General features: G+C 61.5%; 52 protein-coding genes and 1 tRNA gene (2 of these 53 cut by a window edge). 36 read left to right on the forward strand and 17 right to left on the reverse strand.

All coding sequences use genetic code 11. The annotated features are described in order from the left end of the window. From DWB85_RS12715 to DWB85_RS12735, 5 genes are all read left to right on the forward strand, one after another. A protein-coding gene (locus DWB85_RS12715) for an acetyl-CoA carboxylase biotin carboxylase subunit (protein ID WP_117955215.1) crosses the window boundary here: on the forward strand, positions 1-196 show its 3' end. It extends 1826 nt beyond the left edge of the window; the window shows 196 of its 2022 coding nt (coding positions 1827-2022); its start codon lies off the left edge, out of view; the stop codon is at positions 194-196. Continuing rightward, positions 196-1110: a hydroxymethylglutaryl-CoA lyase gene (locus DWB85_RS12720; RefSeq protein WP_117955218.1), complete on the forward strand. Its 915-nt coding sequence runs from the start codon at positions 196-198 to the stop codon at positions 1108-1110. The genes DWB85_RS12715 and DWB85_RS12720 overlap by 1 nt, the downstream gene beginning before the upstream one ends. A gap of 204 nt (positions 1111-1314) precedes the next feature. Continuing rightward, positions 1315-1986 carry an SDR family oxidoreductase gene (locus DWB85_RS12725; protein ID WP_117955350.1) on the forward strand — a complete coding sequence of 224 codons (672 nt, stop codon included), beginning with the start codon at positions 1315-1317 and terminating at the stop codon, positions 1984-1986. A gap of 91 nt (positions 1987-2077) precedes the next feature. Further along, positions 2078-2893, forward strand: a complete 816-nt coding sequence (locus DWB85_RS12730) for an ion transporter (RefSeq protein WP_117955220.1) — start codon at positions 2078-2080, stop codon at positions 2891-2893. 56 nt (positions 2894-2949) lie between these two features. After that, positions 2950-3846, forward strand: a complete 897-nt coding sequence (locus DWB85_RS12735; protein ID WP_239017321.1) for a transporter — start codon at positions 2950-2952, stop codon at positions 3844-3846. Between the two features lie 155 nt (positions 3847-4001). On the opposite strand, the gene ychF is transcribed toward DWB85_RS12735, so the two are convergent. From ychF to DWB85_RS12775, 8 genes are all read right to left on the reverse strand, one after another. Beyond that, positions 4002-5096 (reverse strand): redox-regulated ATPase YchF, encoded by a 1095-nt coding sequence (gene ychF / locus DWB85_RS12740; protein ID WP_117955226.1) that lies wholly within the window; start codon positions 5094-5096, stop codon positions 4002-4004. 25 nt (positions 5097-5121) lie between these two features. Continuing rightward, the gene (gene pth, locus DWB85_RS12745) at positions 5122-5709 is read right to left on the reverse strand and encodes an aminoacyl-tRNA hydrolase (protein WP_117955229.1); all 588 of its coding nucleotides are present in this window, start codon (positions 5707-5709) and stop codon (positions 5122-5124) included. 23 nt (positions 5710-5732) lie between these two features. Beyond that, entirely contained in the window at positions 5733-6404 is a 672-nt protein-coding gene (locus DWB85_RS12750) for a 50S ribosomal protein L25/general stress protein Ctc (protein WP_117955231.1), read from the reverse strand. A 69-nt stretch (positions 6405-6473) separates the two neighbouring features. Then, complete coding sequence (locus DWB85_RS12755) at positions 6474-7406, reverse strand: ribose-phosphate pyrophosphokinase (RefSeq protein ID WP_117955353.1); 933 nt, start codon at positions 7404-7406, stop codon at positions 6474-6476. Positions 7407-7508: 102 nt separating this feature from the next. Beyond that, a tRNA-Gln gene (locus DWB85_RS12760) sits at positions 7509-7583 on the reverse strand. A gap of 1 nt (position 7584) precedes the next feature. Continuing rightward, positions 7585-8433 (reverse strand): 4-(cytidine 5'-diphospho)-2-C-methyl-D-erythritol kinase, encoded by an 849-nt coding sequence (gene ispE, locus DWB85_RS12765; protein WP_117955234.1) that lies wholly within the window; start codon positions 8431-8433, stop codon positions 7585-7587. Beyond that, the gene (gene lolB, locus DWB85_RS12770) at positions 8430-9032 is read right to left on the reverse strand and encodes a lipoprotein insertase outer membrane protein LolB (protein ID WP_133300618.1); all 603 of its coding nucleotides are present in this window, start codon (positions 9030-9032) and stop codon (positions 8430-8432) included. The genes ispE and lolB overlap by 4 nt, the downstream gene beginning before the upstream one ends. A 5-nt stretch (positions 9033-9037) precedes the next feature. Then, positions 9038-10792: a tetratricopeptide repeat protein gene (locus tag DWB85_RS12775; protein ID WP_117955239.1), complete on the reverse strand. Its 1755-nt coding sequence runs from the start codon at positions 10790-10792 to the stop codon at positions 9038-9040. Between the two features lie 209 nt (positions 10793-11001). On the opposite strand from DWB85_RS12775, the gene hemA reads away from it, so the two are divergent. From hemA to rhlB, 6 genes are all read left to right on the forward strand, one after another. After that, on the forward strand, positions 11002-12357 hold the full coding sequence (gene hemA / locus DWB85_RS12780) for a glutamyl-tRNA reductase (protein WP_117955355.1): 1356 nt from the start codon (positions 11002-11004) through the stop codon (positions 12355-12357). After that, a complete protein-coding gene (gene prfA / locus DWB85_RS12785) occupies positions 12354-13439 on the forward strand; it encodes a peptide chain release factor 1 (protein WP_117955242.1) in 1086 nt (361 codons plus the stop codon). The genes hemA and prfA overlap by 4 nt, the downstream gene beginning before the upstream one ends. After that, positions 13439-14272 (forward strand): peptide chain release factor N(5)-glutamine methyltransferase, encoded by an 834-nt coding sequence (gene prmC / locus DWB85_RS12790; protein ID WP_117955245.1) that lies wholly within the window; start codon positions 13439-13441, stop codon positions 14270-14272. The genes prfA and prmC overlap by 1 nt, the downstream gene beginning before the upstream one ends. Further along, on the forward strand, positions 14247-15032 hold the full coding sequence (locus DWB85_RS12795; protein ID WP_239017322.1) for a HesA/MoeB/ThiF family protein: 786 nt from the start codon (positions 14247-14249) through the stop codon (positions 15030-15032). Before prmC ends, DWB85_RS12795 begins: the two co-directional genes overlap by 26 nt. A 181-nt stretch (positions 15033-15213) precedes the next feature. Next, positions 15214-15807 carry an HvfX family Cu-binding RiPP maturation protein gene (locus DWB85_RS12800; RefSeq protein ID WP_117955247.1) on the forward strand — a complete coding sequence of 198 codons (594 nt, stop codon included), beginning with the start codon at positions 15214-15216 and terminating at the stop codon, positions 15805-15807. A gap of 111 nt (positions 15808-15918) precedes the next feature. Continuing rightward, positions 15919-17322: an ATP-dependent RNA helicase RhlB gene (gene rhlB / locus DWB85_RS12805; RefSeq protein ID WP_117955249.1), complete on the forward strand. Its 1404-nt coding sequence runs from the start codon at positions 15919-15921 to the stop codon at positions 17320-17322. A gap of 234 nt (positions 17323-17556) precedes the next feature. Here rhlB and cysZ read toward each other — a convergent pair whose 3' ends face one another. Both cysZ and DWB85_RS12815 read right to left on the reverse strand, forming a co-directional pair. Further along, positions 17557-18288: a sulfate transporter CysZ gene (gene cysZ / locus DWB85_RS12810; protein WP_117955252.1), complete on the reverse strand. Its 732-nt coding sequence runs from the start codon at positions 18286-18288 to the stop codon at positions 17557-17559. After that, on the reverse strand, positions 18285-18485 hold the full coding sequence (locus tag DWB85_RS12815) for a cysteine-rich CWC family protein (protein ID WP_117955254.1): 201 nt from the start codon (positions 18483-18485) through the stop codon (positions 18285-18287). Before DWB85_RS12815 ends, cysZ begins: the two co-directional genes overlap by 4 nt. Positions 18486-18547: 62 nt before the next feature. On the opposite strand from DWB85_RS12815, the gene smrA reads away from it, so the two are divergent. Beyond that, on the forward strand, positions 18548-19162 hold the full coding sequence (gene smrA, locus DWB85_RS12820; protein ID WP_117955257.1) for a DNA endonuclease SmrA: 615 nt from the start codon (positions 18548-18550) through the stop codon (positions 19160-19162). A gap of 29 nt (positions 19163-19191) precedes the next feature. Here the strand turns inward: smrA and nth are convergent, their stop codons facing one another. From nth to map, 4 genes are read right to left on the reverse strand one after another with little or no spacing between them, the layout of a single operon-like run. Next, entirely contained in the window at positions 19192-19845 is a 654-nt protein-coding gene (nth, locus tag DWB85_RS12825) for an endonuclease III (RefSeq protein WP_117955259.1), read from the reverse strand. 10 nt (positions 19846-19855) lie between these two features. After that, complete coding sequence (gene dapC / locus DWB85_RS12830; protein WP_117955262.1) at positions 19856-21046, reverse strand: succinyldiaminopimelate transaminase; 1191 nt, start codon at positions 21044-21046, stop codon at positions 19856-19858. 15 nt (positions 21047-21061) lie between these two features. Continuing rightward, a complete protein-coding gene (glnD, locus tag DWB85_RS12835) occupies positions 21062-23746 on the reverse strand; it encodes a [protein-PII] uridylyltransferase (protein WP_239017323.1) in 2685 nt (894 codons plus the stop codon). Then, positions 23746-24516: a type I methionyl aminopeptidase gene (gene map / locus DWB85_RS12840; RefSeq protein WP_117955362.1), complete on the reverse strand. Its 771-nt coding sequence runs from the start codon at positions 24514-24516 to the stop codon at positions 23746-23748. The genes glnD and map overlap by 1 nt, the downstream gene beginning before the upstream one ends. A gap of 312 nt (positions 24517-24828) precedes the next feature. Here map and rpsB point away from each other — a divergent pair, with 312 nt between their 5' ends. The 20 genes from rpsB to DWB85_RS12940 all read left to right on the forward strand — a co-directional run bounded on the left by rpsB (position 24829) and on the right by DWB85_RS12940 (position 47550). Next, positions 24829-25590 (forward strand): 30S ribosomal protein S2, encoded by a 762-nt coding sequence (rpsB, locus tag DWB85_RS12845; RefSeq protein WP_117955265.1) that lies wholly within the window; start codon positions 24829-24831, stop codon positions 25588-25590. 134 nt (positions 25591-25724) lie between these two features. Continuing rightward, positions 25725-26582 carry a translation elongation factor Ts gene (tsf, locus tag DWB85_RS12850; protein ID WP_117955267.1) on the forward strand — a complete coding sequence of 286 codons (858 nt, stop codon included), beginning with the start codon at positions 25725-25727 and terminating at the stop codon, positions 26580-26582. Positions 26583-26788: 206 nt separating this feature from the next. Beyond that, positions 26789-27568, forward strand: coding sequence for a hypothetical protein (locus tag DWB85_RS12855; RefSeq protein WP_239017324.1), 780 nt, complete (start codon positions 26789-26791; stop codon positions 27566-27568). A 167-nt stretch (positions 27569-27735) separates the two neighbouring features. Beyond that, positions 27736-29259 carry a fumarate hydratase gene (locus tag DWB85_RS12860; RefSeq protein WP_117955269.1) on the forward strand — a complete coding sequence of 508 codons (1524 nt, stop codon included), beginning with the start codon at positions 27736-27738 and terminating at the stop codon, positions 29257-29259. Then, positions 29252-30706, forward strand: coding sequence for an exodeoxyribonuclease I (sbcB, locus tag DWB85_RS12865; RefSeq protein WP_117955271.1), 1455 nt, complete (start codon positions 29252-29254; stop codon positions 30704-30706). The genes DWB85_RS12860 and sbcB overlap by 8 nt, the downstream gene beginning before the upstream one ends. Positions 30707-30850: 144 nt before the next feature. Then, on the forward strand, positions 30851-31867 hold the full coding sequence (locus DWB85_RS12870; RefSeq protein ID WP_117955274.1) for an aspartate carbamoyltransferase: 1017 nt from the start codon (positions 30851-30853) through the stop codon (positions 31865-31867). Beyond that, a complete protein-coding gene (locus DWB85_RS12875; RefSeq protein ID WP_117955276.1) occupies positions 31864-32481 on the forward strand; it encodes an NUDIX domain-containing protein in 618 nt (205 codons plus the stop codon). The genes DWB85_RS12870 and DWB85_RS12875 overlap by 4 nt, the downstream gene beginning before the upstream one ends. A gap of 79 nt (positions 32482-32560) precedes the next feature. Beyond that, complete coding sequence (murJ, locus tag DWB85_RS12880) at positions 32561-34081, forward strand: murein biosynthesis integral membrane protein MurJ (RefSeq protein ID WP_239017326.1); 1521 nt, start codon at positions 32561-32563, stop codon at positions 34079-34081. A 91-nt stretch (positions 34082-34172) separates the two neighbouring features. Beyond that, complete coding sequence (gene ribF / locus DWB85_RS12885; protein ID WP_117955282.1) at positions 34173-35111, forward strand: bifunctional riboflavin kinase/FAD synthetase; 939 nt, start codon at positions 34173-34175, stop codon at positions 35109-35111. An 8-nt stretch (positions 35112-35119) separates the two neighbouring features. After that, entirely contained in the window at positions 35120-37924 is a 2805-nt protein-coding gene (gene ileS / locus DWB85_RS12890) for an isoleucine--tRNA ligase (protein ID WP_117955284.1), read from the forward strand. Further along, positions 37893-38435, forward strand: coding sequence for a signal peptidase II (gene lspA, locus DWB85_RS12895; RefSeq protein WP_117955287.1), 543 nt, complete (start codon positions 37893-37895; stop codon positions 38433-38435). The genes ileS and lspA overlap by 32 nt, the downstream gene beginning before the upstream one ends. Beyond that, positions 38428-38883, forward strand: a complete 456-nt coding sequence (locus DWB85_RS12900) for an FKBP-type peptidyl-prolyl cis-trans isomerase (RefSeq protein ID WP_117955289.1) — start codon at positions 38428-38430, stop codon at positions 38881-38883. The genes lspA and DWB85_RS12900 overlap by 8 nt, the downstream gene beginning before the upstream one ends. Then, a complete protein-coding gene (gene ispH, locus DWB85_RS12905) occupies positions 38883-39833 on the forward strand; it encodes a 4-hydroxy-3-methylbut-2-enyl diphosphate reductase (protein WP_117955291.1) in 951 nt (316 codons plus the stop codon). The genes DWB85_RS12900 and ispH overlap by 1 nt, the downstream gene beginning before the upstream one ends. Before the next feature lie 147 nt (positions 39834-39980). Next, positions 39981-40547 carry a GspH/FimT family pseudopilin gene (locus DWB85_RS19970; RefSeq protein ID WP_117955367.1) on the forward strand — a complete coding sequence of 189 codons (567 nt, stop codon included), beginning with the start codon at positions 39981-39983 and terminating at the stop codon, positions 40545-40547. A gap of 125 nt (positions 40548-40672) precedes the next feature. Then, on the forward strand, positions 40673-41227 hold the full coding sequence (locus tag DWB85_RS12915) for a GspH/FimT family pseudopilin (RefSeq protein ID WP_117955370.1): 555 nt from the start codon (positions 40673-40675) through the stop codon (positions 41225-41227). Continuing rightward, entirely contained in the window at positions 41215-41787 is a 573-nt protein-coding gene (gene pilV / locus DWB85_RS12920) for a type IV pilus modification protein PilV (RefSeq protein ID WP_117955293.1), read from the forward strand. The genes DWB85_RS12915 and pilV overlap by 13 nt, the downstream gene beginning before the upstream one ends. Positions 41788-41812: 25 nt before the next feature. Next, positions 41813-42802 (forward strand): PilW family protein, encoded by a 990-nt coding sequence (locus tag DWB85_RS12925; RefSeq protein WP_162846116.1) that lies wholly within the window; start codon positions 41813-41815, stop codon positions 42800-42802. Beyond that, positions 42799-43314 (forward strand): PilX N-terminal domain-containing pilus assembly protein, encoded by a 516-nt coding sequence (locus DWB85_RS12930; RefSeq protein WP_117955298.1) that lies wholly within the window; start codon positions 42799-42801, stop codon positions 43312-43314. Before DWB85_RS12925 ends, DWB85_RS12930 begins: the two co-directional genes overlap by 4 nt. A gap of 13 nt (positions 43315-43327) precedes the next feature. After that, positions 43328-47074: a pilus assembly protein gene (locus DWB85_RS12935; protein WP_117955301.1), complete on the forward strand. Its 3747-nt coding sequence runs from the start codon at positions 43328-43330 to the stop codon at positions 47072-47074. Further along, the gene (locus DWB85_RS12940; RefSeq protein ID WP_117955304.1) at positions 47074-47550 is read left to right on the forward strand and encodes a type IV pilin protein; all 477 of its coding nucleotides are present in this window, start codon (positions 47074-47076) and stop codon (positions 47548-47550) included. Before DWB85_RS12935 ends, DWB85_RS12940 begins: the two co-directional genes overlap by 1 nt. 169 nt (positions 47551-47719) lie before the next feature. Here DWB85_RS12940 and DWB85_RS12945 read toward each other — a convergent pair whose 3' ends face one another. Together DWB85_RS12945 and DWB85_RS12950 are read right to left on the reverse strand one after the other, a co-directional pair. Then, positions 47720-49099 (reverse strand): sigma-54-dependent transcriptional regulator, encoded by a 1380-nt coding sequence (locus DWB85_RS12945; protein WP_117955307.1) that lies wholly within the window; start codon positions 49097-49099, stop codon positions 47720-47722. Further along, positions 49100-50716, reverse strand: coding sequence for a sensor histidine kinase (locus DWB85_RS12950; protein WP_239017325.1), 1617 nt, complete (start codon positions 50714-50716; stop codon positions 49100-49102). Positions 50717-50852: 136 nt separating this feature from the next. Between DWB85_RS12950 and DWB85_RS12955 the strand changes: the two genes are divergently transcribed. Next, positions 50853-52484, forward strand: a complete 1632-nt coding sequence (locus tag DWB85_RS12955; protein ID WP_117955310.1) for an NAD+ synthase — start codon at positions 50853-50855, stop codon at positions 52482-52484. Here DWB85_RS12955 and DWB85_RS12960 read toward each other — a convergent pair whose 3' ends face one another. Then, positions 52485-53354, reverse strand: coding sequence for an outer membrane protein assembly factor BamD (locus DWB85_RS12960; protein ID WP_117955311.1), 870 nt, complete (start codon positions 53352-53354; stop codon positions 52485-52487). Positions 53355-53457: 103 nt separating this feature from the next. Between DWB85_RS12960 and rluD the strand changes: the two genes are divergently transcribed. From rluD to clpB, 3 genes are all read left to right on the forward strand, one after another. Then, a complete protein-coding gene (gene rluD / locus DWB85_RS12965) occupies positions 53458-54438 on the forward strand; it encodes a 23S rRNA pseudouridine(1911/1915/1917) synthase RluD (RefSeq protein WP_117955314.1) in 981 nt (326 codons plus the stop codon). Next, a complete protein-coding gene (gene pgeF / locus DWB85_RS12970; protein WP_117955317.1) occupies positions 54419-55168 on the forward strand; it encodes a peptidoglycan editing factor PgeF in 750 nt (249 codons plus the stop codon). Before rluD ends, pgeF begins: the two co-directional genes overlap by 20 nt. A gap of 193 nt (positions 55169-55361) precedes the next feature. Then, positions 55362-57671, forward strand: the 5' portion of a protein-coding gene (gene clpB, locus DWB85_RS12975) for an ATP-dependent chaperone ClpB (RefSeq protein WP_117955320.1). Its footprint extends 261 nt past the window's final position; only the first 2310 of its 2571 coding nucleotides appear in the window; it begins with the start codon at positions 55362-55364; its stop codon lies beyond the right edge, outside the window.

Here is a 57671-nt window from a genome sequence, read left to right on the forward strand (position 1 = left end):
CGGCACCATGGTCACCCTGCTGGTGGAACCCGGCAGGGAGGTCAAAAAAGACGACGCCCTGCTGGTCATGGAGGCGATGAAGATGGAGCACACAATCCGCGCGCCGAAAGACGGCAAGGTACTGGCGTTTCACTACCAGCCCGGGGAACTGGTCGACGGGGGCGCGGCACTGGTGGACTTCGAGGTCAGCGAGTGATGAGCAGCACCCTCCCGGATAGCGTCCGTATTGTCGAGGTCGGTCCCCGTGACGGCCTGCAGAATGAACAGCAGCCGATCGAGGTGGCGGTCAAGGTCAAACTGGTGGAAATGCTGGCGGAGGCCGGATTGACCGCTATCGAGACGGGCTCATTCGTCAATCCCCGGTGGGTCCCGCAAATGGCGGGCAGCGAGGAGGTGTTCGCGGCTGTCGAGCGGCGGCCGGGGGTGAGCTACTCGGCGTTAACGCCCAACCTGCAGGGCTTTGAACGGGCCCTGGCGGCAGGGGCCAGCGAAGTCGCGGTGTTCACCGCCGCTTCTGACAGCTTCACGCGCAAGAATACCAACTGCTCCATCGACGAGAGCCTGGAGCGGGCCCGGGTACTGATGGAGGCTGCGGCGGGGCACGGCCTGCCGGTTCGGGGTTATGTCTCCTGTGTCGTGGGCTGCCCCTATGAGGGCGCCATCGCCCCGGCCCGGGTAGCCGAGGTTGCCCGCCGTCTGCTTGACTTGGGCTGTTACGAAATCTCCCTGGGCGACACCATCGGTGTCGGCACGCCGGCCAGCGTCAGCGCCATGCTCGAAGCGGTGCTGGACAGCGTGTCAGTGGCGAAGACCGCCGTGCACCTGCACGACACCTACGGCCAGGCCCTGGCCAATATCTACGCCGCCCTGCAGATGGGAATAGCGGTGATCGACAGTTCGGTAGCCGGGCTTGGCGGTTGCCCCTATGCCAGGGGCGCTTCGGGCAACGTTGCTAGCGAGGAGGTGGTATACCTGCTGGAGGGGCTGGGCATAGCACACGGCGTTGATCTCGAACGGCTGGTGGCGGCGGGGCAGTTTATCTGTGACAGGCTGGGGCGCAGCAACGGCTCGAAAGTGGCCACGGCGCTGCTGAACAAGGCGTCAGGCTAAAAGATTCTGCTAAACTTGCGGAGCTGCTGGGTTGTGTCGGGACAGGGCACGCCAGGGCCTTGCGCGGCCAACGGCGACCAGGGCTGCGTGCAGTGAACGGATTTGAGGGAATTGAGGAGTGACATACCCATGTTCAGGATGCTTGTTTTTTCGCTGTGCCTGTTTATGTCGCTGGCGGGGCCAGCGGCTGCGGAGGAGCCCGCCATGACCGTACTCGTTACCGGTGCCAACCGGGGCATAGGCCTGGAACTGGCGCGGCAATTGACCGAGCAGGGACACCAGGTGATAGGCACTGCCAGAAAGCCGGCCGAGGCGAGTGAGCTGAAAGCGCTGGGTGCGAAGGTCATGCAGCTGGATGTGACCGACCCGGAGAGCGTCGCCGCCCTGGCGGCGGACATGGATGACCAGCCAATCGACCTGCTGATTAACAATGCGGGGACCGGCGGCCAGGCTCCCGGCAGTTTTGAGGATACCGACTTCGAGCGGGTCAAGCTCACTTTTGAGGTCAACAGCCTGGGGCCCATGCGCGTCACCCAGGCGCTGTTGCCCAATGTGCTGGCCAGCGTGGGTAAAACCGTGGTCCACATCAGTTCCATCATGGGCAGTATCGCCAGTAATCAAGGCGGCTACTACGGCTATCGTGCCAGCAAGGCGGCCCTCAACATGTTCAACAGTTCCCTGGCGCTGGAGCTTGCCGACAGGGGGGTAACCGCCGTGGTGCTCCATCCGGGATGGGTACAAACCCGGATGGGCGGTAGCGGTGCGGATATTAGCGTGGATGTCAGCGTGGCGGGGCTGCTGAAGGTGATATCCAGTCTCGGCCCCGGGCAGAGCGGCCGCTTCTACGACTACCAGGGCAGGGAGCTGCCCTGGTAATACGCTGGGCACTGCCCCGGCAATCGACTAGAATAAGAGCGCTCCCGGGCGACCCTGCCCGGGGTTTCCAGACCCAGAGATAATCCGCCCTATGTCCACCCAGACAGATGCCTGGCAGGCGAGGTTTGAGCGCCTGCGCAGCAACAAGTTGTTCGAGTTGCTGGTGATTTCCATTATTCTCGTGTCCGCCCTGATGATCGGGGTGAAAACCTACCCCCTGCCACCCCTGGCCAATCAGGTTATTGTTATCCTCGACTGGGGCATCACCCTGTTTTTCCTCGCTGAAATCAGTGTTAGATTTCTCGGCGAGAGCGACAGGAAACGTTTTTTCCACAGCGGCTGGAACGTGTTCGATACCCTGATTGTGGTGGTCAGCCTGATTCCCATCGAGGATTCGGAGCTGGCCCTGATCGGGCGCCTGGTACGCATATTCCGGGTGTTGAGGATGGTGTCCATCATCCCGGAACTGCGTACCCTGTTGAATTCCCTGCTTGCCGCCATGCCCCAGCTTGGCTACGTGATGCTGATGATGTTTATCATTTTCTATATTTACGCCGCTATCGGGTCTACCTTCTTCGCCACCATCAACCCGGTACTGTGGGGGGATATCGCGGTCTCCATGCTCACCCTGTTCCGGGTGATGACCTTCGAGGACTGGACCGATGTCATGTATGAGACCATGGCGGTTTACCCCCTGAGCTGGTTCTTTTACCTCAGCTTTATCTTCCTCTCCGCCTTCGCCTTTCTGAATATGATTATCGGTATCGTGGTCAATGTGCTGGAGGAGGAGCACCAGCGGCAGGCAAAAGCGGATGCCATCGCCGCCGGGGAACCCACTCTGACCGAGCTGCGCGATGAGATCGCCGGGCTGCGGCAGCTGCTGGAAGCCCGCCACGGGAAAGGGTAAGGGAACTGACAGTGGCGAGCCCGGCCAACGCTGGCCATAATTGGTCCATGAGACCTTTGATTGCACTACTGCTGCTTCCCGCCTGCCTGTGGGCCAGTACCGGGCTGGCCCAGGAGCTGACGCCCCGTGCTTACTGGCCCGCTCCGCAGGGGACCCGAATCCTCACCCTCGGGGCCGGCTTTACCGAGGGCGACACGGTGCCTGATCCTTCGCTGCCGATTTCTGGTGTTGATTCCCGAATTGCCACCGGGATGCTGGCCTACATGCAAACGCTGGACCTCTTTGGCCGGACCAGCAACCTGATTATCGAGCAGGCCTACTCCGCCGGCGAGACGACGGTGGATTTCCCCGACCGCGGCAGCCTCAGCCGTGATTACCAGGGCGCCGGCGACCTTGCCGCGACCCTGTCGGTAAACCTGATGGGGGCGCCGTCGATGAACCGCGAGGAATTCGCCGAACTGCGCCGCAACCCGCGGCCGATTCTCGGCGCCAGTCTCAAGGTGGTTGCCCCGACGGGCCGCTATGACGAGGACAGACTGCTCAATGTGGGCAGCAACCGCTGGGCCGCCAAGGCGGAACTGGGTTACATGGCGGTACTGCGCCCCAGGTGGTTGCTGGAGTTCGAACTGGGTGTCTGGGTGTTTGACGACAATGACGAATTTCTCGGCATGACACGGAAACAGGGATCGATCAGGTCGGTCGAGATGCATCTGGTCAGGCGCTTCTCACCCGGCCTCTGGGCTTCTCTTGACCTGACCGGCTACCGCGGCGGGCAGAGCGAGATAGGGGGCCGGCGACTTGACGACCTGCAGCGGGACTCCAAGTTCGGCTTCACCCTGGCCTATCCCTTTGCCGGCAGGCACGCGCTGCGTTTCAGTTATGCCACCGGCTCGGTGAATGATTCTGAAGAAAACTTTGACGTCCTCCAGCTCAGCTACTCGCGCCTGTTCTGACCCCCAGAATTCATTACCCGGCCGGGGCCCGGGCCGGGCCCGTCATTCCGGCGCACAAGGTGAATTGTGCTGCAAGCACAAGAGAAGGTGCCCTGGGGTAAGCCGGCATCCATATGGCAGGGCCTGTGCAGAGTGGCGCAACGTCAGCGCATGGCCTAAACGTTAAAACGGAAGTGGATCACGTCGCCGTCCTGCACCACGTAGTCCTTGCCCTCCAGGCGCCAGCGGCCCGCGTCCTTGGCGCCCTGCTCGCCGCCGAACTCGATGAAGTCGTCGTAGGCGATGACTTCGGCGCGGATAAAGCCTTTCTCGAAATCAGTATGGATCACGCCCGCCGCTTGCGGGGCAGTAGCGCCGACCCTGACAGTCCAGGCGCGGACTTCCTTGACGCCGGCGGTGAAGTAGGTGTGCAGGTTGAGCAGGTCGTAACCGGCGCGGATTACCCGGTTCAGGCCCGGTTCCTCCATGCCCAGGTCGGCGAGGAACTCGGCGCGCTCCTCGTCGTCCAGTTCGATGATCTCGGATTCCAGCTTGTTGCAGATCACCACCACCGAGGCGTTTTCCTCAGCGGCTATGGCGCGCACCACGTCCAGGTGGGGATTGTCCTCAAAGCCGTCCTCATCCACGTTGGCAATGTACATGGTGGGTTTGACGGTGAGCAGGAACAGGGTTTTCACCAGTGCCTGTTCGCTGTCATTGAGCTGCAGGCCGCGTACCGGCTTTGCCTCGTTGAGCTGCGGCAGCAGCTTGTTTTCAAGTAACGCCTTCATCGCCACCGCTTCCTTGTCGCCGCTCTTGGCGATGCGCACCACCTTTTGCAGCTGCTTTTCGCAGCTTTCCAGGTCGGCCAGGGCCAGTTCGGTGTTGATGATTTCTATGTCCGCGGCCGGGTCGATCTGGTTGGCCACGTGAATGACGTTGTCGTCTTCAAAACAGCGCACCACATGGGCGATGGCATCGGTCTCGCGGATATTGGCCAGGAACTGGTTGCCCAGGCCTTCACCTTTGGAGGCACCCGCCACCAGCCCGGCAATGTCGACGAATTCCATGGTGGTCGCCACTTCCTTCTGCGGCTTCACAATGGCCGCAATCCTGTCCTGCCGCGGGTCGGGGATGGGTACCACGCCGGCGTTGGGCTCAATGGTGCAGAAGGGGAAGTTTTCGGCGTCGATGCCCGCCCGGGTGAGGGCGTTGAACAGGGTGGACTTGCCCACATTGGGCAGGCCGACAATACCGCATTTGAAACCCATTTAAGTGTCCTGTCTGGTGTGCGGCTCAGGCCGCGCTAAAACTGTGTAGTCGGGTCATCGCCCTGGTTTGATCCCCGTCCAGCAGCAGCGGCAGGGCGGCGATGGCCTCGTCGATACACGCATCAATGCGTGTCCGATCCACCTGCGAGGGCTGGCTGAGCACGTATCCTGACACTTTCGATGCGTGTCCCGGATGGTCAATGCCAATGCGCAGGCGGTAGAAGTTTCTGTTGTTGCCAAGCGCCGGGACAATATCACGCAGCCCATTATGCCCCCCGTGGCCGCCGCCCTGTTTGAACCTGGCCTTGCCCGCCGGGATATCCAGTTCATCGTGGACGATGAGAATTTCCTCGGGCGCTATCTTGTAGAAGCCGGCCATCGCCGCCACGGCCCTGCCGGAACGGTTCATGAACGTGGTGGGGATGAGCAGGCGCAGGTCATGGCCGGCGAAATTGATGCGGCCGACCAGTCCGGAAAATTTTGATTCCGCCTGTAAAGGCGTGTTGCACTGCCGGGCCAGGGCCTCGACGAAGTCGGCGCCCGCGTTATGGCGGGTGCCCCGGTACTCACTACCGGGGTTACCCAGTCCGGCGATCAGCTTGATGGCTGTCAACGCGGGGCCAAAGAGCGAGGGAATCAGTCCTCGCTGTCGCCTTCTTCGGCAGTGTCGTCACCGGCATCAGCCGCTTCCGGCGCGCTCTCGTCCTCGTCCTCGTCAGCGGCGCCACGGGGCGCGATAACGGAGGCGATGGCCAGGTCGTGGTCTTCACCCAGGGCCAGGGCCACGGAAGTGACGCCTTCAGGCAGCGTGACCTCGGACAGGTGAACAATCTGGCCGGTAACCACATCCTTCATGTCCACTTCGATGTACTCGGGGATGTCACCGGGCAGACAGGATACCTCGATGTCGGTTTCCTGGTGCTGGATCACTCCGCCTTCCATCTTGACGCCGTGGCAGCTCTCCTCGTTGAGGAAGTGAATCGGCACGTGCACCTTGATCGCCACCTTCTCGTCAACGCGCATGAAGTCGGCGTGCATGACCTCGTCCCTGGAGGGGTGACGCTGCAGGTCCTTGAGGATCGCCTTTTGCACGTCGCCGCCGACGTTTACCGCCAGCACGTGCGAGTAGAAGGCCTCGTTTTCCAGGGACTTTTCGATATCCTTGCGCACCAGGGTAAGTGGCTGCGGTTCTTTGTCGCCACCGTAAATGATGGCAGGAACTTTATCTGCTTGACGACGCAGGCGGCGGCTCGCACCTTTCCCCATGTCCTCGCGCAGCTCGGCTTGTACTTCAAATTGGTCGGACATAGCCAGACTCCTTTGATATTCGCTGCAACGCCTGCGACCAGCGCGGCAGCGGGTTAAGTAAACGCTGTTCTAGGTGAACAGCGCGCTGATGGATTCCCCGTTTGCCACCCTGCGCATGGACTCGGCCAGCAGGTCGGCAGTGGTGAGAACGCGAATCTTGTTGATGGATTGCGCCTCCGCACTGAGGGGAATCGTATCGGTGACTACCAGCTGGTCGAGCTGGGAGTTCCGAATATTGTCCAGCGCCTTGCCCGACAGTACCGCGTGGGTACAGTAGGCATAGACCGCCAGTGCTCCGCGCTCTTTCAGCGCGTTGGCCGCCTGGCACAGGGTGCCGGCGGTGTCTACCATGTCGTCCACCAGCACACAGGTGCGGCCTTCCACGTCACCGATCAGGTTCATGACCTGGGCCTCGTTGGCCTTGGGGCGACGCTTGTCGATAATCGCCAGGTCCGCCTCGTTGAGCTGCTTGGCGATGGCCCTGGCCCTGACCACACCGCCAATGTCCGGCGATACCACGATCAGGTTCTCGTAGTTCTGGGCCCCGATATCGTCGTTCAATATCGGTGAGCCGTAGACGTTGTCCACCGGGCACTTGAAAAAGCCCTGGATCTGCTCGGCGTGCAGGTCCATGGTGAGTACGCGATCGACACCGACACCCACCATCATGTCCGCCACCACCTTGGCGGTAATTGGTACCCGGGCGGAGCGCACCCGCCGGTCCTGCCTGGCGTAACCGAAGTAGGGCACCACTGCGGTGATGCTGTCTGCCGAGGCGCGACGCAGGGCGTCGATCATCACCAGCAGCTCCATCAGGTTATCGTTGGTGGGCGCGCAGGTGGACTGGACGACGAACACGTCCTTGCTGCGCACATTCTCGTTCAGCTCCACGGCGATCTCACCGTCACTGAACTTGCCCACGTCAGCGTTACCCAGAGACAGGTACAGTCGGCTGGCAACTTTTTGCGCCAGTTCCGGGTTTGCGTTGCCTGTGAAGACCATCATTTTCGAGGACACTAAGCGCTACCTTTCATGGTGTGTTCGGGAAAACTGCCGCACATAAAAATAGTGCCATACACCACAGGATGCATGGCACCTTGAATATGGCTGGGGTGGGAGGATTCGAACCTCCGAATGCCAGGATCAAAACCTGGTGCCTTGCCGCTTGGCGACACCCCAATCAATCTTTGGGTCCTGCCAGTGCGCTTAACACTGGCGACTTGTTCAGGGCTCTGGCCACAAACCCCTGCATCGGAGCTGGTAGCTGGCCCAGGGCTGACCTGGCCTGTTGTTCATTCGGGAAGCTTGCGAATACGCAGGCGCCGGTACCGGTCAATCTAGCCTCCCCAAAATTCTCCAGAAATTTCAAAGCGTTATCAACCTCTGGGTAGAGTTCTCTAACGATTTTCTGGCAGTCGTTGCGGGAGTGGCCCTCGAAAAAGGCGGCTATTTTGATGGGAGACGTGTTCCGTGTCAATCGCTCATGTGAAAAAATTTCGGCGGTGGAAATACGGCACTGGGGGGCGACCACCAGGTACCAGCGTTCAGGCAAATCCACGGGGGTCAGTATTTCACCAACGCCCTCCGCCCAGGCGGTGTGGCCGGCGGTAAACACCGGCACATCCGCTCCCAGTTTTACCCCGAGCTGTTCCAGGGGAAGGTCAGCCAGCCCCAGCTGCCAGAGCTGGTTAAGTGCGAGCAGGGTGGTGGCGGCATTGGAGCTGCCGCCGCCCAGGCCACCGCCCTCTGGAATCCGCTTGACCACCTCGATATGCGCCCCCTGGTCGCGGTGGATACGCGGCAGCGCCTGGGCAGCGCGAACAATGAGGTTGTCCTCCAGCGGAATGTCCAGCTCGCAGCCGGCGAGGGTGATTTCACCGCTGTTGTTGGCGGTGAAGGTCAGCGTGTCACCCCAGTCCAGCAGTTGAAACAGCGTTTGCAACTGGTGGTAACCGTCAGCACGGCGTCCGGTAATGTGCAGGAACAGGTTGAGCTTGGCCGGGGACAGCAGTGTCAGGGAAGCGCTCATGGTGCTGAGAAGTCTCCCCATTCCCGCAGCAGGATGCGCGCCCGGGTCTCGCCCCGGGAAACCTGCAGCCGGGTGGGCAGCAGGTAGCCGCCGAAACTGGCAAACTGCTGGTAGTCGATGGTCCAGCCCAGCTGTTGCAGCTGCTCAGGCAGTTGTCCGGCAGCGTCCAGCAGTAGCGACTGTACCGGCGACCCGGGCGCCGGGACCCCCTTCAGCCAGTGATGCAGCGAGCGCACGGGCAGGTCCCAGCTGTGTTCATCTCCCAGCGCGGGATCGTCCAGGTCCCAGCGGCTGTAGTCATCGCCCTGGCGCACTTCCAGCAGACTGCCGTCACTGTCGATGGTGGTCGCGCTGATACCCATGGGGCCGGACAGCCGCAGGTGACTGGCCTCCCCGATTTGCTGCCACAGCAGGCTTGCCGATTCCGCCTGTTCCGCGGTGCGCAGGGCGATTTTACCGCTGGCTGTCCAGTGGCTCAGCTGTTGCAGCTGTTCCCGGTGCGCGTGCCAGCTCGCCTTGCCGGATTCCGGTGCCGGAGCGGGCATGCCGGCGCAGCCAGCCAGGGCCAGCAGCAGGAGCCAGATTAATGCTGGTTGCACAGTGCTCACAGGACGCCGGCGGTAGCCCCCGGAGATTGTGGCGCGGTGAGCAGGTTGTCGACGCCCAGGCGCTCAAGCGTTTCGCGCAATACCGGGTGTTGCGGGTCCTTGAGCAGTGCGCCCCGCCACACCTGGCGCGCTTTTTCGGTATTGCCACTAACCCACAGGACTTCACCGAGGTGGGCGGCTACCTCCGGATCGGGAAAGGCGGCATAGGCGCGGGTCAGGTACTCGATGGCGCTTTCATATTTGCCCTGGCGATAGAGCACCCAGCCCATGCTGTCGAGAATGGCCGGTTCATCCGGCTCCAGCTCCAGGGCGCGCGAAATCAGTTTGTAGGCTTCGTCGAATCGGCTGGTCTGGTCCGCGAGGGTATAGCCCAGGGCATTGAGGGCTGTAGCGTTGTTGGGGTCACGGGCGAGAATCGCCCGCAGGTCCGCTTCCATCAGCGCCAGGTCATCCTGTTGCTGGCCGAGCATTGAGCGGGCATAGCGCAGTGAGGCCGAGTCGGGGAAATCCTCGATGCCGGCATTGAGCACGGCCATTGCCGCCAGCCCGGCGCCTGCGGTGCTGAGGATATCGGCCTCGATGCCGTACAGCTGCTCACTGCGCGTTGGCTGCTCGCGCCGCTGTCTTGCGAACCAGGCATAGCTGGCGTCGATCTGCCCGCCCTCGACCAGGATCCGGCCGATGCGCTGGCTGGCGGCGAGGTATTGCCGGGAATCACCGATCTTCATGTAGAACTCCAGCGCCTCCGACGGTTGCTGCTGGTCCTCCGCTATCCGGCCCAGGTAGTAGTAGGCCTCGTCCTGTCGCCTGCCGGTGGCCAGTACCTTGTTCAGGTAGGCCCTGGCCGCCAGATCGTCACCGATCTCCCGGTTGATCAGTGCCAGCGACAGCAGCAGGTCGGCATCGCCGGGTGACTGCACCGACAGCAGCTCGAACTGGCTGCGGGCAGCCTCGATATCGGAGCTGGTGAGCAGGCGCGCGTACTCCAGGCGCAGGCGGGAGTCCTCCGGATTGGCCGCCAGCGCTTTTTCTATGCGGGCGTAGGGATCGGAGGCGCCGGTCTGGGTCAGTATGCGCGCTTCCAGTAGCAGGGCCTGGTGCTGGCCCGGCTCAACCTGGAACAGGCTTTTCAGCCTGGCCAGGGCCTGCGGGTACTGTTCGAACTCGGTATTGATCAGGGCCATGGTCAGCAACAGCGCCGGGTCCCGGGGGAATTCGGCCAGCATGTCGTTAAGACCCTTTACCAGCTGCGACTGTTGTTCGGCCGTGAGCTGGTCGAAGCCCTGCAGCAGCAGGGGAAAGTTGGCCTGCTTGCCGCCCCGGGCGACAACCGCCATGTGGGGCAGGGCGGCGACCGGTTGCCGGGTCCTGGCCAGCAATATGGCGGCCGTGTTGTTGGCCTCAAGGTCGCCGGGCTCCTGGGCCAGCCACAGCTGCACCGCTGCCAGGGCCTGCTCGTCGTTCTCGGTAAACTGGGCCAGGTGGGTGGCATGGCGGGACACACCCGCATCCTGCAGCTTGCTGGCCTGTTGCAGGTAATTGTCCAGGGCCGTCTGGTAGTCGCGGCGACGGATGGCAAATTCCGCCACCAGCAGGGGATACACGCTGTCTGCGGGAATCGCCCGTTCGGGCAGCTCTGCCGTCAGCGCTGCGGGCGGCTCGGTGCTGTCAGCCGCGGGTTCCGGCGGTGCGGTAGAGGCACAGGCCGCCAGCAGCGAGGAGCCGAGGGCAATGGTGGCAAAACGGCGCATGGGTGTACCGCGAACTTCCGTGACATCTGGGCCGCCTATGATGACACAGGCCGGCCCGGAAACCCAAGGTCTGCGCCAGCTGCGGCCGGGCGGGCTATTTCCCGGCTAACTTGTTAAAATCACAGCCAATTTTTGCCGGATGTGCTAAGGTGCGCCGGTTTTTGACCGGGTTCGCGCGAGTGGCCCGCACCGGAGTGTTGGACGACACCATGAACCTGATTGCCCTGGGGATTAACCACAACTCCGCCGCCGTCGAGGTGCGCGAGCGGGTCGCCTTTGCCCCGGAGCAGGTCAATGAGGCGCTCGCCGACTGCTGTGGTGCTGCCGAACTTGACGAAGTGGTCATCCTGTCCACCTGCAACCGCACCGAAATCTACGCCATCGCGCCCAGCCGCAGCGTGCTCGCCGACAAGGCCGTGCAATTGATTGACTGGATGGCAAATTACCACCACCTGTCCGCGGAAGAGCTGCACCGCTCGGCCTACCACCACGAAGGCGAGCAGGCCCTCACCCACATTGCCCAGGTCGCGGCGGGGCTGGATTCGATGGTGCTGGGGGAACCGCAGATTTTTGGCCAGCTCAAGTCTGCCTATTCCGTTGCCCAGGAGTCAGGGACAGTGGGCGCTGAGCTCAGCCGTATGTTCCAGCGCGTATTCAGTATCGCCAAGCGGGTCCGCACCGACACCGCCATCGGCGAAAACCCGGTGTCCGTCGCCTATGCCGCGGTGGACCTCGCCGGCCATATTTTTGCCGACCTCAGCCAGTGCCACGCGCTGCTGGTGGGGGCCGGTGAAACCATCGAACTGGTGGCCCGTCACCTGATCGAGGCGGGTGTTCGCAATATCGTCATCGCCAACCGCACCCTGGGGCGGGCCCGGGAGCTGGCGCAGAAGTTCGGCGCCGAGGCGGTACTGCTGGCGGAGATACCCGGGCAATTGCCCGCTGCCGATATCGTGATCACCTCGACCGCCAGCCAACTGCCCATTCTTGGCAAAGGGGCAGTCGAGCAGGCGGTCAAGGCGCGCAAGCACCGTCCCGTGCTCATGGTCGATATCGCTGTGCCCCGGGACATCGAACCCCAGGTAGGCGACCTGCGTGATGTCTATCTCTACAGCGTGGATGACCTGCGCGAGATCGTCGACCAGAATTTGCGCAGCCGCCAGAGCGAGGCGCGCAAGGCCGATGTGATGATTGCCGAGGGCGTGCGCAGCTTCGTCGAGGACGGCAAGCGTCTGGCGGCAGTCGATGCGGTCAAGGAATACCGGGCCATGGCGGAGGAGCTCCGGCAGCGCGAGCTGGACAAGGCCCTGCGAGCGATTACCCGGGGCGATGACCCGGAGAAGGTGCTCAAGCAGTTGTCCCGCGGCCTCACCAACAAGCTCATCCATGCGCCCACCACCGGGCTCAAACAGGCCAGTGCCGAGGGCAGGCCGGAACAGTTGCGCAGCGCCCGGCGGCTGCTGGGGCTCGCCGAGCCGGAGCCCGCGGCGGCTGATGATGCAGCCGGCGACGCCCTGGAGATTACTGCCGACGACACCGATCACTCGAGACACACACTGCAATGAAAGCCTCCCTGCTGACCAAGCTGGAAACCCTCACCGACCGGCACGAGGAGGTATCCGCCCTGCTTGGCGACAGTGAAACCATCGCCGACCAGGACCGCTTTCGAGACCTGTCGCGGGAATACGCCGAGCTCGAGGCGGTGGTCAAATGCTATGCCGGCTACAGCCAGGTGAAGGCCGACCTCGAAGAGGCGCGGCTGATGCTGGAGGATGCCGACCCGGACCTGCGGGATATGGCCCGGGAGGAAATTGAATCCGGCACTGAACGGCTGGCAGTGCTGGAGACCGAGCTGCAAACCCTGCTGCTGCCGCGCGACCCCAATGACTCGCACAACGTGTTCCTGGAAATTCGCGCCGGTACCGGCGGTGATGAGGCGGCGATTTTTTCCGGCGACCTGTTCCGCATGTACTCCCGCTACGCGGAGAACATGGGCTGGAAGGTCGAGGTTTTGTCTGAGCGCCCGGGTGAGCACGGCGGCTTCAAGGAAATAATCACCCGGGTGGAGGGGCGCGATGTGTACGCCCACCTCAAGTTCGAGTCCGGCGCCCATCGGGTGCAGCGGGTGCCGGAAACCGAGTCCCAGGGGCGTATCCATACCTCGGCCTGTACCGTGGCAATCATGCCCGAGGCCGAGGCGGTGGACGAAATTGAAATCAACAAGGCGGACCTGCGCATAGACACCTACCGGGCCTCGGGCGCGGGGGGGCAGCACGTCAATAAAACCGATTCGGCGGTGCGCATTACCCACCTGCCCTCGGGCATCGTGGTCGAGTGCCAGGACGAGCGCTCCCAGCACAAGAACCGGGCCCGGGCCATGTCGCTGTTGCAGGCCAAGCTGCTGACCAGCGCCCAGGACAAGGTTGCCGAAGAGCAGGCGGAACAGCGCCGCAACCTGGTGGGGACCGGGGATCGATCGGACCGCATCCGCACCTATAACTTCCCCCAGGGTCGGCTGACCGACCATCGCATCAACCTGACGCTGTACAAGCTGGGCGAGGTGATGGAAGGCGATCTGGGCGCAGTTGTCGAACCCCTGCGCCAGGAGTACCAGGCGGACCAGCTGGCGGCCCTGGGAGAGGGCTGATGGCCAGCGTGCTGGCCTTGCTGCGCGATGCCCGGCGCCTGCCCGGCGAAAGCCCCGTCCGGGATGCGGAAATTCTGCTCTGCCACTGCCTGGGCAAGCCCCGCAGCTGGCTTTACACCTGGCCTGATGCGGAGGTGGCAGGGCCTGCCCTGGAAAACTACCGCGCCCTGCTGGCCCGGCGGCAGCAGGGGGAGCCGGTGGCCTATCTCACCGGCAGCCGCGAATTCTGGTCACTGGACCTGCGGGTCAATCCCAGTACCCTGATTCCCCGGCCAGATACAGAAACCCTGGTCAGCTGGGCCTTGCAGCTGCCGCTGGCGGCGGACGCCGCGGTGCTGGACCTGGGTACCGGCAGCGGCGCCATTGCCCTGGCCCTGGCGCAGGAAAAACCACGCTGGCAGGTGACTGGCGTTGACTGTAGCCAGGCCGCGGTCGAACTGGCCCGCCAGAACGCCATTGCCAACCGGCTGCCGGCGGTTGAGTTCCAGTGCGCTGACTGGTTCCAGGGCCTTGCCGGCCGGCGCTTTCAGTTGATCGTCAGCAACCCGCCCTATGTAGAAGCGGACGACCCACACCTGCTGCAGGGCGATGTGCGCTACGAACCGCGGTCGGCGCTGGTGGCGGCGGACAAGGGGCTGGCGGACCTCGCCCACATCGTTGCTCATGCGCCGGCCCACCTGGCCGGCGAGGGCTGGCTGTTGCTGGAACACGGTTTCGCGCAGGGCAGGCAGGTTCGCCAGCTGTTGCTGGACAGGGGCTTTGGCGAGGTGCAAACCCGCTCTGACCTGGCAGGGCAGGAGCGGATCAGTGGAGGACGCTGGCGTGCTCAGTGACGAGCAACTGCTGCGCTATAACCGCCAGCTGCTGGTGCCTGATTTTGATATCGCCGGCCAGGAACGCTTGCGGCAGGCAACGGTGCTGGTCCTCGGCCTGGGTGGATTGGGCTGTCCCGCCGCGCTCTACCTGGCCGCCGCAGGCATCGGCAGGCTGGTGCTGGTGGACGGCGACGCGGTGGAGCTAAGCAACCTGCAGCGCCAGATTGCCCATGGCGATGCCGATATCGGCGGCAACAAGGCCGCCTCGGTGGCCGCCAGCGTCGCCGCGCTCAACCCGGAGGTGGAGACCGTTGTCCATCCCCATGAGTTGGGGGAAGACACGGTGGAGCCGGTGCTGGCCGGGGTCGACCTGGTGGTCGATGCCAGTGACAATTACACCATTCGGTTTGCGCTCAACCGGGCCTGTATTGCCGCCGGCATCCCGCTGGTTTCGGCGGCGGCGGTGCGCGACGAGGGGCAGCTGGCAGTGTTTGACCCCCATCGCGGAGGCCCCTGTTACCGCTGCCTGTACCCGGTCGAGGGTGCCCACACCGCCCTGAGCTGCAGTGAGAGTGGCGTGCTCGCCCCTCTGGTGGGGGTGCTGGGTTCACTGCAGGCGATGGAAGCGCTGAAACTGCTGGCACACTATGGTGAGGCGATGCGTGGAACCCTGTTAATGCTGGACCTGCGTCACATGCAGTTCCAGCGGCTGACGATCAAAACGCGGCGGGATTGCCCTGACTGCGCGGGGCTGCAAGGGCCTGTTCACACTAACTGAGTTAGTGTGAACAGGCCCTGGGCACGGGGAGCGGCCATGACTTTGGCGTCCTGGCCGCAAGCCTTGAATCTGGTCACAATACTGGCTGTCCGCTCATGGTGGTATGGGAATAGGGCTGCAGGGGAAACCTTTTGCCGGTTTCGACTGTCACAGACAAAACAAATGTGCAGGGAAATGCTGGATGAACGCGCTCGCCGAGCTGTATTACAACTTACAAAATTCTCTGTGTCCGCGACTGCGGCATCTCGATGGGCTGCCTCCCCTGGCCCTGCGCCTGTACCTGGTGCCCGTGTTCTGGGTGGCCGGCACCCAGAAGTTAGCCGGTATAGACAGTACCATCGATTGGTTCGGCAATGACGAATGGGGGCTGGGCCTGCCGGCGCCCGAGCTGCTGGCGTACCTGGCTGCCTATACTGAAGTGATCGGGGCCCTGTTGCTGCTGCTGGGCCTGGCTACCCGCTGGATAGCCCTGCCCCTGATTGTCACCATGCTGGTGGCTATTTTCGCCGTGCACTGGGATCAGGGCTGGGCGGCGATTGCCGATTCCGGTTCCCGCGAGATCGCGGTGCGACTCGGTACCGCCAAGGATATTCTCCGGGAACACAGCAATTACAGCTGGCTGACCGAAAAGGGCAGTTTCGTCATTCTAAACAATGGCATCGAGTTTGCGGTGACCTACCTGGTGATGTTGTTATCGCTGCTGTTTACCGGCGGTGGTCGTTACGTCAGTGTGGACTACTACCTGTCCCGGCTGTATCCCAATCCGGCACGCTGAGGGGCGGGCAACGGGCAACTGCGGCTGCCGAATATATATCTTTCCCATCCGGGCGCTGAAAAATGCTAGACTAGCGCGTTTTTTGAGCAGCCACAGGAAGGAAGCAAGGTAGTGATAAAGAGTTTAGTTGGGCGTCTGGCCGGCAGGAAAGAACCTGCTCCCGAGGCAGCCCAGTCACCCGCGACGCCGGCGAAGGCCGCGCGTAAGGAACAGGCCCGCAAACCCCAGACCGAAAAAGGCCATTCCCAGGAATCCGCCAACCAGTCCAAGGCATCCAATCGGCGCCGTCGAAAGCGCAAGCCGGGGAACGACGCGGCGACCTGGTCCATCGACCAGTTCCAGGTGGAGCCCAGGGAGGGAGAAACGCGGTTTCATGACCTGGGCCTGCGGGATGAAATCATGCATGGCATTGCCGACCTGGGGTTCCAGTACTGTTCCCCGATCCAGGCGCAGGTACTACCCCACACCTTGCAGGGCAACGATGCCATCGGCAAGGCCCAGACCGGTACCGGCAAGACCGCCGCCTTCCTGATCACCATTTTCAATGACCTGCTGACCCATCCCGTGGACGGTGAGCGCTTCGTGGGCGAGCCCCGTGCCCTGGTGATCGCGCCCACCCGGGAACTGGTCATGCAGATCGCCGCGGACGCGGCGGACCTCAGCAAACATACCGGCCTCGAGGTTGCCACGCTGATCGGTGGCATGGACTACCAGAAGCAGCTCAATCGGCTGCAACGCGATATCGTCGACCTGGTAGTGGCCACGCCGGGCCGGCTACTGGATTTCATGGGTCGGCGCGACCTGTTCCTGGACCACGTCGAAGTGCTGGTGCTGGACGAGGCCGACCGGATGCTGGATATGGGCTTTATCCCCCAGGTTAAACGCATTGTGCGCGCCACCCCGCGCAAGGAGAACCGCCAGACCCTGCTGTTTTCCGCGACCTTTACCCAGGACATCATCAACCTGTCCCAGCAGTGGACCTATGAGCCGGTTACCGTTGAGATAGAGCCCGAGAGCGTAGCTACCGACAGCGTCGACCAGAAGATCTACCTGGTCAGTTCAGAACAGCGCTATCGCATTCTTAACAACCTGATTCGCAGTGACGACTGCAAGAGCCTGATTGTATTCGCCAATCGCCGGGACCAGGTCAGGCGCCTGCACGAGCGCCTGCGCAAACATGGCGTCAGGTGCGGCATACTCTCCGGAGAGATTCCCCAGGGCAAGCGTACCCGCACCCTGGAGCAGTTCAAGAACGGTGAGATAAAGGTACTGGTCGCCACCGATGTGGCCGGCCGCGGTATTCACGTCGATGGCATCAGCCACGTGGTTAACTACAACCTGCCGGAAGATCCCGAAGACTACGTTCACCGCATTGGCCGCACCGGCCGCGCCGGGGCCACAGGCACTTCGATCAGCTTCGCCAGCGAGGATGATGCCTTCCTGCTGCCGGACCTGGAAGCGTTGCTGGGGACGCCGCTGGAGTGCACCCATCCGCCGGAGGACCTGCTGGCCTAGGCTGGCAGTCCTTCCGGCCTGCACTCCCAGTCCTTCCGGCCTGCACTCCCAGTCATTCCGGCGAAAGCCGGAATCCAGGTCCGTGCAGGTGGATCCCGGCGCGCCCCAGGGCACCTTCTCTTGCGCTTTCAGCGCAAGTCACCTCGTACTCCAGGGCACCCTCTCTTGCGCTTGCAGCGCAATCCACCTTGTACGCCCGGGATGACAATTGAGGAGTGGCGGAATGCCTGTCTCCTACCGATCTAATTCCTTACACCACAGCAGGGTCGCCCCCACCACCGCAGCCGGTACCACAAAGAAGTTGACGATGGGGATGCCCGTGCACAGTGCAACCGCGCCGCCAAAGCCCATGCTGCTCAGGCGCCGGCTGCGCACCGCCTCCTTGACGTCGGCGAAACTCAATTGGTGGTTGTCCACCGGGTAGTCGACAAACTGGATGGACATCATCCAGGCCCCGAGCAGAAACCACAGCACCGGCGCCGCCGCATTGAGCAGCGGGATAAAGGTGACGAGCAGCACAAACACGGCCATGGGCACGTAGTAAGCCAGCTTCGCCAGCTCGCGGACAATGCCCCGCGGCACCAGCATCAGGGCCCCCATCAGGCCCTCGGGGCCACTGACTGGCTGCCCGGTCACCAGCTCCTCCGCTTTTTCGGCCAGCAGGCCGTTGAAGGGCGAGGCGATAATCAGCGCCACCGCGGTGAACAGGTAGCCGGAAATCAGGCTGAAGGTCAGCCAGATCAGCGGCCACAGGATCCACTCGATGAAGCTGAGCCAGTCGGGCAGGGCGGCGGTCCAGCGATCCATGTAATCGGTGATAAAGCTGAGGCCATAGCTGATCAGGGTGCCGAATATGATGATGTTGATCACCAGCGGGACAATGACAAACAGGCGCAGGGCCGGGTGCCGGAGCATTTTGGCCCCCTCGACCAGGTAACCGACGCCGCCAACAATATTGCCTTTCAATGTTCTCTCCTCTTGTCCGTGCCGCAGGCCGGGCAGATACAGCGCACACCACGCTCCGCTTCCGGTACCGCCGCCAGGGCTGCGGCCGACAGTTCGACAGTCATGCACCAGCAGCTTTCCGGCGCTTTGCCAGCCGCGGTGGCGCACTGGTTGTGGTGCCCGCACAAGGGGCACTTGCCCGCGTTTTCGTTGTCCATGTTAGTGTGCCTGTGCCGACCTCCGGGGCGTTATAATAGCCCACGCGAAAGTGAGTGTATCCATGAGCAACGACGAAGAGAGCCTGTTTCTCGATGAAATGACCGATGTGGTGCCCCTCAAGCGGGAGCCACGGGTGCGGGTGGCCCCCAAAGGCGCCGGCAGTAATTCCTCTGTCGAAGCGCGTCGCGAGGCCGCCGTGCTCGACCGCAACAGCGACGGCAACATCCTCACCGAGGATGGCCTCGCCATCACCCCCCTCGACCCCTGGTATGTGCTTGAATTCAAGCGCCCCGGTGTCCAGAACGGCGTGTTCCGCAAACTCAAGCAGGGCCGCTATGAAGCCGAGGCCCGCCTGGACCTGCACCGGATGACCGCCGCCATTGCCCGCAGGGAACTGTACGAATTCATCAGGGAATGCTATCGGCTGGGTATTCGCAGTGTGATGGTGATCCACGGCAAGGGCGAGAGCAGGGCCGAGCGTGAACGCGCTTCGATCCTCAAGGGCTGCACGGACCACTGGCTGCGCGAGCTGGATATGGTGCAGGCCTTTCACAGTGCCCAGCCCCGGCACGGCGGCACCGGTGCGGTGTATGTGCTGTTGCGCAAGAGTGAGGAGAAGAAACGGGAGAACCGGGAGAAGTTTATGAAGGGGCGGGTGCCCTACGACGGCGGCTAGGAAACTCGATCAGGTAGTGTCAACAGGCCCTAAGCCTTCAGGGTTTTCTTGGGATGCTTCCTATTCGGATAACAGGTCGTACAAATCTCACAGACGCGCCCATCACAGCCCCGCGCCGTGCAGAACTCCCGGCCGTAGAAAATAATCTGCAGGTGCAGCCGGTTCCAGGATTCCGGGGGAAACAGGCGTTTCAGGTCGCGCTCTGTTTGCGCAACGCTTTTGCCCGAGCTCAGGCCCCAGCGCTGGGCGAGACGATGAATATGGGTGTCCACCGGGAAGGCGGGTACAGCAAAGGCCTGCGCCATCACCACGCTGGCGGTCTTGTGGCCGACACCGGGCAGCCGTTCCAGTGCGTCCATGTCAGCCGGAACGTTGCCCTCGTGCTCCTCCAGCAGTATTTCGCTGAGCCGCTTGATCGCCTTTGATTTTTGCGGTGACAGGCCGCAGGGGCGGATCACCTCGCGGATCTGTTCGACGCTGAGTGCTGCCATATCGTGGGGATTGTCGGCCAGGGCAAACAGCGCGGGGGTGACCTGGTTGACCCGCTCATCGGTGCACTGGGCGCTCAGCAGCACCGCCACCAGCAGGGTGAAGGGGTCGCTGTGATCCAGTGGTATCGGTGGTTGGGGATAGAGTTCCTGCAGGCGGCGGAGGATGTAGTTGACCCGTTCGGCTTTGCGCACCAGTGTGTCCTCAGAGTTTGCCCAGCCGGTGGACGATGCGCTCGGCGGCTTCCACGCACTGGGACAGTTCCGCCACCAGGGCCATGCGCACCCGGTTGGCGCCGGGGTTGATGCCCCGGGCTTCCCGCGCCAGGAAACTGCCCGGCAATACCGTGACGTGCTCGCCGGCGAACAGCTGACGGGCGAACTCGGTTTCGGCAACAGGCGTTTGCGGCCACAGGTAAAAGCCGGCATCCGGCATGTTGACCTCGAGGTGGCCGGCCAGTATCTCCATCACCGCCGCGAATTTCTCCCGGTAGCGCAACCGGTTCTGCACCACGTGCGACTCGTCCGCCCAGGCGGCAACACTGGCCAGCTGGTGGTGGGGAGGCATGGCGCAGCCGTGATAGGTGCGGTATTGCAGGAAACGGGCGAGCACATCCGCATCGCCGGCGACAAATCCCGAGCGCAGGCCGGGCAGGTTGGAACGCTTGGACAGGGAGTGGAACACCACGCAGTTGCGGTAGTCATCATTGCCCATGGCCGCGCAGGCCTGCAACAGGCCGGGAGGAGGGGCACTTTCGTCAAAATAGATTTCCGAGTAACACTCGTCCGCAGCGATGATGAAATCGTGTTCCCGGGCCAGGCGAATGAGCTGTTGCAGTTGCTCCATCGGCAGTACCGCCCCGGTAGGGTTGCCGGGGCTGCAAAGGAACAAGAGCTGGCACTGCTGCCACTGGGCAGCGCTGATACTGGCGAAATCCGGCAGGAAACCGTTTTCCTCGAGGCAGTTGATGAACACCGGCCGGGCCCCGGCCAGCAATGCGGCGCCCTCGTAAATCTGGTAAAACGGGTTGGGGCTGAGGACTAGCGCTTCCGGGCAGCGGCTGACCACCGCCTGGGCGAAGGCAAACAGGGCTTCGCGGGTACCGTTTACCGGCAGCACCTGCTGTTCGGCATCGACCCCCTGCAGCTGGAAGCGCTGGGTCAGCCAGCTGGCAATGCCCCGGCGCAGTTCGGGGATGCCCCTGGTCAGCGGGTAGTTGGCCAGCTTGTCGAGGTTATCCGCCAGGGTCCGGATCACGAATTTCGGCGAAGGGTGCCGGGGTTCGCCAATCGACAGCGCGATGGGGCTTTTGTCCCCGGGGGGCGCAAGGTCGGCAAACAGCTGGCGCAACTTCTCGAAGGGGTAGGGCTGTAGGCGGTTCAGGTCGGGATTCATGGGTGCTTGCCGGGTTCAGGCGACGGCCTGTTCGTCGAGCGCTTCGCGGATGGCCTTCTGGATGGCGGCACAGCGCTCAGGATCAGTAATGGGCCGCTCGTTGGCGTCGGTGATAAAGAATACATCTTCCACGCGTTCGCCCAGGGTCTGGATTTTGGCGGCCTGTAGCTCGATATTGAAATCGGTAAAAATCCGCCCGATGCGCGCCAGCAGGCCCGGACGGTCTGGGCTGGAGACTTCCAGCACCGAATAGTTCTTGACCTTGTCCACATCCATGCTGGTTTCGGTGGGGATGGAAAATGATTTCATTACCCGGGGAGTGCGTTTTTGCACCGGGTGGCGGTCGTAGGACTCGTTTTCCAGGGCCCTGGCCAGGTGGTTGCGAATGTGGTTCAGGCGGGCACCGTCTTCGGCGATGGACCTGCCATTTGAGTCGAGCACAAAGAAGGTGTCCAGGGTCATGCCGCCGCTGGCGTTGTAAATCCGCGCATCGTGGACCGACAGGTCCAGCTGTTCCAGCAGGGAGCATATGCGGGAAAACAGCAGGGCGCTGGAGCGGGCGTGGATGAATATCTGGGTGGTGTTGGCCACCGATGAATCCGAGCTGGAGCGAACCAGCACCAGGGGCTTGCTCTTGTCGACGTGGCCGGCGATGGCTTCGGTGTGCCAGGCAATGTCTTCGGCTCTTTCCCGCAAGAAGTAATCCTCGCCCCGTTCCTGCCACACTTCCTCAATCTCGTCGACGGTGAAGCCACGATACTCCAGTGTGTCGATGGCGGCCTCACGGGTCTCGTTAATCCAGTCCTGCTTTTCCACCGGATTTTCCAGGCCCCGGCGCAGGGCGCGCTTGGTCTCGGTGTACAGCTGGCGCAGCAGGCTGCCGCGCCAGGCGTTCCACAGCGTGGGATTGGTGCCGTTAATGTCGGCCACGGTCAGCGACAGCAGGTAGTCGAGACGCTCCTGGAAGCCCACGTGCTGGGCAAACTGGAGGATGACGTCCGGGTCGGAAATATCCCGGCGCTGGGAGACGGCAGACATGGTCAGGTGGTTTCTCACCAGCCATACCACCATCTGGGTGTCACGGTTGGACAGCCCGTGTTCGCGGCAAAACAGCTCGGCGTCCGCGGCGCCCAGCTCCGAGTGGTCGCCGCCGCGCCCCTTGCCGATATCGTGGAACAGGCCGGCCAGGTAGAGCAGCTCGATCTTGGGCAGGCGGCTGGTCACCCTGCCGGTCACCGGAAAGCGCTCGGCGAACTCGGGAATCTGGAAGCGGCGCATGTTTTCGATCACTTCCAGGGTGTGGGCGTCCACGGTGTAGGTGTGAAACAGGTCGTGCTGCATCTGGCCGATGATGCTGCCGAAGGCGGGGATATAGCGGCCCAGAACGCCGTAGCGCACCATGCGCTTGAGCTGGCGGGTCAACTTGTAGGGCGAGCGCAACAAATCGATAAACATTTTCCGGTTGATTTCACTGGCCCGGAAATTGTCGTCTATCAGGTGCAGGCTGTTGCGCAGCAGGCGGATAGTGGGAGCGGCGATTCCGTCAATGGCATTGTTGCGGGAGCTGAGCAGGAAGATCTCGAATATGGCGGAGGGGTCCACGCTGAAGACATTGTCGTTCCTGGCCTCGATGTAGCCGTTGCGAATCTGGAACCGGCCATTGAGTTCGAGTACCTCATCGTCGCGTTCTGCCGACAGAATGACCTCGTTGAAATTCTGTATCAGCACCTCGTTGAGCATGCTCAGCGCCTGGGCGGAACGGTAGTAGAGCTGCATGAACTGCTCAACCGCCAGCTTGTCGCCATCCTCAAAGCCCCACAGGGCGGCCAGGGAGCGCTGGTGATCGAACAGCAGGCGGTCCTCCTCCCGGCCGGTAATCATGTGCAGGGCATAACGCACTTTCCACATGAACTCCCGTTCGCGCTTGAGGATGTCCATTTCCTCCTGGTTGAGGAATTCCTCGGTGGTCAGCCGGTCCAGTGATTCCACGCCGAAGTGACGCTCTGCAATCCAGGCGATGACCTGCAGGTCGCGCAGGCCCCCGGGGGAGCTTTTGACGTTGGGTTCGAGGTTGTATTCGGTATCGGCAAACTTGTTGTGCCGGTCGCGCTGTTCCTGCAGCTTGGCGCGGAAGAACTCCGGGCTGGGCCACATTTCCTTCGGCCCGGTCTGCTCCCGCACCTGGGCCATCAGCTGTTCGGGCCCGCACAGTACCCGTGCTTCCATCAGGTTGGTGAGCACGGTGATATCGTCCCTGGCGCTTTCCACGCATTGGGCGACGGTGCGTACGCTGTGGCCTATTTCCAGGCCAATGTCCCACAGCAGGGTGAGGAAGTTTTCCAGCTGGTCATTGGCGCCGTCATCGTCGTTACCCAGCAGCAGGAGCAGGTCAATGTCCGAGTAGGGATGCAATTCGCCGCGGCCATAGCCGCCGACTGCCACCAGGGCAACCTCGCTCGAGCGCCAGTCCTGCTGCTCCCACAGGGTGCCCAGCAGTGTGTCGATAAAAGCGGCCCGCTGGCGCAGCAGGACCCCGGTTTCCTCGCCGTCGCGGAAGTTCTGGTGCAGGGATTCTGTGGTCTGGGCAATGGCCCGCTTGCAGGCCTTGAGCACAGAGCCCTGGGCCAGGCCGTCCAGCAATGCCTGCTGGTCAAACAGGTCGTGGGGAAGATTGTTCAGGGGCGGGGCGTCAGCGGGCACTAGAAGGATTCACCGGATCGCCGGGTGAATATCTCGCAGCCGTCCGCGGTAATGCCCAGGGTATGCTCCCACTGGGCGGACAGTCGCCCGTCGCGGGTGGTCACGGTCCAGCCGTCTTTCTGGTTGAGTTTGGTCTGCCGTTTGCCGGCGTTAATCATCGGCTCGATGGTAAAGGTCATGCCTTCCTCCAGCACCATGCCAGCTCCTTTCTTGCCGTAGTGCAGGACCTGGGGGTCCTCGTGAAACACCTTGCCGATGCCGTGGCCGCAGTACTCGCGGACCACAGAATAGTAGTTATTTTCTGCGTGGGCCTGGATGACGGCACCGATATCACCGAGGGTGGCTCCCGGCCTGACGATCTCCAGGGCCCGGTACAGGCACTCCTGGGTCACCTGGATGAGCCGGCTGGCATGGGGGGCGACGTCGCCGACCTCAACCATGATGCTGGTATCGCCGTGGTAGCCGTCCTTGATCACGGTGACGTCAATATTGATGATGTCGCCGTTTTTCAGTTTCCTGGTGTCAGAGGGAATACCGTGACAGACCACGTCGTTGATGGAGGTGCAGATGGAGCGCGGGAAGCCGTGGTAGTTCAGCGGCGCCGGAATCGCGCCCCTGGCGGTGATGTACTCGTGACAGATCCGGTCGATTTCGCCAGTGGTTATCCCCACCTGGACATGGGGCTCGATCATTTCCAGCACCTGCGCGGCGAGGGCGCCCGCCGCCCGCATTTTCTCGAATTCCTCTGCTGTCTTGATCGCTACGGCCATTTCCAACCCATTGAATATAAACAAAAATATCCGGTTATTTCCGCTCTTGGCGGCCCCGGGGGAGGCACATTCTACCGCATATGCCGTCGCTGCGGGTAACACCTACCGTTACTGGGGCCATTTTATTCTTTAACAGGGCGCCTGTTTATGGTATAAAGCGCGCCTCATTTTTCGGGCGGTGGCCTCGCTGGCTGTGTGCCGGAAACTGGGGAACTTAATGACACACACATATCGATACCTGTTCCAGGGTGCCTCTTCGGGGGTTTGGAGCCGGGATATGTGGAGGACTAACCCAATACAACAGGTATTACTATGTCGCAAGTAAGCATGCGCGACCTGCTGCAGGCAGGCGCCCACTTCGGCCACCAGACCCGTTACTGGAACCCCAAGATGGACCAGTACATTTTCGGTGCCCGCAACAAGATTCACATTATCAACCTCGAGCACACTGTGCCGGCCTTCAACGAAGCGCTGGAGATGGTCAAGCGCTCCGCTGGCAACAAGAACAAGATCCTGTTCGTCGGCACCAAGCGCGCCGCCAGCAAGATTGTCAAGGAACAGGCCGAGCGCGCCGGCATGCCCTATGTCAGCCATCGCTGGCTGGGTGGCATGCTCACCAACTACAAGACCATCCGTGCGTCCATCAAGCGCTACCGTGAGCTGGAAGCACAGCAGAGCGACGGCACCTTTGAAAAGCTGACCAAGAAAGAGGCGCTGATGCGTACTCGCGATATGGAGAAGCTGGAGCGTTCCATCGGCGGTATCAAGGATATGGGCGGCCTGCCCGACGCGCTGTTCGTGGTTGACGTAGACCATGAGCGCATTGCCATCACCGAGGCCAACAAGCTGGGTATTCCCGTGATCGGCGTGGTTGATACCAACTCCGATCCGGACGGGGTCGACTACGTGATCCCCGGTAACGACGACGCTATCCGCGCGATCAAGCTGTACGTGACTGCAGTCGCCGATGCCTGCCTGGCGGGTAAGTCTGAAGCCGGCGAAGTCGCTGCAGCCAAGGACGAGTTCGTTGAAGAAGCTGCCGAGCCCGCGGCCGACGAGGCCGCCGCCGAGTAAGTCAGCTGCCGGGCGTTGCCGTGTTGGTAACACCGGGGTCCTAATCTATCCCCGGCGCCATGGCGGCCGGGGTTTTCATATCCAAGATCCACCTTCCCGGTAGCCAAGGGCCGGGATTGCACAGGAGGACAGTAATGTCAGCAAAACTGGTTAAAGAATTACGTGAGCGCACCGGCCTGGGCCTGCTGGAATGTAAAAAGGCACTGGCCGCCGCCGATGGCGACATTGAAAAGGCGATTGAGGAGCTGCGCAAGTCCAGCGGCATGAAGGCTGCCAAGAAGGCCGGACGTACTGCGGCCGACGGCGTGGTCGTCACTCGCCTCGCCGAGGACGGCAGCTATGGCGTTGTGGTGGAAGTTAACTCCGAAACCGACTTCGTTGCCCGTGACGACAGTTTCCTGGCCTTTGTGGCTAAAGTTGCCGACGCCGCTTTCGCCGGCAAACAGACCGACGTCGCCGCCCTGATGGCAGGTGAGCTGGAGTCTGACCGGGAAGCACTGGTGCAGAAGATTGGTGAAAACATCGGCGTGCGCCGGGTTGAGCTGGTCAACGCCGATGCCGGTGTTGTTGGCGCCTACGTGCACGGCAATAACCGCATCGCGGTGCTGGTCGAGCTCAAGGGCGGTGACCAGGACCTGGCCAAGGACGTTGCCATGCACGTGGCCGCGGTCAACCCGCAGGTTGTATCGCCTGCCGATATGCCCGAGGAGGTCGTCGCCAAGGAGAAAGAAATCTACACCGCCCAGGCGGCCGAGTCCGGCAAGCCCGCGGAAATCATCGAGAAGATGATCGGCGGCAGGGTGAAGAAATTCCTCTCCGAGAACTCCCTGGTGGAGCAGGCCTTCGTCAAGGACCCGGATGTCACCGTTGGCAAGCTGGTTTCCGCTGCCGGTGCCGAAGTCGCTTCTTTCGTCCGCTTTGAGGTGGGTGAAGGTATCGAGGTCGAGAAAGTCGATTTCGCTGACGAGGTGGCGGCTCAGCTCAAGGGCTAGCACACTACCGTCGCGTGGTAACTGACGCGCGTTGGCAGGAACGGGGCTTTGGCCCCGTTTTTGTTTTCAGGGGTGTGCGGGGGCAAGGGGACGCCCGCGCCCGCTGAACCGGAGGCGGCAGAAAAAAGGCTTTCTGCCCGGAATCTATTGGGCTGGCCGGCGTCCTATGTATAATTGCCCCAAATCTGTGGACCATTAGTAATTCAATGTCAAAAGACGATATCGACAGCATTCCCTCAATTGTTCCCTCGCGCGACCACGACGACGCCCCGGCGCACGTTCGTGGCGCCAGTGCGCCCCGCGGCAAGGGCAAATCGGGCGGTAATGGCGGCGGTCCCCGGGGTCCCGCAGCCGCGGGCGGGGCGGGAATCCTGGCCCGCCTGATGATAACCGTTTCCCTGGTGATAGCGGCGGTAGCCTGTGCCTGGGCCTGGCAGTTGCAGGAGCAGCTGAAACAGACCGGCAATGAGCTGCAGGCCTATGAGGGCAGAATCGCCGACCTGGAGGCGCGGCTGTCGGATACCGATGAAGGCATGAGCCAGAACGCGGCGGTGCAGGCGGCCAAAATCCGCGAGCTGGATTCAGAAGTACGCAAGCTATGGGATAACGTCTGGAAAAAATCCAGGGAGCGGCTGGGCCAGCTGGAAGCAGCCAGCAAGAGCTACAGCAGCAAAATCGCCGCCAACGAGAAGACGATCGCGGACGTGAAGGCCAGGGCGGACAGTGCCGCCGGTGACCTGGCCAAGCTGAAAAACGTGTCCGGTGACCTGTCGCGGCTGATGTCCAGCGCCAAGTCCAACCAGGCCGAGGTCGAGCGGGTTGCCGATACCCTTAACAGCATTAACCTGGACCTGGCCAGGCTGAACCGCCAGGTCAAGACCAACGAGGAGGGCCTGCGGGCCACCGATGCCTTCCGTCGCCAGGTGATGGCCAGCATCAGTGACCTGGAAGCGGCTGTGCGGGTGTTGCAGGTCAGCAACCCCTAGCCACGCCCCGGGCCTCTTCAGGTCTTAGGCCGCTGGTATTAGCCGGCCCCGGGCCAGCCGTGCCGTATAGTCCCCACCGTGCCCCGGGGCTGGGGCTTTCACCAACGCACCAGCGGTGTACAATACGGGCCGCGTTTTTATCCCCGCCCAAGTAAAGGACACCTGCCATGACTGTCATCCGTCAGGACGATTTCATCGATAGCGTCGCCGACGCCCTGCAATTCATTTCCTACTACCACCCCAAGGACTTCGTCGACGCGGTGCACGAGGCCTGGCAGAAGGAGCAGAATCCGGCCGCCAAAGATGCGATGGCCCAGATCCTGATCAATTCCCGCATGTGTGCCGAGGGCAAGCGGCCGATTTGCCAGGACACCGGCATTGTTACCGTGTTCCTGAAGATCGGCATGGACGTGCAGTGGGATGCGCAGATGTCGGTCGCCGACATGGTCAACGAGGGCGTGCGCCGGGCCTACCTGAACCCGGACAATGTGCTGCGCGCTTCCATCCTCGAGGACCCGGCCGGGGCTCGCAGGAACACCAAAGACAATACCCCTGCGGTCATCCACATGGAGGTCGTGACCGGCGGTACCGTGGATGTACAGGTGGCCGCCAAGGGCGGTGGCTCCGAAAACAAGTCCAAGATGGCCATGCTCAATCCCTCGGACAGCATCGTTGACTGGGTGGTCAAGACCGTGCCGACCATGGGCGCCGGCTGGTGCCCGCCGGGCATGCTGGGTATTGGTATTGGCGGTACCGCGGAGAAAGCGGCGGTCATGGCCAAGGAATCCCTGATGGAGCCGATCGACATTCACGAGCTGCGGGAACGCGGCCCCGCCAACCGGGTGGAGGAGTTGCGCCTGGAGATCATGGAGAAGGTCAACAAGCTGGGCATTGGCGCCCAGGGCCTGGGCGGGCTGACCACCGTGATGGACGTTAAAATCCACGACTACCCGACCCACGCGGCCTCGCTGCCGGTGTGCATGATTCCCAACTGCGCCGCCACCCGCCACGCCCACTTTGTGCTCGATGGTTCGGGCCCCGCGCTGCAGACACCGCCGAGCCTGGATGACTGGCCGGATATTACCTGGGAAGTGGGGGAGCAGGTGCGGCGGGTCAACCTCGATACCGTGACTCCGGAGGAGGCGGCGCAGTGGCAGCCCGGTGACACCCTGTTGCTGTCAGGGAAGATGTTGACCGGCCGCGACGCTGCCCACAAGAAAATGAAGGAGCTGATCGAGTCCGGCGAGGGCCTGCCGCCGGAAGTGGACCTGAAAGGCCGCTTTATCTACTACGTCGGCCCGGTCGACCCGGTGCGCGACGAGGTGGTTGGCCCGGCGGGTCCCACCACTTCCACCCGCATGGACAAGTTTACCGACTTCATTCTTGAGAAGACCGGCCTGCTGGGCATGATCGGCAAGGCCGAGCGCGGGCCCGCCGGCATCGAGGCGATCAAGAAACACCGGGCAGTGTACCTGATGGCCGTGGGCGGCGCCGCCTACCTGGTGTCCAAGGCTATTACCTCGGCTAAAGTTGTCGCCTTCCCCGAGCTGGGCATGGAAGCCATTTACGAGTTCGAGGTGAAGGACATGCCGGTGAGTGTGGCGGTGGACGCCGAGGGTGTATCCGTGCACGAGGTGGGCCCGAAGATCTGGCAGGCGAAGATAGAAGAGCAGGCCCTGGACCTTGTCTAGGGACACGACCTACTACTGGCACGACTACGAAACCTTCGGCGCAGACCCCTCCCGTGACCGCCCGGTGCAGTTTGCCGGTCTGCGTACCGACGCCGAGCTGAACCCGGTCGGCGAGCCGCTGGTCATATTCTCCCGTCCCGCCGGTGATTTCCTGCCCCACCCGCAGGCCTGCCTGGTCACCGGCATCACGCCCCAGCAGGCGCTGGAGCAGGGCCTGCCGGAAGCGGAGTTCATTGGCCGGATTCACCAGGAACTGGCCGCCCCGGGCACCTGCGGCGTGGGCTACAATTCCCTGCGTTTTGACGATGAAGTCACCCGCTACACCCTGTACCGCAACTTTTACGATCCCTACGCCCGGGAGTGGCAGAACGGCAATTCCCGCTGGGACATTATCGACATGTTGCGGGCCTGCCAGGCGCTGCGCCCGGAGGGCATCGAGTGGCCTCTGCGGGAGGACGGGCTGCCGAGCTTTCGCCTGGAGGACCTCACCGCGGCCAATGGTATCGCCCACGAGGCGGCCCACGATGCGCTGTCGGATGTGGAAGCCACCATCGCCATGGCGCGGCTGATAAAGGACCAACAGCCGCGCTTGTACGACTATGTGGTGCGGCATCGCGACAAGCAGTCGGCATCAGCCCTGCTCGACCTGGACAACATGAAGCCGGTGCTGCACGTGTCCGGCATGTTCGGGGCCCTGCGACACAATATCGCGCTGATCGTGCCCCTGGCCATGCACCCGAAGAACAGGAACGAGGTGATCTGCTATGACCTGATGGCGGATCCGGGGGTACTGCTGCACTCCACCGCCGACGAGATACGGGAACTGCTCTATACCCGTAGCGACGAACTGCCCGAAGGTGTTGAGCGCCCCGGGCTGAAGTCGGTGCATATCAATAAATGTCCCATCCTGGTGACGGCAAAAATGGCCGACCCGGAAACAGCCGCCCGGCTGGGCATATCCGGTGACCAGTGCCGCAGGCACCTGGCGGCCCTGCGTGAACTCCGCGATCGCGATCCGGCGGCTTTTACCGGCAAAATACAGGCCGTTTACGCCGGCCGCAGTTTCGAGGAAATCAGCGACCCGGATCGCATGCTGTACAGCGGCGGTTTTTTCTCCGATGCCGACAGGCGCCTGATGGACCAGGTGCGACAGTGCGGCCCCGGGGAGCTGGCCACAACCACCTTCCCCTTCGCTGACGCGCGCCTGCCGGAGATGCTGTTCCGCTACCGGGCGCGCAATTACCCGGACAGCCTCAGCCCGGAAGAGCGGGCCCAGTGGGAGGAATTCCGCTTCCAGCGTCTCACCGAGCCCGATGCGGGCGCCAGTATCTGCATGGAGGAGTACCAGGAACTCATCCAGGCGCTGATGGAGTCCGGCGAGTTGAGCCTGCCCCAGTGCGAGCTGATGGAGCGGTTGCTGGAATACAGCGACAGCCTGCTGGTTTAGTTCCAGATCGTCGTCATCCCGGCGTGCGCCGGAATGACGGTAATGGGTCCCCTGCCTGCACACAATCTGGTATTAAGCACATGGCCCCCCGCCGACCCTGACCGTATAATCGCCCAAGTTCACCAGAGCCTGGAGTTATCAAGCGTGGAATTTGCCGGCAGTCATATCCTGTCAATCCAGCAGTTCGAGCGCGGCGACGTGGAGCGCATCTTCGCCGTTGCCGACCAGATGGAGCCCTACGCCCAGCGCCAGCGGGTAACCAAGGTGCTCGACGGCGCTATCCTCGGCAATATGTTTTTCGAACCCAGTACCCGGACCCGGATCAGCTTTGGCAGCGCCTTCAACCTGCTCGGCGGCGAGGTCCGGGAAACCACCGGTTTTGAGTCCTCTGCGATCGCCAAGGGTGAATCGCTGTACGACACAGCCCGCGTGCTCAGCGGTTATTCCGACGCCATTGTCATGCGCCACCCGCAGGCGGGTTCGGTGGCAGAGTTCGCCGCCGCCAGCAGGGTGCCGGTATTGAATGGCGGTGACGGCAGCAACGAGCACCCCAGCCAGGCCCTGCTGGACTTGTATACCATCAAGAAGGAGCTCGCCGGCCAGGGGCGTACCATCGACCAGTTGCGCATCGCCATGGTCGGTGACCTGCGCTACGGCCGTACCGTGCATTCACTGTGCAAGCTGCTGTCCCTGTATCGCGATGTGCAGGTCAGGCTGGTGAGCCCGCAGGAGTTGCGGATGCCCGCCGACATTGTCGAGCAGATGCGCAGCGGTGGGCTGCAGGTGCAGGAATCCGAGGCCCTGGAGGAAAGCATTGCTCGCGTAGACATCGTCTACTCCACCCGTATCCAGGAAGAGCGCTTCAACTCGCAGGAAGAGGCGGACCTGTACCGCGGGCGGTTTCGTCTCAACCAGTCCGTCTATACCGCCTATTGCGAGCCCAACACGGTGATCATGCACCCGCTGCCCCGGGATTCCCGCGACAATGCCCGGGAACTGGACGACGACCTCAACGACAATCCCAATCTCGCCATTTTCCGCCAGACCGACAATGGCATGCTGGTGCGAATGGCGCTGTTCGCCCTGACCCTGGATGTGGTTGACCAGGTGGCGAAGCATTCCCGCGAGGTCAACTGGTACACGGCGGGCCGCTTTCAATGACGCTGAAACCCAGGTTCGGCGCCGCTGATGTCAGGGTGCTGGAAGATGAGACCGCCTATGACGGCTACTTCAGCATTCGCCGGCTCACGCTGCAGTACCGAGCGTTTCAGGGGGGGTGGGTGGAGCCCCAGGTCCGGGAAGTGTTCGAGCGCGGCGACGCGGTGGGCGTATTACCCTACCATGCCGCCAGCGATTCGCTGGTCCTGATTGAGCAGTTCCGCCCCGGCGCCCTGCGCGGCGACAGCAGCCCGTGGATGCTGGAACTGATCGCCGGCATCGTCGAGCACGGGGAGAGCGATGCCGAGGTGGCGCACCGGGAGGCCATGGAAGAGGCGGGCTGCGAGCTGCTTGAGTTGCATCCCATCGCCACGCTGCTGCCCAGTGCCGGGGCCTGCAGTGAGCAGGTCCAGCTCTACTGTGGCCGGCTCGATGGCCCGGTGAGTCCCGGGGTACACGGGCTGGCCGACGAGGGGGAGAATATTCTCGTTCACTCGGTGCCGGTGGCGGAGGCGTTCGAACTGCTGGCGCAAAACCGCATTCCCAATGGCCACACGCTGATCTCCCTGCTCTGGCTGCAGCACAATATCCAGTCCCTGCGGGAGCGCTGGGGCTGAGCCCCGGGCGGGTCGAGTGACAGATACTGCGCACACCCCCAGGGCGGGCCTGCTGCGTTCCAGCGCCCTGGTCGGCAGCATGACCATGATTTCCCGGATGCTGGGGCTGCTCCGGGATGTGGTTATCGCCGCCTTTGTCGGCGCCAGCGCCAATGCCGATGCCTTCTTCGTGGCCTTCAAGATCCCCAATTTCCTGCGCCGGCTGTTTGCCGAGGGCGCCTTTGCCCAGGCCTTCGTGCCGGTACTGGCGGATTACAAGGAGGCCGGATCCCAGGAGGCGGTGAGAGCGCTGGTGGCCCGGGTCGCCGGGGTGCTGGGCGGTACCCTGCTGCTGCTCACTGTCATCACGGTAGCGGCCTCACCGCTGGTGGCGGCCCTGTTCGCCCCGGGCTTTGTCAGCCAGCCGCAGAAATTCCAGCTCACCGCGGATATGATCCGCATTACCTTCCCCTATTTGCTGCTGATTTCCATGACCGGATTCTGCGGCGCCATACTCAACAGTTATGGCCGCTTTGCTGTACCGGCGTTCACTCCGGTGTTTCTCAACCTGTCACTGATTTTCGCCGCCACGGTCGCCGCCCCCTGGTTCGATGAGCCGGTGTTTGCCCTGGCCTGGGGGGTGTTCTTCGCCGGGGTGATCCAGTTGCTGTTCCAGCTGCCTTCCCTGTATCGCCTCGACCTGGTGCCGAGGCCCGTGCTCGATGTCCGTCACGAGGGCGTGCGGCGGATACTCAAGCTGATGGTGCCGGCCCTGTTCGGGGTGTCGGTGAGCCAGATCAACCTGCTGCTGGACACGGTGCTGGCCTCCTTCCTGCCCACCGGCAGCGTGTCCTGGCTGTATTACTCGGACCGCCTGGCGGAACTGCCCCTGGGGGTGTTTGGCATCGCCATCGCCACGGTCATCCTGCCCAACCTGTCGGCCCATCGCGCCGCGGCGCGGGAGGCACAGTTTGCCTGCACCCTCGACTGGGCCATGCGCTCGGTCCTGCTGATCGGCGTGCCGGCGGCGGTGGCGCTGATCCTGCTGGCGAAACCCATCCTCATCACCCTGTTCCAGTACGGGGAGTTGACCCCCGCAGACGTGGAGATGGCCGCGCTCAGCCTGCGGGCCTACAGTCTCGGGCTGGTGGCCTTCATGCTGGTGAAGGTGCTCGCGCCCGGCTATTACGCCCGCCAGGACACCGCAACGCCGGTGAAAATCGGGATTATCGCCATGGTGGCCAATATGGTGATGAACCTGCTCTTCGTGCTGCCACTGCTGTGGTACTTCAATGTCGGCCACCTGGGGCTGGCGCTGGCCACCAGCCTCTCCGCCTGGCTGAACGCCGGCCTGCTGCTGCGCGGGCTGCTGAAACAGGGGGTATTCAGCTGGCAGCCGGGCTGGGGTGCTTACGCGGCGCGCCTGCTGGCAGGCACGCTTGCCATGGCGCTGGCCGTTCTGTTGCTGGACCGCGAGGTGGCGGCCTGGCTGGCCTGGGGCTGGCAGCGGCGGGCGCTGGAAATACTGCTGGTATGCGGGGCGGGTGTTGCCGCCTACCTGCTGGCCCAGCTGCTTGCCGGCACGCGGATGCGGCATTTACGCGCCCCCGGGGGGCTGTGATCAGTGCCGAAGCGGGCAAATTGCCCGTTTCAGCCACTGCATGCATTCGTTATAATCCGTCGTTTGGTTCGACCGGGCATCCCCTCATCTCATGGAGCTGATACGTGGCCTGCATAACTTGCGGCCCAGACACCGCGGCTGCGTAGCCACTATCGGCGCCTTCGATGGCGTCCATCTGGGGCACCAGGCGGTGATCAATCACCTGAAAAGCAAGGCGGACGAGCTGCGGCTGCCGAGCACCGTTATCGTGTTCGAGCCCCTGCCGCGGGAGTATTTCGCGCCGGTCAAGGCGCCGGCGAGAATCATGAGCTTCCGGGAAAAATTCCGGGCCATGGAGCAACTGGGGGTGGAGCGCTTGCTGCGCATCCGCTTCAACGAGGCCCTGCAGGAGATGTCTGCGCGGCAATTCGTCGAGGATGTGTTCGTGGCCGGTCTGGGGGTGCGTTACGTGGTGCTGGGAGACGACTTTCGGTTTGGCAACGACCGCCAGGGCGATATCCATTTCATCCAGCGCTACGGCGAGGCCCACGGCTATGAAGCGGTGCCGACGCCCACCGAGGAGTGGCAGGGCGACCGGGTGAGCAGTACCCGTATCCGGCAGGTCCTGGAAGCGGCGGATTTCGACCGCGCCGAGCGCATGCTGGGGCGGCCCTACTGTATTTCCGGCAAGGTGATTTACGGCCGGCAGCTTGGCCAGACCATCGGCACGCCCACGGCCAACCTGCAGTTGCATCGCCTGCGGGCGCCACTGGCCGGCGTCTACGCGGTCCAGGTGAGCGGCGGTGGCCTGCACCAGGCGCAGGGCGTGGCCAACGTGGGTGTTCGGCCCACGGTAGACGACAGCATCAAGGCCAACCTGGAGGTGCACCTGCTGGATCGCAATATCCAGCTGTACGGCCAGCACATTGAGGTGTGCTTCCGGCACAAATTACGGGATGAGAAGAAGTTCGACTCGGTGGAAGAACTGCGGGCGAACATTGAACGAGACATTGAAAATACACGGTCCTGGTTCGCACAGCACCAGGTATGACGAGTGATATGAGCGACTACAAAGACACCCTGAACCTGCCCAAGACGGCATTTCCGATGAAGGCCAGCCTGACCCAGCGCGAGCCCCAACGGCTGAAGCAGTGGCAGGACATGGACCTGTACGGCAAGATTCGCGCCGCCAGCGCGGGCCGGCCCAAGTTCATTCTCCACGATGGCCCGCCTTACGCCAACGGCGAGCTGCACGTGGGCCACGCGGTCAACAAGATCCTCAAGGACATTATCGTCAAATCGCGCACGCTGGCGGGTTTCGATGCACCCTACGTTCCCGGCTGGGATTGCCATGGCCTGCCTATTGAGCTCAATGTCGAGAAAAAAGTCGGCAAACCCGGGGTCAAGGTCAGCCCCGCCGAGTTTCGCCAGAAGTGCCGCGACTACGCCGCCCGCCAGGTCGACGCCCAGCGCGAGGACTTCATGCGCATGGGGGTACTGGGGGAATGGTTTGATCCCTACCTGACCATGGACTTCCGCTTCGAGGCCAATATCGTGCGCACCCTGGGGCGGATCGTCGACAACGGCCACCTGCACAAGGGTTTCAAGCCGGTGCACTGGTGCACGGACTGCGGTTCCGCGCTGGCGGAAGCGGAAGTAGAATACAAGGACAAGCACTCGCCGGCGATCGACGTGGCCTATACCGCGGTGGACCCCGGTACGCTCAACGCCGCCTGCGACAGCGACTACAGCGGCGAAATCGCCATCCCGATCTGGACCACCACACCCTGGACCCTGCCGGCGAGCATGGCGGTCAGCCTGCATCCGCAGCTGGAATATGTGCTGATCGAAGGCGCGGGGCGGGCGCTGCTGGTGGCCGCGGAACTGGCCGAGGCCTGCGCCAGCCGCTATGGCCTGCCGGGGGCCGCTGTACTCGGCCGCTGCCAGGGCGCGGCTCTGGAGGGCGTGCAGCTCCGGCATCCCTTCCTGGATCGCCAGGTCCCGGTGGTGCTCGGTGAGCATGTGACCACCGAGGCCGGCACCGGGGCTGTGCACACTGCCCCGGCCCACGGTCAGGACGACTTTGTCGTGGGTGGCAAGTATGGCCTGGAGGTCCACAACCCGGTGGGCGGCAACGGCGTATACCTGCCGGACACCGACTTTTTCGCCGGCCAGCACGTGATGAAAGCCAATCCGGCGATTATAGACCTGTTACGCGACAAGGGCGTGTTGCTGCACGACGAGCAGTACGAGCACTCCTACCCGCACTGCTGGCGCCACAAGACACCTATTATCTTTCGCGCCACGCCGCAGTGGTTTGTCAGCATGCAGCAAAATGGTCTGCTGCCTGCCGCCAAGGCGGCGGTGGAACAGGTGCAATGGGTGCCGGACTGGGGCAAGGCGCGGATCGACGCCATGCTGGAAAACCGTCCCGACTGGTGTATCTCGCGGCAGCGCACCTGGGGCGTGCCGATCACCCTGTTCGTCCACCATGAGAGTGGCGAACTGCACCCGCGCACTGCGGAACTGGTCGAGGCGGTGGCGCTGCGTATCGAGGAGGCTGGCATCGATGCCTGGTTTGACCTCGATCCCGCGGAGCTGCTGGGCGCCGGGGCGGGGCAGTACGACAAGATTACCGACACCCTCGACGTGTGGTTCGACTCCGGCGTCACCCACGCCTGTGTGCTGCGCCAGCGTGAGGGCCTGCAGTCGCCGGCTGACCTGTACCTGGAAGGTTCCGACCAGCACCGGGGCTGGTTTCAGTCCTCGCTGCTGACCGGCATCGGCGCCTACGGCGAGGCGCCCTACAGGACCGTACTCACCCACGGCTTCACGGTAGACGGGGAAGGGCGCAAGATGTCCAAGTCCCTGGGCAACATCATCCCCGCCAAAAAGGCGATGAACGACCTGGGCGCCGATATCCTGCGCCTGTGGGTTGCGGCGGCCGATTTTCGCGGCGAGATTGCGGTCTCCGATGAAATCTTCAAGCGCACCGGCGACTCCTATCGCCGGATCCGCAATACCGCGCGCTTCCTGCTGTCCAACCTCAACGGCTTCGACCCGGCACAGCACAGTCTGGCATTTGGCGACATGCTGTCACTGGACCGCTGGGCGGTGGACCGGGCTGCCAGCCTGCAGGCGGAACTGGCCGAAGATTATGCCAATTTCCACTTCCACCAGATCTACCAGAAGCTGCACAACTTCTGTGCCGGCGACCTGGGGGGCTTCTACCTGGACGTGATCAAGGATCGCCAGTACACCACCAGGGCGGACTCGGTTGCCCGCCGCAGCGCCCAGACTGCGATGTATCACATCGGCGAGGCGCTGGTGCGCTGGATTGCGCCCATTCTCAGTTTCACCGCCGAGGAGATCTGGGAGAACCTGCCCGGTGAGCGGAGTGAATCGGTGTTCCTGGAGCAGTGGTACGGCGGCCTGCAAACCATTGCCGACGATGAGCCGATGGGGCGTGGCTACTGGCAGCAACTGATGGCCGTGCGGGCGGCAGTAAACAAGGAAATGGAAGTACAGCGCGCCGAGAGTGGCCTGCGCGGCTCCCTCGACGCCCAGGTAACCCTCTATGCCGACGATGAACTGGCCGGGGCGCTGGCGGCGCTGGGCGACGAGCTGCGTTTTGTACTCATCACCTCGGCCGCCGCGATTGCCCCCCTCGCTGAGGCCGATGCCGCAGCGGCGGTAACCGACATCGACGGCCTCAAGGTCCGGGTGGTCGCCGCCTCCGCCGAGAAGTGCGAGCGTTGCTGGCACCGGCGGGAAGATGTGGGTCTGTTTGCAGCCCATCCCACCCTGTGCGGGCGCTGCGTGGAAAACGTCGATGGCGACGGCGAGCAACGTCGTTTTGCGTAACGGTGTCAATGCCTGGCGGTGGTTTGTCCTGGCCGGCCTGGTGGTATTGCTGGACCAGTACACCAAGGGCCTGGCCAGCAGCGAACTGGCCTATGCCAGGCCGGTGGAGATATTCTCCTGGTTTAACCTGACCCTGCAGCACAATAGCGGTGCCGCCTTCAGTTTCCTCAGTGACGCCGGCGGCTGGCAGCGCTGGTTCTTTACCGTAATCGCGCTGGTTATCAGTATCGGGCTGGTCGTGTGGCTGACCCTGGCCGAGCGCGGCGAGTGGCTGCTGGGTTTGAGCCTGGCGCTGATCCTCGGCGGCGCCATTGGCAATTTGTGGGATCGGGTCCTGCTCGGTTATGTCGTGGATTTTATTTCAGTACACTACGGGGGGTGGTACTTCCCCGCCTTCAATATCGCTGATTCGGCGATTACCGTTGGCGCCGGGTGTATGTTGTTGGACAGTTTTCTAGCTACCCGCCGTAACCACCCGGACGGTAGCGATGCAGGCAGGTTGAATGAGTAATATCGATGTCCCCGTAAGCGAAGGCACCCGTGTCTTCCTCAACTTTTCCGTCAGCCTCGAGGATGGCTCCGAGGTGGACAGCAACTTTGGCGCTGATCCGGTGGATTTCGCCATCGGTGACGGCTCGCTGCTGCCCGGGTTTGAGCGCTGTATCTTCGGCATGAGCGCCGGCGAGCGGCAGATGTTCAAGGTGCCCCCGGAGGATGCCTTCGGCCAGCCCAATGAAAACAACGTCCAGCAGCTGCCGCGGGACCAGTTCGACGACGACATTGAGCTGGAGATTGGGCTGGTATTTTCATTTGCCGATGCCGGCGGCGGTGAGCTGCCGGGGATGATCGTCTCTTTTGACGACCGCGAAGTGACGGTGGATTTCAACCATCCGCTGGCGGGCCGGACTATACTGTTTGATGTCATGGTTCACCGGGTGGAACCGGCGGAGCTGCACTGATGGATATTCAGCTTGCCAATCCTCGCGGCTTTTGTGCCGGCGTGGATCGGGCGATTGATATAGTCAACCGCGCCCTGGAGGTGTTTGGGTCGCCGATATATGTGCGCCACGAGGTAGTGCACAACAAATTTGTGGTTGAGGACCTGCAGGCACGCGGCGCCATTTTTGTCGACGAGCTGGAAGAGGTTCCCGACGACTGTATTGTCATTTTCAGCGCTCACGGGGTGTCCCAGGCGGTGCGCAAGGAGGCCGCCAGGCGCCAGCTCAAAGTGTTCGACGCCACCTGCCCGCTGGTCACCAAAGTGCATATGGAAGTGGCCCGCTTCAGCGCCGAGGGCCGCGAGTGCGTGTTGATCGGCCATGCCGGGCACCCGGAAGTGGAGGGTACCATGGGCCAGTACGACCATTCCGCCGGCGGTGCAATCTACCTGGTGGAAGACGAGTCCCAGGCCGCCAGCCTCGAGGTCGCCAATCCGGACAAGCTGTCCTTCGTGACCCAGACCACCCTGTCCATGGATGATACGGCCCGGGTCATCGACGCCCTGCGCGCCCATTTCCCGAACATCGAGGGGCCGCGCAAGGACGACATCTGCTACGCCACCCAGAACCGCCAGGACGCGGTCAAGCAACTGGCCGCGGGCTGCGACCTGGTGCTGGTGGTGGGGTCGCCCAATTCCTCCAACTCCAACCGCCTGCGCGAGCTGGCCGAACGCATGGGCGCCGAGGCGCACCTGCTGGATCGCGCCGCAGACATCGACCCGGCCTGGGTCGAGGGCAAACAGCGCATAGGCGTCACCGCCGGCGCATCCGCCCCCGAGGTGCTGGTGCAGGAAGTCATCGACGGCCTGCGCCAGCTGGGCGCCGATGTCCCGGTGGAAATGGCCGGGCGACCGGAGAACGTGACCTTCTCCCTGCCCCGGGAATTGAGAATTGCGGCCAAGAACCTGTAAATACGCTACTGCTACTGCTACTGCTACTGCTACCGCTACCGCTACCGCTAGCGCTATCGATCATTTTTCGTCACTTTCAGCCTAAATAATCCAAACGTTCAATAATCTGGAACTCCGGGGCTAACCTCTGTGGCAGGGAGGTGATCCGTGGAAAAACTAAGTTGTCATGGTCGGCAGAGTGCTTTTACATTGCCAGAATTTGTGGTGAGCTTGGCGATACTGTCTCTGTTGATCAGCCTGGGAATACCCTCTTTCGGTCGTATTATCAGTACCGCCGCAATTCGCTCTGAAGCAGGTCGGTTGGTAGCCTCTATCAACCAGACGCGTAGCCTGGCAATTCTGCGCAACCTGCCAGCGACCATGTGCCCCGGGACGTCAAACCCTGGTCAACCAAAGTGTAGCGGTTCCTATCGACAGGGTTGGATTGTATTTTCAGATGTGCAGGGGAATCGGGTTTTTGACGCGGGCGAGGATGAACTGGTACGCAGCTTCGAGCCCATAAAAACTGGTTATCTTGTGACTAACCGGCTGGGGACCAGGCTGGCGAACGAGAAGATAACTTTTTACCCGGATGGTACCGCTCGAAGAAACCTGACCTTTCAGGTGTGTGGGCCTGATAACAGCTCAGAGCAAGCGTGGAGCGTCATCTTGAATATAATTGGCAGGCCACGGGTAGCGAGAGGATGGGGACATTGCCCGGTTGGCGAATTGTGACGCTCATCACATATTCTGTAAGGCGAGGTCCGCCTGTCTGAAAAAGTCTACCTTTTATCAAAATACCTTTGAAGAAAATGTTACTCCCCCGGAGAATGTGGCGTTAATGATTCCTGGGGGGACTCATGACCGCGCGTATTTCAAAAATCACTGCCGGCTTTACGCTGATCGAACTGATGATCGTCGTGGTCATCGTGGCTGTCGGGATGGCTCTGGCCGCCCCGTCATTCTACACAACGCTTAAGAACAACAGGCTACGTACAGAAGCAGATCGAATTGTAACCAGCTTCAATCTGGCTCGAAGTGAGGCTGTCAAACGGAGTGTTGATGTCGTTGTCTGTGCCAGTCCGGACGGTGCGACGTGTTCAGGAGGCCCGGCGGATGGTTGGCTGGTATATGCCGACCTCGACCAGGATGCAGTTTTGGATCCGGCTGATATACCGATCAAAGTCTACGAGGCATTACCCGCTGACTACAGTATTACCGCGACTAACGGTGGGGCATATCCTGGCGGGAGTATCGTATTTTATCCGGATGGGAGTTCCAATTCCCCTGACACCATATTTCTATGCCCCTCTGATGACGATGCCGAGGCTGCCTGGGCAATCAGTGTGAATGCCCCTGGTAGAGTGACTGCCGTTAGAGGAAATAATGGAGGGGCTTATAAATGCGCGCCCTGAATGCAGCGGGTATCGGTCGGCAAAAGCCCCAAACGGGGGTTGCCTTAATTGAGGTTGCAATTGCCATCCTGGTGATAGCGGTCGGAGCTATTGGCTTGGCCAGCATGCAGCTGTCGGCCAAAAGAGCGGGTTTCGAAGCCGTTCAGCGTACGTTCGCATCCGGTGTGGCGATGGATATTCTTGAGCGGATGCGTCTGAATCCGGGAGTCCTTGATAGCTATGAGAGCACCGTTGGCGGCGCCACGCTCTCGACTCCGGGAAGCACATGTCTTGGCGCCAGCTGTACAGAAGCGCAGCTGGTGGCAGCCGACTTGTGGGCCTGGGAGCAGGCGCTTGACGGCGCTGCGGAAACTCGTGGCGGTGCTTCGGTGGGAGGACTGCTTAATCCCACTGGATGTATAGATGTGGATGGCCGGCAGGTTGAGGTGACAATAGCCTGGGAGAGTTATGAAACATTGTCGGATCCGGATGCGACTAATACCTGCGGCCAAGGAAACTACGGCGCATCAGATGCCAATCGCCACCTGCTGGTGGTCAATACCTATATTGTAGAACTCTGACGTTAGAGCGATGGTGCCACTGGACATGACTCATTACAGGTTTCAATTCGGACTGTCTTTGGTTGAGCTGATGGTCGCTCTTTTGTTGGGCGTCGTCCTGTCGTTTGGCGCGGTCAATTTGTTTATGCAAAGTAAATTCAGTTTTTTGCAGGATGAACAGACAGCGCGCATGCAGGAAGGAGGTCGTTACGCCCAGCGTTATATAGCAAGAGAGCTGGGCATGGCCGGATTTTATGGCGGTGTTCTTCGCGGTGCTGACATCAACTCCAATTTAGTATCGGGCGCCAACAATTGCTACGACTGGCTCGCCGATACGAGCAGGTTTGTTGAGCACAGGAATAATGTGGACAGCGTAGGAACAACGGCCACAGCACAAACCTTACCCAGTGCTTGTTTGTCTGCTACTGATTCGCTAGTGCCGAACACCGATGTGCTGCTTGTTCGCCGGGTAACGGACGACACACAATACCTGCGTGATGAAACCGCAACTGTAACCGGGTCCGCGACCTTCGATGCGGCAAGAGTGTATCTCAGGCTCGAGGACTATAACGTTTCAACCACGCTGGAGACCGGTAATAATGTGGGTACCGCCGGCAGCATGCCGTTGTCAGTGTGGCCATACCGGGCGCAGCTGCTATTTGTGCGGGACTGGTCAGTGACTGTTGGCGATGGCGTACCTGCATTATGCCGCAAAGAAATGAGCGGTGGTGTTATGGGGCCAACTACCTGCCTGGTGGAAGGAGTGGAAAACCTGCAGGTGGAGTTTGGTATTGACACGGATGATGATTACATCCCTGACCAGTACCTGGACGCGCCGAACCAGGCGCAGTTGAGTCTCGCAATGTCTGCGCGGATATTTATCTTAATGCGTTCGACCAACGCCCTGGCTGGATATACCAACGACAAAGCTTACAACCTCGGTTCAACCCCAGTAGCGGCGCAAAACGATGGCCTGTACCGCCGGGTTTATCAGACTTCGACCCTTTTGAGAAATTCGGAGGCATTGGGGATATGAATACGCAGACATCGTACAAGCGGCAGCAAGGATTGGTTCTCATAGTATCGTTATTGTTGCTGCTGGCGATGGCCTTGCTGGCGATGGCGGTTTCGCAAACCAACCTGCAGCAGTTACAGATGTCAGGTAATGACCAGGCAAAAGCGGAGTCAATGCAGCATGGGCTGGCCATAGTAGACTCTATTATCTCGGACAAGAACAATACCGCGGTTGTTGGTGATGTAGGCTTTCGCTTGTGTGATATTGGTCTTTCCTCCGGTTGCGACGACTATTTAATCAATGTTGATCCTGCGGTGTTGGATGCAGACGCCACTATTGAGTATTACGTCGAACGTGTTGGCCCGGAACTCACCAGTGCACCATTTCTGGATGAGGAAAATGCAGGCAGCGCGGCGGCGTTTTCGGTCGCGCGCCAGGAAATTGTCGTCGAATACGACCGGAGTTCCGCTGGCCTGGGGAAAGTGCGATTGGCTCAGGGACTGCTCAGGCTGATACCCAAAACAGTGCAGTAACGGAGATACAGATATGAAACGTTCAATTGGCAAATGGTTAGGAATCTTTACCGTTTCTGGGCTGATCAGCATGCCGGTAGTGTTGGCAGATGATACTGAAATCTATCTCGGTATAAATGTCGATGAACGGATTAGGCCAATGGTGATGTTGACCATGGACCTCCGGGCCAATCTGGGCAGTACTGTTTGTTCGAATGTGGCGACCGACGCCTGCTTGAACACCCTGGCGCCAGAAGACGCCAACGGCAATCGCGACCGTCGACTCTATGAAGCCCTGGACCTGTTGACCTACGATCCAACTGGACTCATTGCAGAAACTGGTGCGGACGGTTACCCGGACTATGACCAAGCGGCTACTGAAGCCGGCTTGTTGGCCGAATGGAGCGGTATGAACGCAACGCTCTTCGACATTATCCGGGCTGCGTTTCAGGTGGTGCTGACCGAGCCGGCTATTCTTTCCGGGGATATGTTGCTCGGGATGATGATCACGCACGACGACAATACCAACAAATGCGACGGCGGACCGAATGCTATTCCTCCCGGCAATACCGCCGGTTGCAGTACGGGAGCCTACGTACTCAAGGGCTTCTTCAATCCTGCCAAACTTGATGCCGCCAGCGGCCTGCCGATACTTGACGCCCTGGGTTATCCGGAGCCTTCTGATGATTTGCAGGATATGTTCAGTCGACTGGCGGCTATCCCCGCTCCCAGCAGAGGCACATACGTCAACCCCTATCAGCTCAAGGAAATGTACTTTGAGTTTTACCGCTATATTCTGGGCGGCGACATGTACAGTGGCTGGCTGGGCTATGAGGACTTTGGCAGTGATATGCTCAATCTCAATGTCGGAGAGGCCGGGAGTTCACCGCTGGTTGATGATGACAAAGAATATCTACTCGCCCCGGATCCGGATACCTTCACAGGCAGCAAGCCCGATTACCACTACATATCCCCGTTTGAAAACCCCGGAGACTGGGCTTGTTCGTCTCTTTATATGGTAAACACCGCTTCCGGTGAGTACGAGAGTGGCCGGGATACTCAGGCGGACATCGCGATGCAGGCTTCGACCGCTAGCGGTGGTCTTGCCTTGGGAGCCAATCCAGATGCAGTAGATATCATCGCAGCGATGGCCGACACGGATCTGGCAAGTGCCGATCTGGGCGTGGACATCGAGGGTGACCAGTTCGTCAAGTCCTACTTTATCGTTGATGGACCAACCAGGCAGGAGAACCTCTGGGCCGTCGCCGGTAAAACGGATGTTGCTCTGGACCTGGGCAATCCAAGTGAGTTGATTGACCAATTATCCGATTTGCTGGGGGGAATTATCAGCGAAAGCTCCTCTCTCGTATCAGCCTCTGTTCCAGCCAACGTGTACAATCGTGCAGAGACTCTCGATAATTTGTTCCTGGCGATATTTCAGGCGGAAAAAGGGCCGCGCTGGCCAGGTAACATCAAGAAACTGAAAATCGTTGCCGTTCCTGAGTACGATACCGATGCCGAAGGTAATCAGGTGCTCGTCTCTTTGCGTACCGAAATCCAGGATGTGGATGGCGACCGCGCTTTTTCTGCAGAGGATGGCCGTATTGAACATTCAGCCCTGACTTACTGGACAGATCCCACCGGTAGTGATGTAACACCGGCTAATTGTGTGGACGGTCAATCCCCGCTGGAAGCCGAGGAGATATGCGAGAAGGATGGCAGGTCTGTGGAGCGCGGGGGAGCCGGACAGCAGATACCTGGCTTTTTGACGGATGTAAACTGTGTCGGGCCGGGTGCGCTCAATTCTGATACCTGCGCTAGAAAGTTGTATACCGAAAGCCCGACAGCGGCTAATAGTGTAATCCCGTTTAATTTCGATAGCACGACGGCGGACCTGCTAAAGACCTATCTTGATCAGGAGACGCCCGGTGATGCTGACGAGGCTGAGGAAGTTATCGGTTGGGCGCGAGGGCTTTATGACCGGGCCATAGACGGTAGCCGTATTCCTACCCAGCGCTGGATGATGGGGGATGCCATCCATTCGAAGCCCCTGGCCATCAACTACGGTGATACCGATGGCGCGGGTAGTTATGATCGTGAAAATCCCAATATCCACCTGTTCTTCGGCACCAATGACGGCTGGTTTCGCTCGATCAAGAATACCAATGCGGATGCTAATGGCTCTCAATCCGGCAAGGAAGCATGGGCGTTTATGCCGTTGGAGGTCATGCACAAACAACAGGTATTATCCAAGGATAATCAGCTGAAGAATGAGGACTTTCACCCCTACGGGGTTGACGGGCGCCCCGTTGCTTTGGTGATTGACACTGACTCTGACAGCAATGTGGAAGCGAATGACGGGGATAAAGTGTATGTGTATTTTGGCTTGCGTCGTGGCGGCAGTGCCTATTACGCGCTGGATGTGACCGACCCCACCAGCGCACCTTCCATGTTGTGGAAGATTACCAGCGCTGATCCAGGGTTTTCTGAATTGGGCTTAACATTCTCGACTCCTCAGGTGGCCAAGGTGAATTTTGATGGCAGCCAGAGGAACGTGCTGGTCTTTACTGCAGGCTACCATGGAGGATGGGATGCAACCGGAGCTACTCGAATTGGCAAGGACAATTTGCTAGAGCTGTCCACACCCACCCTGGACTCTGCAGCGATTGGGGGGGGCGTTGGTACGGCCATATATGTTGTAGATGCTGTGACCGGAGAGTTACTGTGGAAAGCCACGCACGGTGCGTCTTCCGGGCTTGCCCAGGCAGTGGGTGCGAACACTCCCGGAATTTATACCCATACGGACATGGATTACAGCATTCCATCAGACATCACTGTAGTCGATACCAACCAGAATGGGGTTATCGATCGAGGTTATGTCGGTGATGTTGGTGGGAATGTATGGCGAATCGATTTCCCCGAGCACAGTACGGGCGATAGTCGTGATAGCTGGCAAGTTAGTCGTTTGGCTGCTCTGGGTTCGAACAATTCCCCGACAATTATACGGTTTTTCCACGCGCCGGATGTCGTGTTTGCCAGAGACCAACAGAATACTGGCACCGTCGATTCTCCTCTGCTGGCTAAACGAGACTATGTGGGTGTCGTGATAGGTTCAGGAAATCGGGCCTATCCCAAATCTGATATGGCGAATATCAATTACATGTACTACATCAAAGATCCGATCCCGCATTTTGACGCTTTGGCGCTTGCCGCTTGGACTCCTATCAGTGCGCCGGGTAATCCGACCGCAGTGGCCAGTGGTGGGGTGCTGGATATTACGGATTGTGCCGGTGGCGACGAAGCTGCCTGTGGCTTTAACGATGAATTTACCAAGATAACCAATCTTACCAATGGCTGGGCCCTTAAGCTTGAGGAAGACGGTGAAAAGTCTTTATCGACACCCATTACTATTCAGGGAACTACCTATTTCACAACCTATTTGCCAGATGGAACGAGCGTCCAGGAAAGTTGTGCTCCTGCTCTGGGGACAGGTAGGCTATATGCCTTGAAGATAATGGATGCTACTCCGGCATTGGAATTAAGTGACGATATCAACGCTGTCGATAAGGTACAGCGTTATACTGATCTTGAGGTGCCGGGAATTCCCCCCGAACCTCCATTTATTACTCCTCCGCCTTACGATCACGATAACAATCCTGATACTCCTCCTTTATATGCCGACGACGAGGGTGCACTGGTGACTCCGGGTGGTGATATTCTCAGTATCAACGGTCGATTCATATGGAAGTCGTACTGGCGTGAGATAGGAGTGGATCGGTAATGAAAGTATCCAAGGGAGGGGTCGTCGGAACTGCGATAATGAAGCCAATGCCCCGGGTTGCCGGCTTTTCATTAATTGAAATGATGATAGTGTTGGTTGTGGCGGGAATACTCTTTTATGTCGCATTGCCCGCCTACCAGAACTCGGTGTTAAAAAGTAATCGGAATATTGCTCGGGGGACCTTGATGGATGTGGCTTCCAGAGAAGAGCAGCATTTTATCAATAATAAGGCTTATACGGATGCGTTAACTGCGCTGGGGTTACCGGCAAACTACTATCTGGACCGAAATGGCGATCAGTCAATCGCCGGGGATGCTATTTATATAGTGACACTGAGTACGGTTGGGGGAGGATATTCGATTACCGCGGCGCCACAGAACAAGCAGGTCAAGGACACGCGTTGTGGCTCTCTGACCTTGAATAACCTGGGCGTTAAGGGCGAAACCGGGACACTGGATCCTGAGGATTGTTGGTAGTCAGAATTGCTGCAGGATTCTGTTGGCGTGTTAAACACGCATCAGCCCAATGGAGTTAATGGCCTATTCAATGCGTCTGGACGCTGAATTTAATGAAAGTGGCAAGCGTGTGATCGTTATCAGCGATGGTACTGCAGCAGTGTTGTTGAGAGTAAGCTTAAGCGGATAATCAGTCTTCCAGTTCCAGCTTCTTCAGCCGGTAGCGCAAGCTGCGAAAGCTAATCCCCAGCAGCTTCGCCGTCGCCGTCTTGTTCCAGCGCTCCTGCTCCAGTGCCTTGCTGAGGATCTGTTTCTCGATGTCCTCAAGGTAGCCTTCCAGGTCGCCGTAGGCTTCCTCCACCGACCAGGTCTGGGTGCCTTCCTGGTCTGACTTGCGGGTGCGCGTTTGCGGACTGCGCGGGGACATTTGCGAGAATTGCAGGTCTCCCGCGCTGATGGTGCCGCCATCCGACAGGGCCAGGGAGCGTTCCAGGATGTTCTCCAGTTCGCGCACGTTCCCCGGGAAGGTATACTCCGCCAGCGCTTCCAGGGCGGAATCGTCCAGCTTCACGCCCTGTTCCCCGTGTTCACGGGAAATCCGCCTGATCAGTGCCGTGGCCAGCAGCGGCAGATCCTCGGCGCGCTCCCGCAGGCTGGGCACCTTTAGGTCGATCACATTGATCCGGTAGAACAGGTCGTTGCGGAACCGGCCGGCGTCGACCTCTGCCGCCAGATCCTTGTGGGTAGCGCTCAGCAGCCGCACGTCGGTGGGGATCTCCGCACTGCCGCCAACCGGCCGCACGGCTTTTTCCTGTATAGCCCGCAACAGCTTGACCTGCATGGCCAGCGGCAGGTCCGCCACCTCGTCCAGGAACAGGGTGCCGCCTGCCGCGGCCTGGAACAGCCCCGGCTTGTCGCTGGTGGCGCCGGTGAAGCTGCCCTTCACATGGCCGAAGAGTTCGCTTTCCATCAGGTCTGGGGGTATGGCGCCGCAGTTCACGGCGATAAAGTTGCCCGCCGCCCGGGGGCCGTTATTGTGAATGAGTCGTGCTACCACTTCCTTGCCGCTGCCCGACTCGCCGCGGATATGCACTGGCGCCTGGCTGCGGGCCAGTTTGGTTATCTGCTTGCGCAGCAGTTGGACTGACGGGGCGTTGCCGATCAGGTCCTGGTCCACGGCCTGGTTCAGGGGCGCGGTATCGCCGCCCAGTTGCAGTGCGCTGCTGACCAGGTTGCGCAGGGTTTCCAGCTCTATGGGCTTGCTGATGAAATCGAAGGCGCCCGCCTTGAGGGCGGTGATCGCGGTTTCCACGCTACCGTGGGCGGTAATCATGGCCACCGGGATGTGGGCGTGGTCCTGCTGGATGAATTCCACCAGGCTGATGCCGTTGCCATCGGGCAGTTTCATGTCGGTCAGGCACAGGTCGGGAGATACCTCGGTCACCATGTCGCGTGCCTCGCCCAGTGTCGCGGCGCTGAAGGTATCCAGACCCATGCGGCTGAGAGTGATATCCAGCAGTTCGCGGATATCCGGTTCGTCGTCAACAATCAGTACGCGCTGGGCGGTCATTTACAGGGCTCGTTGGTTAACTGAAATTCGGAAGCAGCTCTCACCCCTGTCCGTCGGGCGGTAGCTGAGGCTCGCGTTGTTGATTTCACACAATTCCTTGCACAGGTACAAGCCCATGCCGCTACCCTCGGCGACGGTGGTAAAAAAGGGTTCAAACAGTTTTGCCTGGTCTGAACGGGGGACGCCGGTGCCTTTATCAATGACATCGATATTCGCCTGGTGAGCGATAAAGTCCAGCGCGACCTGGATGCGGGCGGTTTCCCGGCCCGTGGCCCTGCCGCTGTGACGCAGGGCGTTGTCCAGCAGGTTGGTCATCACCCGCTCGAGATTTTCGGGGTCGAATTCGATCAGCAGGTCCTGGTATTGGCAGTCCACGGTGATGTCGGCTGGCTGGCTCAGTCCCTGCAGGTAGTTCGTGACATGATTCGTCGTCCAGTCCTGCAGGTTGATGAACTCCGGTTTGGGCGGTTCACGCCGGGAAATCTGCATCACGCTCTCGACTATCTGGTTGACCCGGCCGCAGTGGCTCTCGATGATTTCCGCCATACGCTTGTCGCCTGCTTCCAGGGTATCCGACTCCTGCAGTAGCTGGGCGGCGTGGCTGATAGCCCCCAGCGGGTTGCGAATTTCGTGGGCGATGGAGGCGGTCAGTCGTCCCAGCGAGGTGAGTTTCAGCGATTGTGCGTACTGGGTGACCGGCGTGTAGTCCTCGACGAACACCAGCGCGTCGCGGGTGCTGCTGGGTTGCAACTCGCGGAAGCGGGCGATAACCGGGGGCGCATCCTCCGACACCCGGAACGGGGTGGCCTTGTGATGGCCGCTGTCTTTCCAGTGCTGGTACTGGTAGGCCAATTCGGGGCAGTAGTCTGCCAGTTGTCGCCCCTGTTCCATGATTACCGGGCGTTCGGGCACCAGCAGGGTGGAGGCGGACTTGTTCATGACCCGCACCGTGCCATCGCCGTCCACGAGCAGGATTCCGGTATCCATATGCTGGACTATTTGCTCGTTGAGGCGCTGCAGGTCATAGAGATCGCTGGCGCGATTGCGCGCCAGTTCTTCCGCCCGGCCCAGCCGCTGGGCTACAATTTGCACCATCAGTGAGACCACGAAAATAAGAGCGCCGAGCAGGCCCGCGGGGAACAGGTCGGGAAATTCGCGCACCCCGGCCCAGATCAGCCACACCGTGTCGCCCAGCAGCGCCAGCGCGCTGAGGGCGGCGACGAGCGTCGCCAGGGTGCGATTGCTCACCAGTACCGCGCTGGCCGCCACGGTGATAATCAGCAACACCGGCAGCCCGCTGATCACACCGCCGCTGGCGTGGGACATGAGAATAATGCTGATGATGTCTAGCACGAATACGATCAGCATCATGCGCTGGTTCAGTCGCTTCGACAGGAAGCCCACCAGCGGCACGCTGGTGGCCAGGTGCAGGAGCGCCACAGAGACATAGAGTGCCGGGTGCAGTACGCCGACCAGTTGGCGGGTATTGGGGCTGACCAGCATGATCAACAGCACCAGTGACAACAGCGAGCGATAGGCCACGTAAATACGGAACAGGGCCTGGTTCTGCTGGCCGGAGGTGGCGGCGGGCCTGGTGAGGATCGCTGGTCGGTTCACGCTGGCGTTCTGCCTGTTATCTCTTTCCCTGTAATCCGGCTAGTGTATCAGGCATGGGGCAATTCAGACTGGCTTAAAGTGCCGGTTTTGCGGAAAATAGCGCCCCGTTCTTCCCTTCCAAGCATTGAGCAGTGATATGGCAAGCCTGAATATACTCATGGCCCAGATAAATACCCTCGTCGGTGACTTTGACGGCAATACCCAGCGCGTTCTTGACACCGTGGCCCGGGCGGTAAACAGGCATGAGCGGGCCGTGGTGGTTTTTCCAGAGCTCACTCTCAGCGGTTACCCGCCGGAAGACCTGCTGCTGCGGCCCAGTATCGCCCTGCGGGTGCAACAGTCGCTGGACCGGCTGTGTGCCGAGCTGCCGGCAAGCGCCTGGGTGGTGCTGGGTTACCCACGCCGGGATGGCAATGCCCTGTACAACGTGGCTGGGGTGATTCATGGCAACGAACTGGTGGCGGAGTACCGCAAGCATAGCCTGCCCAACTACGAGGTGTTCGATGAAAAGCGCTATTTTACGGCGGGCTCGGATCCCTGCGTGGTGGACGTTGATGGTGTGCAGGTGGGGCTCAGTATTTGCGAGGACATCTGGGAAATCGAACCTACCGCCGATGCCGCCGAAGCGGGGGCGGAGATATTGCTGAACATCAATTCGTCGCCCTATCACCGCGGCAAGCGCGACGAGCGCTGGAAGCTGGTGACAGAGCGGGCCCGCCAGGCGGCCTTTCCTATTGTTTATGTGAACCAGGTCGGCGGTCAGGACGAACTGGTCTTTGACGGCGGTTCTTTTGCGGTCACCGCCGACGGCAAGGTTGCCGCTGCCGCTCCCGGTTTCGAGGAGGGGGAGTACTGGCTGGACTACGATGGTGCCAACGAGAGCGAGCCCTTCAGCGGGCTTGCGCCATGCGAGCCGCCGGATGAAATAGAAGCGATCTGGAAGGCGCTGGTGCTGGGTGTGCGTGATTACGTCAACAAAAACCGCTTCAAGGGTGTGGTGCTCGGCCTGTCCGGGGGCGTGGATTCCGCGCTGACCCTGGCGGTGGCGGTGGATGCCCTGGGGCCGGAGCGGGTGGAGGCAGTAATGATGCCATTCCGCTATACCTCACAAATGAGCGTGGAGGATGCCGCCGAGCAGTCCGAAACCATGGGCGTGAGCCACAAGGTGATCTCCATCGAACCCATTTACGAGGCGTTCATGGCCAGCCTGGCCGAGGAATTTGCCGGCACCGCTGCTGACACCACCGAGGAGAACCTCCAGGCCCGCTGCCGGGGGGTGCTGTTGATGTCTATCTCCAACAAGAAGGGCTACCTGGTGCTGACTACCGGCAACAAGAGCGAAATGGCGGTTGGCTACTCCACCCTGTACGGCGACATGGCCGGTGGCTTTGATGTGCTCAAGGACTGCCCCAAGACGCTGGTGTTCGACCTTTGCCGCTACCGCAACACCCTGGGTCCCTGCATCCCGCAGCGGGTCATCGACCGTCCCCCCTCGGCGGAACTGGCCCCCGACCAGAAAGACGAGGACAGTCTGCCGCCCTACGAGGTGCTCGACCAGATACTGGAGATGTATGTGGAACGGGACATGAGCGCCGAGGCGATTATTGCGGCGGGAATGGATCGGGATCAGGTGCAGCGGGTGCTGCGGCTGGTGGATGTGAACGAATACAAGCGCCGCCAGGCCCCCATCGGCGTGCGCATTACCCGCCGTGGCTTCGGCCGCGACCGGCGCTACCCGATTACCTCAGGATGGCGGATCGGGGAGTAATTACAGCTTCGGTCGATTATCAAACTGCGGCGGTGTTGGCGGGAAGAACAGCCCGAAAGTCGCCTTGTTAATCCAGTTGCGCTGCAGGCCGTCCAGCGTATACACGCTCTTGAAGTTGCCGTTCTTGTCGATGTTCGGGTGGTCCGGATAGTTCAGGACGAGGATGTCGATGGTGTCCTGGGCCAGGTCATCCAGCCCCAGCAGGATGTAACCCTGGGCCATCACCGCCAGTCCGTCGGCCACCGCCGGGGTGCGCTGGAAGTTCTCCACCACATAGCGGCCGCGATTGGTAGCCGCCATGTAGGCGCCGCGGCGGAAGTAGTAGTTGGCTACCAGGATCTCGTGTCGGGCCAGCAGGTTGCGCAGGTGCACCATGCGTGCCCGGGCATCGGGCGCGTAGGGACTCTCGGGATAGCGCGACACCAGCTGGTTGAACTCAGCGAAAGCTTCCTTGGCCTGGCTGACGTCCCGCTCGGACTCATCGGTGGGCAGGAACCGGGCAAACAGATCCTCGTTGCTGGTGTAAGCGGCCAGGCCTTTCATGTAGTAGGCGTAGTCCACGTTGGGGTGGGCCGGGTGCAGGCGGATAAAGCGATCTGCGGCTTCCACGGCAGCCTCGCGCTCGTAGCCGTTGTAGTGGGCGTAGATGATTTCCAGCTGGGCCTGCTCGGCATACTTGCCGAAGGGGTAGCGCGACTCCAACAGCTGCAGGCTGCGCACCGCCAGGTCCCAGTTGCTGGACCTGAGGTAGCGCTGGGCTTCCTCGTAGATCTGTTGCTCGCCGGTATCGGCGGCGATGTCGGGCAATTCGTCATTGCCGGCGCAACCCACGATAGCGAGGCTGAGCAGGAAAACCAGGGCGTACTTCAAAATTATCTCACCAGTGTTGACCAGGTCGGCGTGCTAAGATGCACGCCAGCGCTTGAGGCGGCTATTTAACCACAGCCGGCAGGGCGCATAAACAGGAAAAGTGATGAGTGCAAGGATACAGCTGAAGGCCACCGTGCCCCCGGAATTGGACAACGACCGCCTGGACCAGGTGGCGGCCAAACTGTTCCCGGAGTATTCCCGTTCCCGGCTGCAGGGCTGGATCAAGCAGGGCGACCTGCTGGTGGATGGCGGCCAGCTGCGGCCCCGGGACAAGGTCCACCAGGGCGCCGAACTGAGCATAGACACCGAGCCCCAACAGGCGGTGGGCTGGCAGCCCCAGGGCCTGGAACTGGACATTATCCACGAGGATGAGCACATCCTGGTGCTGAACAAGCCCGCCGGGCTGGTGGTGCACCCTGCCGCCGGCCACGCCGATGGTACATTGGTCAATGCGCTGCTGGCCCATTGCCCGGAGATGGCGCAGCTGCCCCGTGGCGGCATCGTCCACCGCCTGGATATGGACACCTCCGGTATTATGGTTGCCGCCAAAAGCCTGCTGGCCCACCAGGACCTGGTGGCCCAGCTGCAGGCGCGCAGCGTCAAGCGTGAATACCTGGCGGTCTGTATAGGGGTGATGACGGGCGGTGGCACCGTTGACGAAGCTATCGGCCGCCACCCCAAACAACGCAAGAAAATGGCCGTGTTGGCGGTGGGCGGCAAGCCGGCCATCACCCACTACCGGGTGATTCGGCGCTTTGGCCACCACACCCGGATTGCGGTCAAGCTGGAAACCGGTCGCACCCACCAGATCCGGGTGCATATGGCTCACAAGCACTATCCACTGGTGGGCGACCCAACCTACGGCGGCAGGCCCAAAATCCCCAAAGGGGCTTCTGACGAGCTTATCGCCGCCCTGCGCGGCTTCCCGCGCCAGGCCCTGCACGCCCGGGCACTGGGTCTGTACCATCCCGAGTCCGGCGAGGAAATGCAGTTCGAGTGTCCGCTGCCCGATGATATACAGGCGCTGCTGGCCGTGCTGGAACGGGAAGACCCGGTGATCAACGATGACGCCAGCCTTTATTGAACCCGGCTGGCACCTGCCGGGGGTGACTGCGCTGGCCACCACCCGGGCCGGCGGCAGCAGCGCCGCGCCCTTTGCCAGTTTCAACCTCGGGGACCATGTGGGTGACGATGCCCGCGCGGTAGCGGCCAATCGCCGTGCCTTGCTGGCCGCGCTGCCCGCGGGTTCGGTGATCCAATGGTTGCAGCAGGTACACGGCAAGCGGGTGGTCAGGGCCGGGGAGGGCGATTGCCCTGAGGCGGGCTGTCCCGAGGCCGATGCCTGCTGGAGCGACCAGCCGGGCATGGCCTGCGCGGTGATGACGGCGGACTGTCTGCCGGTCCTGCTCGCCGCGGAAGACGGCCAGGTGGTGGCCGCCGCCCACGCGGGCTGGCGCGGCCTGCTCGCCGGGGTACTGGAAGCGACGGTGGCCGCCATGGGTGTGGATCCGATGCGCCTGCTGGCCTGGCTGGGCCCGGCCATTGGCCCCGCGGCCTTTGCAGTGGGGCCGGAGGTGCGAGAGGCCTTCGTCGAGCGGGACCCGGTAGGCAGCGCCTTTATGCCAGCGGCGCAACCGGGAAAGTACCTGGCCAATCTCTACCAGCTGGCCCGCTATCGCCTGGCCCAGGCGGGCGTGAATCGTATCCATGGCGGCGACCGCTGTACCTACTCCGAGGCGGACCAGTTCTTTTCCTACCGCCGGGACGGCAAAACCGGGCGTATGGCCGCGGTAATTGTGGTTAATCCCCAGTAGCGCTCATCCCCGCCTCGAAAAGCCGTCATCCCGGGCCCGAAAACCCGTCATCCCCGGGGGGGATGATGTGTCTGGCGTGTGCAGGGGGTGTCATAGGGGGTCTTGAATTCCCCGATATTGGCCTCATATAACTCCCCACAAGTGAAATATGGCCAAACCGGGCCCCTACCGGCAGGCAAGGAGCAAACAAGACATGCGAATGGACAAACTGACCAACCAGCTGCAATCCGCACTGGCTGACGCCCAGTCACTGGCACTGGGCAAGGACCACAATTTTATTGAGCCGGTGCACCTGCTGGGCGCCTTGCTGGAACAACGGGCCGGTTCTGCCCGACCCCTGCTGCAAAAGGCCGGGGCTGACCTGAACAACCTGCGCGCTGAGGTGCAGGGTGCTATCGACGCCCTGCCCACGGTAAGCGGCACCGAAGGTGACGTGCACGTCTCCCAGGACCTCGGTCGCATACTCAACGTGACCGACAAGCTCGCCCAGCAGGGCGGGGATACCTATATTTCCAGTGAACTGGTGTTGCTGGCCATGCTGGAAAGCAAAAACAGGGCCGGTGAGCTGCTCAAGCAGTGCGGCGTGACTCCTGCCGCCCTGAAAACCGCCATCGACGAGGTGCGCGGCGGCGAGGCGGTGAACAACCCGGAAGCGGAGGAATCCCGCCAGGCGCTGGAGAAGTACACCATCGACCTTACCGAGCGCGCCGAGCAGGGCAAGCTGGACCCGGTGATCGGCCGTGATGACGAGATCCGCCGCACCATCCAGGTCTTGCAGCGCCGCACCAAGAACAACCCGGTACTGATCGGTGAACCCGGCGTGGGTAAAACCGCCATCATCGAGGGGCTGGCCCAGAGGGTGATTAACGGCGAGGTACCCGAGGGGCTGAAGGACAAGCGCATTCTCTCCCTGGACCTGGGCTCCCTGCTGGCCGGTGCCAAGTTCCGCGGCGAATTCGAGGAACGCCTGAAAGCAGTGCTCAATGAGCTGTCCAAGGAAGAGGGTAGAGTAATCCTGTTCATCGATGAGTTGCACACCATGGTCGGCGCCGGTAAGGCCGAGGGCTCCATGGACGCGGGTAATATGCTCAAGCCCGCCCTGGCCCGTGGCGAGCTGCACTGCGTCGGTGCCACTACCCTGGACGAGTACCGCAAGTATGTGGAGAAGGACGCGGCGCTGGAGCGCCGCTTCCAGAAGGTACTGGTAGACGAACCCAACGAGGAAGACACCATTGCCATCCTCCGGGGCCTGAAAGAGCGCTACGAGGTGCACCACGGTGTGGACATTACCGACAGCGCGATTATCGCGGCGGCCAAGCTGTCCCAGCGCTACATTACCGACCGCCAGCTGCCGGACAAGGCCATCGACCTGGTGGACGAGGCCGCCAGCCGTATTCGCATGGAAATCGACTCCAAGCCCGAGGCCATGGACAAACTGGAGCGCCGGCTGATCCAGCTCAAGATCGAGCGCGAGGCGGTGAAAAAGGACGAGTCCGCCACGGAACAGGTCAAGCGGCTGGACGAGCAGATCAAGAAAGTTGAACGCGAGTTCTCCGACCTCGAGGAAATCTGGAAGGCGGAGAAAGCGTCCCTGCAGGGCAGTGCCCAGGTCAAGAGCGAGCTGGAACAGGTCAAGCTGGAACTGGAAGCGGCCCGCCGCGCGGGTGATCTTACCCTGATGTCGGAACTGCAGTACGGGCGTCTGCCGGAGCTGGAAAAGCAGCTCGAGCAGGCCCAGGAAGCGGAAACCGCCGAGCGCACCCTGCTGCGCAACAAGGTGACCGAGGAAGAGGTGGCCGAAGTGGTTTCCCGCTGGACCGGTATTCCTATTTCCAAGATGCTGGAGGGCGATCGCGAGAAACTGCTGCGCATGGAAGATTCCCTGCACGGCCGGGTGGTCGGCCAGGACGAGGCCGTGGTGGCGGTATCCAACGCGGTGCGCCGTTCGCGCGCCGGACTGTCGGACCCCAACCGCCCCAACGGCTCCTTCCTGTTCCTCGGCCCCACCGGCGTCGGTAAAACCGAGCTGTGCAAGGCGCTGGCCGAGTTCCTGTTCGATTCCGAGCAGGCCATGGTGCGCATCGATATGTCCGAGTTCATGGAGAAGCACTCCGTGGCCCGGCTGATCGGGGCGCCCCCCGGCTATGTTGGTTATGAGGAGGGCGGTTACCTGACCGAGGCCGTGCGCCGTCGTCCCTACTCGCTGCTGCTGCTGGACGAAGTCGAAAAGGCCCACCCGGATGTGTTCAACATCCTGCTGCAGGTGCTGGAGGACGGTCGCCTGACCGACGGCCAGGGTCGTACCGTCGACTTCCGTAACACGGTGATCGTAATGACCTCCAACCTGGGCTCCCACCTGATCCAGGAAATGGCCGGTGAGGAGAACTACGACAAGATGAAGGCCGCGGTGATGGAGGTGGTCGGCAGCCACTTCCGCCCGGAGTTCATCAACCGCGTTGACGAGTCAGTGGTGTTCCACCCGCTGCAACAGAGCCAGATCCGC

The organism is Seongchinamella sediminis (assembly GCF_003457605.1).
In the GTDB taxonomy this organism is placed as follows: domain Bacteria; phylum Pseudomonadota; class Gammaproteobacteria; order Pseudomonadales; family Halieaceae; genus Halioglobus; species Halioglobus sediminis.

What these genes read in the sequence shown, in the direction of transcription:
- DWB85_RS12725 (WP_117955350.1), top strand. Translation starts at nt 1,315, where the DNA reads ATGACCGTACTCGTTACCGGTGCCAACCGGGGCATAGGCCTGGAACTG.
- DWB85_RS12930 (WP_117955298.1), top strand. Translation starts at nt 42,799, where the DNA reads ATGAATACGCAGACATCGTACAAGCGGCAGCAAGGATTGGTTCTCATA.
- DWB85_RS12955 (WP_117955310.1), top strand. Translation starts at nt 50,853, where the DNA reads ATGGCAAGCCTGAATATACTCATGGCCCAGATAAATACCCTCGTCGGT.
- DWB85_RS12945 (WP_117955307.1), bottom strand. Translation starts at nt 49,099, where the DNA reads ATGACCGCCCAGCGCGTACTGATTGTTGACGACGAACCGGATATCCGC.
- ileS (WP_117955284.1), top strand. Translation starts at nt 35,120, where the DNA reads ATGAGCGACTACAAAGACACCCTGAACCTGCCCAAGACGGCATTTCCG.
- pilV (WP_117955293.1), top strand. Translation starts at nt 41,215, where the DNA reads ATGCGCGCCCTGAATGCAGCGGGTATCGGTCGGCAAAAGCCCCAAACG.
- DWB85_RS12855 (WP_239017324.1), top strand. Translation starts at nt 26,789, where the DNA reads ATGTCAAAAGACGATATCGACAGCATTCCCTCAATTGTTCCCTCGCGC.
- smrA (WP_117955257.1), top strand. Translation starts at nt 18,548, where the DNA reads ATGAGCAACGACGAAGAGAGCCTGTTTCTCGATGAAATGACCGATGTG.
- DWB85_RS12775 (WP_117955239.1), bottom strand. Translation starts at nt 10,792, where the DNA reads ATGCGCCGTTTTGCCACCATTGCCCTCGGCTCCTCGCTGCTGGCGGCC.
- DWB85_RS12750 (WP_117955231.1), bottom strand. Translation starts at nt 6,404, where the DNA reads ATGTCCGACCAATTTGAAGTACAAGCCGAGCTGCGCGAGGACATGGGG.
- DWB85_RS12935 (WP_117955301.1), top strand. Translation starts at nt 43,328, where the DNA reads ATGAAACGTTCAATTGGCAAATGGTTAGGAATCTTTACCGTTTCTGGG.
- DWB85_RS12815 (WP_117955254.1), bottom strand. Translation starts at nt 18,485, where the DNA reads ATGGACAACGAAAACGCGGGCAAGTGCCCCTTGTGCGGGCACCACAAC.
- lspA (WP_117955287.1), top strand. Translation starts at nt 37,893, where the DNA reads ATGGCGACGGCGAGCAACGTCGTTTTGCGTAACGGTGTCAATGCCTGG.
- rluD (WP_117955314.1), top strand. Translation starts at nt 53,458, where the DNA reads ATGAGTGCAAGGATACAGCTGAAGGCCACCGTGCCCCCGGAATTGGAC.
- DWB85_RS12800 (WP_117955247.1), top strand. Translation starts at nt 15,214, where the DNA reads ATGAACGCGCTCGCCGAGCTGTATTACAACTTACAAAATTCTCTGTGT.
- DWB85_RS12860 (WP_117955269.1), top strand. Translation starts at nt 27,736, where the DNA reads ATGACTGTCATCCGTCAGGACGATTTCATCGATAGCGTCGCCGACGCC.
- DWB85_RS12875 (WP_117955276.1), top strand. Translation starts at nt 31,864, where the DNA reads ATGACGCTGAAACCCAGGTTCGGCGCCGCTGATGTCAGGGTGCTGGAA.
- ychF (WP_117955226.1), bottom strand. Translation starts at nt 5,096, where the DNA reads ATGGGTTTCAAATGCGGTATTGTCGGCCTGCCCAATGTGGGCAAGTCC.
- DWB85_RS12755 (WP_117955353.1), bottom strand. Translation starts at nt 7,406, where the DNA reads ATGGTCTTCACAGGCAACGCAAACCCGGAACTGGCGCAAAAAGTTGCC.
- DWB85_RS12915 (WP_117955370.1), top strand. Translation starts at nt 40,673, where the DNA reads ATGACCGCGCGTATTTCAAAAATCACTGCCGGCTTTACGCTGATCGAA.
- pgeF (WP_117955317.1), top strand. Translation starts at nt 54,419, where the DNA reads ATGACGCCAGCCTTTATTGAACCCGGCTGGCACCTGCCGGGGGTGACT.
- hemA (WP_117955355.1), top strand. Translation starts at nt 11,002, where the DNA reads ATGAACCTGATTGCCCTGGGGATTAACCACAACTCCGCCGCCGTCGAG.
- DWB85_RS12900 (WP_117955289.1), top strand. Translation starts at nt 38,428, where the DNA reads ATGAGTAATATCGATGTCCCCGTAAGCGAAGGCACCCGTGTCTTCCTC.
- DWB85_RS12720 (WP_117955218.1), top strand. Translation starts at nt 196, where the DNA reads ATGAGCAGCACCCTCCCGGATAGCGTCCGTATTGTCGAGGTCGGTCCC.
- DWB85_RS12730 (WP_117955220.1), top strand. Translation starts at nt 2,078, where the DNA reads ATGTCCACCCAGACAGATGCCTGGCAGGCGAGGTTTGAGCGCCTGCGC.
- prfA (WP_117955242.1), top strand. Translation starts at nt 12,354, where the DNA reads ATGAAAGCCTCCCTGCTGACCAAGCTGGAAACCCTCACCGACCGGCAC.
- ispH (WP_117955291.1), top strand. Translation starts at nt 38,883, where the DNA reads ATGGATATTCAGCTTGCCAATCCTCGCGGCTTTTGTGCCGGCGTGGAT.
- DWB85_RS12925 (WP_162846116.1), top strand. Translation starts at nt 41,813, where the DNA reads ATGACTCATTACAGGTTTCAATTCGGACTGTCTTTGGTTGAGCTGATG.
- DWB85_RS12940 (WP_117955304.1), top strand. Translation starts at nt 47,074, where the DNA reads ATGAAAGTATCCAAGGGAGGGGTCGTCGGAACTGCGATAATGAAGCCA.
- prmC (WP_117955245.1), top strand. Translation starts at nt 13,439, where the DNA reads ATGGCCAGCGTGCTGGCCTTGCTGCGCGATGCCCGGCGCCTGCCCGGC.
- ispE (WP_117955234.1), bottom strand. Translation starts at nt 8,433, where the DNA reads ATGAGCGCTTCCCTGACACTGCTGTCCCCGGCCAAGCTCAACCTGTTC.
- ribF (WP_117955282.1), top strand. Translation starts at nt 34,173, where the DNA reads ATGGAGCTGATACGTGGCCTGCATAACTTGCGGCCCAGACACCGCGGC.
- murJ (WP_239017326.1), top strand. Translation starts at nt 32,561, where the DNA reads ATGACCATGATTTCCCGGATGCTGGGGCTGCTCCGGGATGTGGTTATC.
- map (WP_117955362.1), bottom strand. Translation starts at nt 24,516, where the DNA reads ATGGCCGTAGCGATCAAGACAGCAGAGGAATTCGAGAAAATGCGGGCG.
- dapC (WP_117955262.1), bottom strand. Translation starts at nt 21,046, where the DNA reads ATGAATCCCGACCTGAACCGCCTACAGCCCTACCCCTTCGAGAAGTTG.
- rpsB (WP_117955265.1), top strand. Translation starts at nt 24,829, where the DNA reads ATGTCGCAAGTAAGCATGCGCGACCTGCTGCAGGCAGGCGCCCACTTC.
- tsf (WP_117955267.1), top strand. Translation starts at nt 25,725, where the DNA reads ATGTCAGCAAAACTGGTTAAAGAATTACGTGAGCGCACCGGCCTGGGC.